The sequence below is a fragment of the Kitasatospora cheerisanensis KCTC 2395 genome, from assembly GCF_000696185.1.
In the GTDB taxonomy this organism is placed as follows: Bacteria; Actinomycetota; Actinomycetes; order Streptomycetales; family Streptomycetaceae; genus Kitasatospora; species Kitasatospora cheerisanensis.
On the sequence record NZ_KK853997.1, the window covers coordinates 7,588,452 to 7,642,217 of the forward strand.

52 protein-coding genes and 5 pseudogenes are annotated in these 53,766 nt (G+C 73.1%); 34 read left to right on the forward strand and 23 right to left on the reverse strand.

Going from position 1 to position 53,766, the window contains the following annotated elements:
* Window positions 1-335: 335 nt before the first annotated feature.
* Window positions 336-4,160, reverse strand: coding sequence for an NACHT domain-containing protein (locus KCH_RS38255; RefSeq protein ID WP_425268864.1), 3,825 nt, complete (start codon window positions 4,158-4,160; stop codon window positions 336-338).
* A gap of 95 nt (window positions 4,161-4,255) precedes the next feature.
* Here KCH_RS38255 and KCH_RS34140 point away from each other — a divergent pair, with 95 nt between their 5' ends.
* The 3 genes from KCH_RS34140 to KCH_RS34150 all read left to right on the forward strand — a co-directional run bounded on the left by KCH_RS34140 (window position 4,256) and on the right by KCH_RS34150 (window position 6,234).
* The gene (locus tag KCH_RS34140; protein WP_035869709.1) at window positions 4,256-4,525 is read left to right on the forward strand and encodes a hypothetical protein; all 270 of its coding nucleotides are present in this window, start codon (window positions 4,256-4,258) and stop codon (window positions 4,523-4,525) included.
* 153 nt (window positions 4,526-4,678) lie between these two features.
* Window positions 4,679-5,335: an HD domain-containing protein gene (locus tag KCH_RS34145; RefSeq protein WP_035869712.1), complete on the forward strand. Its 657-nt coding sequence runs from the start codon at window positions 4,679-4,681 to the stop codon at window positions 5,333-5,335.
* 143 nt (window positions 5,336-5,478) lie between these two features.
* The gene (locus KCH_RS34150; protein WP_035869713.1) at window positions 5,479-6,234 is read left to right on the forward strand and encodes a PP2C family protein-serine/threonine phosphatase; all 756 of its coding nucleotides are present in this window, start codon (window positions 5,479-5,481) and stop codon (window positions 6,232-6,234) included.
* A gap of 27 nt (window positions 6,235-6,261) precedes the next feature.
* Here the strand turns inward: KCH_RS34150 and KCH_RS34155 are convergent, their stop codons facing one another.
* Window positions 6,262-6,804 carry an MOSC domain-containing protein gene (locus tag KCH_RS34155; protein WP_035869714.1) on the reverse strand — a complete coding sequence of 181 codons (543 nt, stop codon included), beginning with the start codon at window positions 6,802-6,804 and terminating at the stop codon, window positions 6,262-6,264.
* Between the two features lie 494 nt (window positions 6,805-7,298).
* Between KCH_RS34155 and KCH_RS34160 the strand changes: the two genes are divergently transcribed.
* Entirely contained in the window at window positions 7,299-7,847 is a 549-nt protein-coding gene (locus KCH_RS34160) for a hypothetical protein (RefSeq protein WP_157032318.1), read from the forward strand.
* Window positions 7,844-8,704: a hypothetical protein gene (locus tag KCH_RS34165; protein ID WP_035869716.1), complete on the forward strand. Its 861-nt coding sequence runs from the start codon at window positions 7,844-7,846 to the stop codon at window positions 8,702-8,704. Before KCH_RS34160 ends, KCH_RS34165 begins: the two co-directional genes overlap by 4 nt.
* Window positions 8,705-8,794: 90 nt before the next feature.
* On the opposite strand, the pseudogene KCH_RS34170 reads toward KCH_RS34165, so the two are convergent.
* A pseudogene (locus KCH_RS34170) lies at window positions 8,795-9,717 on the reverse strand (LysR family transcriptional regulator).
* An 84-nt stretch (window positions 9,718-9,801) separates the two neighbouring features.
* On the opposite strand from KCH_RS34170, the gene KCH_RS34175 reads away from it, so the two are divergent.
* From KCH_RS34175 to KCH_RS34185, 3 genes are read left to right on the forward strand one after another with little or no spacing between them, the layout of a single operon-like run.
* Complete coding sequence (locus tag KCH_RS34175) at window positions 9,802-10,536, forward strand: succinate dehydrogenase cytochrome b subunit (protein WP_035875066.1); 735 nt, start codon at window positions 9,802-9,804, stop codon at window positions 10,534-10,536.
* Window positions 10,537-10,568: 32 nt separating this feature from the next.
* Window positions 10,569-12,506, forward strand: a complete 1,938-nt coding sequence (locus KCH_RS34180; protein ID WP_035875068.1) for a fumarate reductase/succinate dehydrogenase flavoprotein subunit — start codon at window positions 10,569-10,571, stop codon at window positions 12,504-12,506.
* Window positions 12,503-13,231: a succinate dehydrogenase/fumarate reductase iron-sulfur subunit gene (locus KCH_RS34185; protein ID WP_035869718.1), complete on the forward strand. Its 729-nt coding sequence runs from the start codon at window positions 12,503-12,505 to the stop codon at window positions 13,229-13,231. The genes KCH_RS34180 and KCH_RS34185 overlap by 4 nt, the downstream gene beginning before the upstream one ends.
* On the opposite strand, the gene KCH_RS34190 is transcribed toward KCH_RS34185, so the two are convergent.
* Entirely contained in the window at window positions 13,206-13,481 is a 276-nt protein-coding gene (locus tag KCH_RS34190; protein WP_084224086.1) for an antibiotic biosynthesis monooxygenase, read from the reverse strand. The genes KCH_RS34185 and KCH_RS34190 overlap by 26 nt on opposite strands.
* A gap of 98 nt (window positions 13,482-13,579) precedes the next feature.
* Between KCH_RS34190 and KCH_RS34195 the strand changes: the two genes are divergently transcribed.
* Window positions 13,580-13,771 (forward strand): MerR family DNA-binding protein, encoded by a 192-nt coding sequence (locus KCH_RS34195; RefSeq protein WP_279635951.1) that lies wholly within the window; start codon window positions 13,580-13,582, stop codon window positions 13,769-13,771.
* Window positions 13,772-13,894: 123 nt separating this feature from the next.
* Entirely contained in the window at window positions 13,895-14,395 is a 501-nt protein-coding gene (locus KCH_RS34200) for an RICIN domain-containing protein (protein WP_157032319.1), read from the forward strand.
* On the opposite strand, the gene KCH_RS34205 is transcribed toward KCH_RS34200, so the two are convergent.
* Entirely contained in the window at window positions 14,362-15,513 is a 1,152-nt protein-coding gene (locus KCH_RS34205) for a PucR family transcriptional regulator (protein WP_051654094.1), read from the reverse strand. The genes KCH_RS34200 and KCH_RS34205 overlap by 34 nt on opposite strands.
* Before the next feature lie 259 nt (window positions 15,514-15,772).
* On the opposite strand from KCH_RS34205, the gene KCH_RS34210 reads away from it, so the two are divergent.
* From KCH_RS34210 to KCH_RS34220, 3 genes are all read left to right on the forward strand, one after another.
* Complete coding sequence (locus tag KCH_RS34210) at window positions 15,773-16,567, forward strand: class II aldolase/adducin family protein (protein ID WP_035869719.1); 795 nt, start codon at window positions 15,773-15,775, stop codon at window positions 16,565-16,567.
* Window positions 16,568-16,696: 129 nt separating this feature from the next.
* Window positions 16,697-17,113: a hypothetical protein gene (locus KCH_RS34215; protein WP_035869720.1), complete on the forward strand. Its 417-nt coding sequence runs from the start codon at window positions 16,697-16,699 to the stop codon at window positions 17,111-17,113.
* A complete protein-coding gene (locus KCH_RS34220) occupies window positions 17,110-19,233 on the forward strand; it encodes a tetratricopeptide repeat protein (protein WP_341865454.1) in 2,124 nt (707 codons plus the stop codon). The genes KCH_RS34215 and KCH_RS34220 overlap by 4 nt, the downstream gene beginning before the upstream one ends.
* 7 nt (window positions 19,234-19,240) lie before the next feature.
* On the opposite strand, the gene ligD is transcribed toward KCH_RS34220, so the two are convergent.
* The 4 genes and pseudogenes from ligD to KCH_RS34240 all read right to left on the reverse strand — a co-directional run bounded on the left by ligD (window position 19,241) and on the right by KCH_RS34240 (window position 23,754).
* Complete coding sequence (gene ligD / locus KCH_RS34225) at window positions 19,241-20,236, reverse strand: non-homologous end-joining DNA ligase (protein ID WP_208866020.1); 996 nt, start codon at window positions 20,234-20,236, stop codon at window positions 19,241-19,243.
* A gap of 448 nt (window positions 20,237-20,684) precedes the next feature.
* Window positions 20,685-21,920 carry an IS701 family transposase gene (locus KCH_RS34230; protein ID WP_035869032.1) on the reverse strand — a complete coding sequence of 412 codons (1,236 nt, stop codon included), beginning with the start codon at window positions 21,918-21,920 and terminating at the stop codon, window positions 20,685-20,687.
* A gap of 83 nt (window positions 21,921-22,003) precedes the next feature.
* Window positions 22,004-22,645 (reverse strand): annotated as a pseudogene (locus tag KCH_RS45460) (IS5 family transposase); the annotation flags it as partial.
* Between the two features lie 14 nt (window positions 22,646-22,659).
* The gene (locus tag KCH_RS34240) at window positions 22,660-23,754 is read right to left on the reverse strand and encodes a serine hydrolase domain-containing protein (protein ID WP_035869733.1); all 1,095 of its coding nucleotides are present in this window, start codon (window positions 23,752-23,754) and stop codon (window positions 22,660-22,662) included.
* A gap of 95 nt (window positions 23,755-23,849) precedes the next feature.
* On the opposite strand from KCH_RS34240, the gene KCH_RS34245 reads away from it, so the two are divergent.
* From KCH_RS34245 to KCH_RS34255, 3 genes are all read left to right on the forward strand, one after another.
* Entirely contained in the window at window positions 23,850-24,626 is a 777-nt protein-coding gene (locus KCH_RS34245; protein ID WP_035869736.1) for a MerR family transcriptional regulator, read from the forward strand.
* Between the two features lie 352 nt (window positions 24,627-24,978).
* Window positions 24,979-25,461 carry a SigE family RNA polymerase sigma factor gene (locus tag KCH_RS34250; RefSeq protein ID WP_035869739.1) on the forward strand — a complete coding sequence of 161 codons (483 nt, stop codon included), beginning with the start codon at window positions 24,979-24,981 and terminating at the stop codon, window positions 25,459-25,461.
* Window positions 25,458-26,036 carry a PASTA domain-containing protein gene (locus tag KCH_RS34255; RefSeq protein WP_035869742.1) on the forward strand — a complete coding sequence of 193 codons (579 nt, stop codon included), beginning with the start codon at window positions 25,458-25,460 and terminating at the stop codon, window positions 26,034-26,036. Before KCH_RS34250 ends, KCH_RS34255 begins: the two co-directional genes overlap by 4 nt.
* A 400-nt stretch (window positions 26,037-26,436) precedes the next feature.
* Here KCH_RS34255 and KCH_RS34260 read toward each other — a convergent pair whose 3' ends face one another.
* The 3 genes from KCH_RS34260 to KCH_RS34270 form a co-directional block, all read right to left on the reverse strand.
* Window positions 26,437-26,730, reverse strand: a complete 294-nt coding sequence (locus tag KCH_RS34260; RefSeq protein WP_035869744.1) for a hypothetical protein — start codon at window positions 26,728-26,730, stop codon at window positions 26,437-26,439.
* Window positions 26,731-26,748: 18 nt separating this feature from the next.
* Window positions 26,749-27,882 carry a hypothetical protein gene (locus KCH_RS34265; RefSeq protein WP_157032321.1) on the reverse strand — a complete coding sequence of 378 codons (1,134 nt, stop codon included), beginning with the start codon at window positions 27,880-27,882 and terminating at the stop codon, window positions 26,749-26,751.
* Between the two features lie 163 nt (window positions 27,883-28,045).
* Window positions 28,046-28,411, reverse strand: coding sequence for a peptidoglycan-binding domain-containing protein (locus KCH_RS34270; RefSeq protein ID WP_051653755.1), 366 nt, complete (start codon window positions 28,409-28,411; stop codon window positions 28,046-28,048).
* Between the two features lie 273 nt (window positions 28,412-28,684).
* Between KCH_RS34270 and KCH_RS34275 the strand changes: the two are divergent.
* Window positions 28,685-29,748: pseudogene (locus tag KCH_RS34275) on the forward strand (ATP-dependent DNA ligase).
* Here KCH_RS34275 and KCH_RS34280 read toward each other — a convergent pair.
* Entirely contained in the window at window positions 29,721-30,380 is a 660-nt protein-coding gene (locus tag KCH_RS34280; protein WP_244305556.1) for a TetR/AcrR family transcriptional regulator, read from the reverse strand. The pseudogene KCH_RS34275 and the gene KCH_RS34280 overlap by 28 nt on opposite strands.
* Window positions 30,381-30,394: 14 nt before the next feature.
* Complete coding sequence (locus KCH_RS45465; RefSeq protein WP_244305557.1) at window positions 30,395-30,685, reverse strand: GntR family transcriptional regulator; 291 nt, start codon at window positions 30,683-30,685, stop codon at window positions 30,395-30,397.
* 169 nt (window positions 30,686-30,854) lie between these two features.
* On the opposite strand from KCH_RS45465, the gene KCH_RS34285 reads away from it, so the two are divergent.
* Window positions 30,855-32,072 carry an FAD-dependent monooxygenase gene (locus tag KCH_RS34285; protein WP_035869750.1) on the forward strand — a complete coding sequence of 406 codons (1,218 nt, stop codon included), beginning with the start codon at window positions 30,855-30,857 and terminating at the stop codon, window positions 32,070-32,072.
* A gap of 22 nt (window positions 32,073-32,094) precedes the next feature.
* Here the strand turns inward: KCH_RS34285 and KCH_RS34290 are convergent, their stop codons facing one another.
* On the reverse strand, window positions 32,095-32,928 hold the full coding sequence (locus KCH_RS34290; protein WP_035869753.1) for a hypothetical protein: 834 nt from the start codon (window positions 32,926-32,928) through the stop codon (window positions 32,095-32,097).
* Window positions 32,929-33,088: 160 nt separating this feature from the next.
* On the opposite strand from KCH_RS34290, the gene KCH_RS38260 reads away from it, so the two are divergent.
* Window positions 33,089-34,339: a hypothetical protein gene (locus KCH_RS38260; RefSeq protein ID WP_051653756.1), complete on the forward strand. Its 1,251-nt coding sequence runs from the start codon at window positions 33,089-33,091 to the stop codon at window positions 34,337-34,339.
* A gap of 349 nt (window positions 34,340-34,688) precedes the next feature.
* Here the strand turns inward: KCH_RS38260 and KCH_RS34305 are convergent, their stop codons facing one another.
* Complete coding sequence (locus KCH_RS34305; protein ID WP_035869757.1) at window positions 34,689-36,365, reverse strand: carbohydrate binding domain-containing protein; 1,677 nt, start codon at window positions 36,363-36,365, stop codon at window positions 34,689-34,691.
* Window positions 36,366-36,756: 391 nt separating this feature from the next.
* Here KCH_RS34305 and tdh point away from each other — a divergent pair, with 391 nt between their 5' ends.
* The 5 genes from tdh (at window position 36,757) to KCH_RS34325 (ending at window position 40,781) form a co-directional block, all read left to right on the forward strand.
* Window positions 36,757-37,788 carry an L-threonine 3-dehydrogenase gene (tdh, locus tag KCH_RS34310; protein WP_035869758.1) on the forward strand — a complete coding sequence of 344 codons (1,032 nt, stop codon included), beginning with the start codon at window positions 36,757-36,759 and terminating at the stop codon, window positions 37,786-37,788.
* Window positions 37,789-37,836: 48 nt separating this feature from the next.
* The gene (locus KCH_RS34315) at window positions 37,837-39,027 is read left to right on the forward strand and encodes a glycine C-acetyltransferase (RefSeq protein WP_035869761.1); all 1,191 of its coding nucleotides are present in this window, start codon (window positions 37,837-37,839) and stop codon (window positions 39,025-39,027) included.
* 182 nt (window positions 39,028-39,209) lie between these two features.
* Window positions 39,210-40,142 carry a LysR family transcriptional regulator gene (locus KCH_RS34320; RefSeq protein WP_035869764.1) on the forward strand — a complete coding sequence of 311 codons (933 nt, stop codon included), beginning with the start codon at window positions 39,210-39,212 and terminating at the stop codon, window positions 40,140-40,142.
* A 112-nt stretch (window positions 40,143-40,254) separates the two neighbouring features.
* The gene (locus KCH_RS41980) at window positions 40,255-40,398 is read left to right on the forward strand and encodes a hypothetical protein (RefSeq protein WP_157032322.1); all 144 of its coding nucleotides are present in this window, start codon (window positions 40,255-40,257) and stop codon (window positions 40,396-40,398) included.
* Window positions 40,395-40,781, forward strand: coding sequence for a type II toxin-antitoxin system death-on-curing family toxin (locus KCH_RS34325; protein WP_244305558.1), 387 nt, complete (start codon window positions 40,395-40,397; stop codon window positions 40,779-40,781). The genes KCH_RS41980 and KCH_RS34325 overlap by 4 nt, the downstream gene beginning before the upstream one ends.
* A gap of 63 nt (window positions 40,782-40,844) precedes the next feature.
* On the opposite strand, the gene KCH_RS45470 is transcribed toward KCH_RS34325, so the two are convergent.
* Window positions 40,845-41,096: an SbtR family transcriptional regulator gene (locus tag KCH_RS45470; RefSeq protein WP_341865497.1), complete on the reverse strand. Its 252-nt coding sequence runs from the start codon at window positions 41,094-41,096 to the stop codon at window positions 40,845-40,847.
* Window positions 41,009-41,557: a TetR/AcrR family transcriptional regulator gene (locus KCH_RS34330; protein ID WP_341865498.1), complete on the reverse strand. Its 549-nt coding sequence runs from the start codon at window positions 41,555-41,557 to the stop codon at window positions 41,009-41,011. Before KCH_RS34330 ends, KCH_RS45470 begins: the two co-directional genes overlap by 88 nt.
* Between KCH_RS34330 and KCH_RS45475 the strand changes: the two are divergent.
* From KCH_RS45475 to KCH_RS34365, 9 genes and pseudogenes are all read left to right on the forward strand, one after another.
* A pseudogene (locus KCH_RS45475) lies at window positions 41,556-41,867 on the forward strand (LLM class flavin-dependent oxidoreductase); the annotation flags it as partial. The gene KCH_RS34330 and the pseudogene KCH_RS45475 sit on opposite strands and share 2 nt — an antisense overlap.
* 155 nt (window positions 41,868-42,022) lie before the next feature.
* Window positions 42,023-42,478 (forward strand): LLM class oxidoreductase, encoded by a 456-nt coding sequence (locus KCH_RS45480; protein ID WP_244305561.1) that lies wholly within the window; start codon window positions 42,023-42,025, stop codon window positions 42,476-42,478.
* A 74-nt stretch (window positions 42,479-42,552) separates the two neighbouring features.
* Complete coding sequence (locus KCH_RS34340) at window positions 42,553-43,479, forward strand: Gfo/Idh/MocA family protein (RefSeq protein ID WP_035869766.1); 927 nt, start codon at window positions 42,553-42,555, stop codon at window positions 43,477-43,479.
* Between the two features lie 279 nt (window positions 43,480-43,758).
* The gene (locus KCH_RS34345) at window positions 43,759-44,718 is read left to right on the forward strand and encodes a hypothetical protein (RefSeq protein ID WP_035869768.1); all 960 of its coding nucleotides are present in this window, start codon (window positions 43,759-43,761) and stop codon (window positions 44,716-44,718) included.
* Window positions 44,719-44,872: 154 nt separating this feature from the next.
* On the forward strand, window positions 44,873-45,409 hold the full coding sequence (locus KCH_RS46885) for an AMP-binding protein (RefSeq protein ID WP_341865455.1): 537 nt from the start codon (window positions 44,873-44,875) through the stop codon (window positions 45,407-45,409).
* Between the two features lie 2 nt (window positions 45,410-45,411).
* Window positions 45,412-46,440: an AMP-binding protein gene (locus tag KCH_RS34350; RefSeq protein ID WP_341865499.1), complete on the forward strand. Its 1,029-nt coding sequence runs from the start codon at window positions 45,412-45,414 to the stop codon at window positions 46,438-46,440.
* Window positions 46,441-46,569: 129 nt separating this feature from the next.
* Window positions 46,570-47,193 carry an MBL fold metallo-hydrolase gene (locus tag KCH_RS34355; protein ID WP_035869769.1) on the forward strand — a complete coding sequence of 208 codons (624 nt, stop codon included), beginning with the start codon at window positions 46,570-46,572 and terminating at the stop codon, window positions 47,191-47,193.
* Between the two features lie 135 nt (window positions 47,194-47,328).
* On the forward strand, window positions 47,329-48,330 hold the full coding sequence (locus KCH_RS34360; protein ID WP_051653757.1) for a phosphatase PAP2 family protein: 1,002 nt from the start codon (window positions 47,329-47,331) through the stop codon (window positions 48,328-48,330).
* Between the two features lie 403 nt (window positions 48,331-48,733).
* Window positions 48,734-48,928 (forward strand): hypothetical protein, encoded by a 195-nt coding sequence (locus tag KCH_RS34365; protein WP_035869770.1) that lies wholly within the window; start codon window positions 48,734-48,736, stop codon window positions 48,926-48,928.
* A gap of 24 nt (window positions 48,929-48,952) precedes the next feature.
* Here the strand turns inward: KCH_RS34365 and KCH_RS45485 are convergent, their stop codons facing one another.
* From KCH_RS45485 to KCH_RS45490, 3 genes are all read right to left on the reverse strand, one after another.
* Window positions 48,953-49,594: a hypothetical protein gene (locus KCH_RS45485; RefSeq protein WP_244305562.1), complete on the reverse strand. Its 642-nt coding sequence runs from the start codon at window positions 49,592-49,594 to the stop codon at window positions 48,953-48,955.
* A gap of 448 nt (window positions 49,595-50,042) precedes the next feature.
* Entirely contained in the window at window positions 50,043-50,495 is a 453-nt protein-coding gene (locus KCH_RS34375) for a hypothetical protein (RefSeq protein WP_035875101.1), read from the reverse strand.
* 39 nt (window positions 50,496-50,534) lie between these two features.
* Window positions 50,535-51,137 carry a ferredoxin gene (locus KCH_RS45490; protein ID WP_244305563.1) on the reverse strand — a complete coding sequence of 201 codons (603 nt, stop codon included), beginning with the start codon at window positions 51,135-51,137 and terminating at the stop codon, window positions 50,535-50,537.
* A gap of 212 nt (window positions 51,138-51,349) precedes the next feature.
* Here KCH_RS45490 and KCH_RS40510 point away from each other — a divergent pair, with 212 nt between their 5' ends.
* On the forward strand, window positions 51,350-51,784 hold the full coding sequence (locus KCH_RS40510; protein ID WP_084224312.1) for a VOC family protein: 435 nt from the start codon (window positions 51,350-51,352) through the stop codon (window positions 51,782-51,784).
* Window positions 51,785-52,266: 482 nt separating this feature from the next.
* Here KCH_RS40510 and KCH_RS46890 read toward each other — a convergent pair.
* Window positions 52,267-52,935 (reverse strand): annotated as a pseudogene (locus KCH_RS46890) (MBL fold metallo-hydrolase); the annotation flags it as partial.
* Window positions 52,936-52,955: 20 nt separating this feature from the next.
* Window positions 52,956-53,766, reverse strand: an 811-nt coding sequence (bla, locus tag KCH_RS34390; protein ID WP_084224088.1) for a class A beta-lactamase, incomplete at its 5' end; no start/stop codon positions are given.

Sequence of the window (53,766 nt, forward strand, 5' to 3'; positions counted from 1 at the left end):
CCTCGCCCTGATCCGGTCCGGCGCCACCAACCGCGAGATCGCCGCCACCCTCCACCTCTCCGTCAAAGCCGTCGAGGCCAACCTGACCCGCCTCTTCCGCCAGTACGGAGTCCGCGGCCGCGCCGAGCTGGCGAAGTGCCAGGAGTGAGAGCCGTCCCGGCCGCCGCGGCGACCTCGCGACGCACCCGGGCCAGGCCCCGCCGTTCGAAGGAGCATCGGAAGGACTCGACCACGTACGCGTCGTTGCGGCACCGCTAGCACCGAGTCGGCGCGACCGCATCGCCGCACCCCCCGGTCGGCGCAGCCGACTGAGGGGGCGTCAGGGGCCGGTGATCTCAGTCGGACACGATGCCGCCGAGGCGGACGATCGCTTCGAGGGTGGCGAGGTCGAGCCCGCAGTCCCGGGAGAACCGGGCCCCATGCAGCCGGTCGGTGAGGGCGGCGTGGTCGAGCAGCTCGCCGGTGCGGAAGTCGAGCAGCCAGAGCTCGCCGAGGCGGGTCAGGACCCCGAGGCGGTCGCCGGAGGGCGGGGCGAAGAGGCTCTGGACGCCGAGGGCGGGCACGGGGACCTCCCACGACGGTTCGGTGGCGGGGCTGCCGGGCCGCCAGCCGCAGAGACCGCGGTCGGACACGGCCGCCGCCGCCATCCCGGAGGCCGCGCGGAAGACGAACGTGTCGAAGCGAGTGTCCTTCAGGAACGGGAAGGAGAGCCCGTCCGGGTCGAGGAGGGCGCTCTCCGTGGTGCTGTCGGCGACCGCCACGGGTGTGCCGTCGACATATAGCATGATGCTCTCCGAGCCCGGGGTCAGCCCGACACGACGGTTGGGTCCGCCCCCCATGGAGGTGTTCTCCAGCAGCCGCCATCCCCCGGAAGCCGCGTGGTCGGCCACGAGGAACCGGAGGGAATCCTGGTCCACCGTCAGAAGGCACAGGCCACCGCTGCCGGGCACGGCGGCGTAGTAGTCCTCCTCCTCGGTCGGCAGCACGATCTCTCCTGCGGACGCCCCGGACTCGGGGTCGGTGAGGACGAATCGGGGCGTGGGCGATTCGGTGAAGGTCAGCGCCCGGTGCCGGCCGTCGTGAACGGCCAGCGAGGAGGCGCCACTTCGCGTGATCGCGGTGATCCTCCCGGTGTGCAGGTCGATCAGTCTGCGGCCCACCCTGACCGTGTCAGTGTCCCACCGCTGCAACTGGAGGGCGCTGGTCACGTACGCCGACACGTGGTGCGGAGTCGCCGCCAGCCGTCCGCCGGGCCAGAGCAGGACCCCGTCACCCGCGACGACCAGTGTGCCGTCGGCAGCCACCAACCCCCCGACGTACGGACCGTCGACCTCCTCGTCGCCGAGCACCGAGGTGTCGAGGATCTGCGCTCCGCGCAGGTCGACTCCCACGAGGTCGGCCCGGTCCAGCCAGAGGTTGCGGAGCCGCGCGCCGCGCAGACCCGCCCCGGCCAACCTGAGCTCGACGTCCGGAACCCCAAGACCGAGGCCTTCGAGGTCGAGCCCACTGAGATCGAGTCCCGCCAGACTGCGGCCGGTGGTGACGAGGAGGTTGAGGCAGTTGGCGACGAACCAGCTCATGCCGGGAGCGGTGTCCCTGGTTGCCCGAGCGTTGTCCAGAAGTCGGTCCTGGTAACCGGGGTGGGACTTGACGATCGAGCTGAGGAAGCGGAGGACCGCGGACTCGGTCAACATTTCGCCGAACGTGTCGTCGAGCCGTTCGATCGGCTCGGCGACGAACCGCCCGAGGGCCGGCAGGACACCCTCCGGAGACCGGGCCGCAAAATAGCCGGACCAGGTCCACTCGGCATCGACTCCCCCCGACGGCTGCTCGGCAGGCTGGACAGCCGCGAGGAAGTCGTCCGTCAGCAGACCGAGTTCGGCGGCGAACTTGAACGCGACCAGGAACTCCAGCAGCGACTTGTGCGACGGCCCGTAGTTGCCCTCGGCGTCCCGCACGAACATGCCCTGGTTGCGCATGTCCTGCTCCCAGTAGTCCAGATCCTTGGCACTGGCGACCACCGGGCCGAAGCAGGAACGCAGATGCTCGGGGAAGTCGCGGTAGTTGAGGCTCAGCTTCCCGTCGTCGAGCATCTTCCACGCGACCTCGCACAGGAAGTACAGCTTGTCCGCGCGGGAGGTGAAGGTCCGTTCGGCGTGGATGTCGCGGTCCATCTTCCGGCGGATCGCGTACAGGTAGATCCGGGCGAGGTCGATCTCCGCACCCTGCTCGATCTCCGGCAGTGCGTCGACCACCAGCTCCGACATGACCGGACGACGCATCAGCTCACGAACGTCGGCGTGCCCCATCACCATCCGGACCTGCTGTTCGCCGAGCCCGAACGACAGCAGCCGCTCGACCTGCTCGTCGTCGAAAGGCACCAGGTCGACGATGTCGAAGACGGGGCCGTCCGGTGCGCTGCCGGCGCGGGGCAGGCCCACCTTGGCGCTGAAGAGGTCGCGGGCCTCCTGGGCGTGGCGGAAGTGTTCCTTGCGGCTGCTGAGCAGGACCTTGCTGCCGGGCTCGACCACCGTGGCGAGTTCCCAGAAGTTGGCGACCACGGTGTGGCGGTCGGTGCGGGCCGCCATCTCGTCGAAGCCGTCGAAGATCAGCAGCAGCCGGCCCATCCGGTTGAGCACCTGCACCACGTCGGAGTTGCCCACGTTGATCTTGTGCTTGTTGAAGAAGAACTCGGCCAACAGGCCCTGCACGGTGGTCTGCTTGGCGTAGTCGCGCAGCGGTATCAGCAGCGGGATCCGGGGCCGCGGCACGCCGCGGCGCTTGGCGTCCCGCCACGCCCGGACCATGGTGTGCGCCAGGTGCAGCGCGAACCAGGACTTGCCCATGCCGAACTCGCCCAGCACGGAGAGGTGTTGCTTGGCCGGCTCGTCCAGCCAGCGGGCCACGTAGTCGTCCAGGCCGCCGCTCTTCCAGCTGTAGCCGCTGGTGGCGATCGGCTGCCCGGTGGCCGGGTCGACCTCGGCCTTCTCGCAGGACAGCGGCACGTAGCGGGTGTCGATGCCGCGCCGCCGCACCTCCTCCTCCACACACGTGAGGTACGGCTCGAAGTCGGCCACCAGGTCGATCAGGTCGTCGAACGCGTAGGCGTACAGGCGGTTTCCGCTGCGGTCCGCCGCCGCGCGCGCTGCTGCGCTGACCCGGAGCCGGGCGATGCCCCAGCCCTCGGCGGCCCGGTGCTGCTCGGTCAGCCCGGACAGCAGGTTCAGGTGGTGCGGGCCCAACTCCCCTTCCACGCACAGCATCAGCATGCGGTCGAACTGGCCGGGACGCAGCCGGGGAATGTCCACCAGCAGCGCCACGCTGCCGTCCGGGGCCGGCCACTCGCGGTGGATCCCGTAGCCGACGGCGCGGAACCACTCCGTGGAGTCCTGGGCGAGTCGCTGAGCGGGCGTCAGGCGGGAGCGCGCCGGCTCGATGCGCAGCCGGTGCTGCTCCTCCCCGTCACGGGTCCGGCCCGCCTGCTCCAGCAGGGCGTCGAGCTTGGCGTCGGACCGGACTTCGTGCGGCGTCCGGCTGCGATCCAGCACCGAGTCGAACGCGGCGACGAAGCCGTCCACGTGCTCGTCGAAGCCGTGGTCGAGATGCCCGAACTCGCCGGTCTCCCGGTTGCGTTCGACCGCCTCGGTGATCTCGCGCCGCAGCCGCGACCAGTCGTGGTCGTGGAAGGACCGGCGGAACGCGTCCAGCACGTAGCTGTTCCGGAAGACGGCGAGCACCGACTCCGCGCGCCCGGTGCAGTACTCGATCAGGGCGATGGTGTAGATGCTGTCGAAGTCCCGGGGCGGTTGGCGCGGATCGAGCTTCACGGCCCTGAGCACGCGAAGCACTTCCTCGCGCCGCATCGCCGCGTCGGTGAGCGGCTTCGCCACCAACCGCGCAACGAGCCCTGCCGCCGTCGCCACCACCGACATTCCGTTGCCCCCTCGGCTCGCCCGTCCCCGCCGGAATCGTATCGACCCGGCTGCCCGAGGGGCGGTCAGCCACCGGTGCGGGGCGTGATGGGCTGCACCCCGGTGCCGGCCGTCCCGGTGTCCATCGGGCCTGCGCCTTCCGGAGGACCGCCCCACGGGTGAACCTTCGATCCGCCCGGCCCGCACAGGCGCGGAGATTCCATGACGCACCGTCAGGAGTACACGCATGGCTGATTGCTGGCCGCTGAATCCCGTGACTGTCTGGTGCCGGCAGGGCCACTCCCGTGCTCCGCCACCGATCGAGCCTCTCGGAGGAATCTCTCGTGCGTGCTGTCAAGCGTGTCCTGGCCGTCGGCGCCCTCGCAGTCCCGCTGGTGCTCGGCTGTGCCGGACTCGCCTCCGCCCAGGAAGGCCTGGACGCGAACTTCGGCAAGGGCCAGTTTGTCGCCAACGAGGACGGTGCCGGTGTCGCGGGCACGCAGTCCAGTGTCTCGCCGGACGGAGTCAGCCACTCCGACTTCTGGGTCTGGGCCGACGAAACCGGTGTCCGCGGATCCTTCACCGGCGCGGGCGCCACCTGGAGCGGCGAGTAGAGCCGCAGGTAAGCCGCCCGGCGGGAACCCCGCCCGCCGGGCGCCGGTGCGTCGCAGCCGACACCAGCAGACCGGCCGGCACCGGCCGGAACCGTGGCGGGAACGGTGATGGTGGAGGGCCAAAGTGCATGAGCGGGTGGCAGGATGGGCCTCATGAGCGACGAATCCCGGCCCCTGCTGGTGGACCGCACGCCCTTTCCCGACGGCCTCGACGAGCGGCTGCACGCCCAGTTCACGTTCCTGGTCGAGATCGACCGGTTGAAGACGATCCTGCGGCAGTCGCCGCTGGTGGCCGCCGAGCGGCGGGAGAACGACGCCGAGCACTCCTGGCACCTGGCGATGATGGTGCCGCTCCTCGCCGAGTACGCGGACGAGCCGATCGACGTCGGCCACACCGTTCAACTCGTACTGCTGCACGACCTGGTGGAGATCTACGCCGGGGACACGCCGCTGTACGACCCGGCGGCGGGCGTCGACCAGGCGGAGCGCGAGACGGTGGCGGCGGACGAGCTGTTCGGGCTGCTGCCGGAGGACCAGGGGCGGCGGCTGCGGGAGCTGTGGGACGAGTTCGAGGAGCGTCGCACGCCGGAGGCGCGGTTCGCGAAGGCGATGGACCGGCTGCAGCCGCTGCTGCTCAACTGGATGGCCCGCGGCGGGACGTGGCGCACGCCCGGGGTGACGGCGGACGACGTGCGGGCCCGGAAGGCGGTGATCGGCGACGCCTCGGCGGAGCTGTGGAAGGCCGGCCGGCTGCTGATCGACGAGGGCGAGCGGCGCGGCTGGTCGCGCAGCGGCAGCGGAAACGCCTGACCCACCCGGCCGCCGGCAGGCGCGCTGACCACCGCGCGCACCGGCGGCCCTCCTCGTGGGCCTCCCGTTCGGGTGTGCTTCGCTTGGGGCCACGCCGCACCACAGGGGTGCGAGCGGGAGAGGCCGAGGAGAGGTGGACGGTCGTGCCGGTCGTCGCGGTGAGCGTGCTCAGTCACACGGGAGTGGTGCGCAGCCACAACGAGGACAGTGTGGCGGTCGGGCCGTGGACGCTCTGCGCGACGGCGACCGACAGCCCGCAGACCTTCTACTTCCCGCTGGGCGACAGCGCCGTGACGGTGGCGGTCGCCGACGGCCTGGGCGGACACCCGGGCGGCGACCTGGCCTCCTCGCTCACCGCCGGTCAACTGGCCGCCACCGGAACGGAACTGACCGACGAGCAGTCCGTGACCGAGGCGCTGCAGGCCTGCCACACGGCGCTGCACGACGCGGCCGACGCCGACCCCACGCTGGCCGGCATGAGCACCACCGTGGCCGGGCTGGCGCTGACCGGCGACTCCGTGCTGGTGTTCAACGTCGGCGACAGCCGGGTCTACGAACTCACCGACGCCGAACCGCGGTTGCTCAGCACCGACGACAGTCCGCCGCTCGCCCCCGGACAGCGCACCACCCACCTGGTCACCAGCGTCCTCGGCGGCGCGACCCCGCGCGACGCGCTGCGCCCGCACGTGACCAGCCTCCCTGTCCGCCCCGGCGCCCGCTACCTGCTGTGCACCGACGGGCTGAGCGACCCGGTGCCGCCGGAGGAGTGGGCGGCCGTGACCGCAGACGGCGACGCGGAGGACGACGACCAGCACGCCGTGGTCGAACTCTGGCGCGCCGCGATCCGCGCGGGCGGCCCGGACAACATCACCATCGCCCTGGTCCGGATCGACGACTGACGCCGGGCGCCGCCCCCCGGTGCCGGGTCAGACGCGCTCCAGCGGACGGTGCGGCCCGTCCGGCAGAGTGACCGTGACGGCGTCGCCGGGGCGGACCGGCCCGCCGGCGCGGACCACGCCCATGATGCCGGCCTTGCGGACCAGGCCGCCGTTCTCGTCGCGGTGCACCACCTGCTTGAGCAGCCCGTGCCGGAAGTCGTCGATCTGCGCGCACGGATTGCGCAGCCCGGTCACCTCCACCACCGCCTCCGCGCCGAGGTGCAGCAGCGCGCCGACCGGCAGGCCCAGCAGGTCCACCCCGCTCGTGGTGACGTTCTCGCCCAACTCGCCCGGGGCGACGGCGAATCCGGCCGCCGCCAGCTCCTCGAACAGCTCGGCGTGGATCAGGTGCACCTGCCGCAGGTTCGGCACCGTCGGGTCCTTGGCGATCCGGGACCGGTGCTTGACGGTGACCCCGGCGTGCACGTCGCCCTCCACCCCGAGCCCCTCCAGCAACCGGATCTCGCCCCGCGTGGGCTTGGTGAACGAGTACTCGCCGTTACTGCTGACCGCCACCACACTGCCGGACATCCGAGGCCGCCTCTCCATCGATCCACCACGTCCAACTGCCGTTCGGGGCACCACTCTAGGCGCTCGTCCGGAGCGGGCGGCCGGTGGGGGCCGGTGAATTCGCGCAAACCGGGGGCGAATTCACTGCCGGGCCGGTGCGGGGCGTCGTGGCCGTTCAGTCGTCGCGGCTTTTCAAAGGATGGGCAAAGTGGGATCCTGATGGAGGCAATCCCATTCCGTGGGAGCCGATTGCGGGTGAAGGCGTGCCTGTTCCACCAGGGCCAACGTCGTTGGTGGGACGACGCGTTGACGAGGCATCGCACGTCGACGGCCGAGTCCCGGATGCCGTGCTGCCTCTTTCACGCCGGAATTCCGTATCAGCCGAAGGGTTCGTCATGTCCGGCGAATACATGCTGCCTCCGCCAGGCCTGTCCGATGCAGGGGGGATCAATCTGGGGCCGATTCTCGATCCGCCCTTCTCCGACGCCCCGGACTTCCGGGACCGGGTGCAGTCGGTGACCACCACGCCGGTCGCCGTCGAGGAGACCGCGCCGATCGTCTCCGAGGCGGGAAGCCGGCGCGCGACGGAGCTGGCGCTGCACTCCGAGGAGGTCTCCCGGGAGCTCGCGGGGCGGCGCCACGAAGTCATCGGCGTGGGCTCCGGAGCCGCCGACCGGAGCGCCCACCATCCGATCGTGATCATCTACGACTACACGGAGAACCTCGCCGTCGAGGCGGTGGTCGACCTCGCGGCCGGCCGGGTCGCGGAGGTGCGCCGCCGGCGCTACCAGCCGCAGCTGACGACCGCGGAGGAGCGCCGGGCCGTCGAACTCGTCCGGCAGGACGGCAGGTTGGGGGCGTACGAGAGCGACCTGGACAGCGGGTCGGGGATCGTGGTGGACGAGGTCGACTTCCGCAGCCCCCGGCACGGGCACCGGATGGTCGACCTGCGGTTCGGTCCGATGACCGAGCGGCTGCCGAGGGCGTTCGCGGTGGTCGACCTGACGGACCAGGACGTGGTCCGCTGCGGTCCGGTCCCCGCCGCCGACGGAGGTGCGTCATGACCACGGTCTCCGGCAGTGTCGCGTGGCCCCCCGAGGCCCCGGTGTGGAGGTTCAGCTGGCAGATGGTCGACGGCGACAGCGAGGCCATCGCCTTCTACGGCCTCACCTACAAGGACCGGCTGGTGCTGCACAAGGCCAGCCTCCCGATGATCCGGGTGCAGTACGACGGCCCGGCCGGCCCGTACAAGGACCAGCTGAGCACCGGGAACATGCAGGGGCCGGTCAAGGTCTACGAGGGAAGCCCCGCACCGACGTTCAGGTTCCTGGTGGTGGAGAGCTACCACGAGATCGGCCACTACCGGCTGACGAACCGGTGGATCTTCCGCAGCGACGGCATCATCCTGCCGCAGCTGTACAGCGCCGGCCTGCAGGCCCCGTACAACCATCGGCACCACGTCTACTGGCGGTTCGACTTCGACGTGGTCGGGGCGTCCAACAACCTTGCGCTGGAACACCTTCCGGTGGGCACCGACTGGGGCTGGGGCCCCGGCTGGTTCCCGTACACGGTGGAGACGCTGGCCGCGCACTCGCCGCGCGACACCTACGCGGTGCTGAACAAGTCGAACCCGTTCGGCCACCTGCAGGGGTACACCATCGCGCCGGGCCCGTTCGACGGCACGGCCGACGGCTTCGGCCGGATCGACGCGGCCGTCACCCAGTACCACGGCGGCGAGGACCTGCGCGGCCGGCTGGGCACGGCCTTCGACGACCAGCTCGGCACCCAGGTCAACGGCGAGAGCGTCGACGGCCAGGACGTCGTGCTGTGGTGGTGCGCCCACCTAGACCACCACGCCAGCGAGGGCGGCGACGAGTGGCACGTCTGCGGGCCGATCCTGCAGCCGTTCGGCTATCCGTGACGCCCTGACGCCCTGACGCTGTGAGCACGGGGCCGCCGTGGCGCCGTGGCGCTGTGACCACCGGGCCGCCGTGATGCCGGGCCGCGCCGGTCAGCCGGGCGGCAGGAGGCGGGTGCCCGGGGGGAGGGAGCCGGTGCGGTCGGCGTCGAGGAGGTAGGCGAGCAGGGTGTCGCGGAAGGCGTCGGCGGCCCGGGTGAGGGGGAGTTCGCGGCCGTGCGCGAGGGCGATGGTGCGGCCGAGGCCGGGCGGGGCGAAGGGAGCGGCGGCCAGGCCGGAGCGGGCGGCGACCATGCCGGGGACGACGGCGGGGCCGAGGCCGGCCCGGACGGCGGCCAGGACGGCGTCCATCTCGCCGCCCTCGACGGCGTACGAGGGCGCGAAGCCGGCCGCCCGGCACGCGGCGAGGGTGGTCTCGCGGACGTCGTAGCCCTCGCGGAACATCACCAGGCCCGGCCCCGCAGGTCGGTGATCCGGGCCCGGCGGCGGGGGAGCGGCTCGGCGGAGACCAGTACCAGGTCCTCGTGCAGCAGCGGGGTGACGGAGAGCCCGGCGGGGGCGGCCGACGGCGCGGCGATGACCAGTGCGAGGTCGAGTTCGCCGGCCTCCAGGTCGCGGACCAGGTCGCGCGAGCCGCCCTCGGTCAGGCGCAGGTCCACCCCGGGGTGCCGGGCGCGGTAGGCGCGCAGCACCTCCGGCACCAGGCTGGCGCAGAGCGAGGGCGGCGCGCCGAACCGGACCCGGCCGCGGCGCAGTTGGACGGTCTCGGCGACGGCCCGCCGGGCGCTCTCCGCGTCCGCGAGGATGCGCCGGGCCAGCGGCAGCAGCGCCTGCCCGGCGTCGGTGAGCGAGGTGCCGGAGCGCGAGCGGTGGAACAGCTCCGCCCCCAACTCCTTCTCCAGCGACCGGATCTGTTGCGAGAGGGAGGGCTGCGACACGTGGGTCAGCTCGGCGGCCCGGGTGAAGTGCCGGGCGTCGGCGACCGCGACGAAGTAGGTGAGCTGCTGCAACTGCACACCGGCCATCATAGGCATTCCCTATCGTGAGCCGCGCTTTCATGTCTTGGACACTGGCTGCGCGCCGGGCCTACCGTCATGCTCATGGCTTCTGCGACCCGGACGAACCGGGCGAACCGGACCCCCGCGGCCCCTGGCCGGCCCCCGTCCCGGGCGGCGGCGCTCTGGCGCAGCTCCGTCGGCAAGAAGGCGGTCATGGCCGTCAGCGGACTGCTGATGCTCGCCTACCTGGTGGCCCACATGCTGGGCAACCTCAAGGTGTTCTTCGGCCCCGACGACCTCAACGGCTACGCGCACTGGCTGCGCACCATCGGCCAGCCGGTGCTGCACCACGGCTGGTTCCTCTGGCTGGCCCGGCCCGTGCTGCTCGCGGCCGTGGTCACGCACGGCGTCGCCGCCTACCAGCTGAGCCGCCGCGACCTGAAGGCCCGCCCGCAGCAGTACGTGCACCGCCGCCGGCAGAGCACGTACGCGACCCGGACGATGCGCTGGGGCGGGGTGATCCTCGGCCTGTTCGTCGTCTGGCACATCCTCGACCTGACCACGCTGACGGTGAACCCGGCCGCCGAGGAGGGGCACCCGTACCAGAACATCGTGGCCTCGTTCTCGACCTGGTACGGCGGCGGGATCTACTGCGTGGCGATGCTCGCGCTCGGCCTGCACGTCCGGCACGGCTTCTGGAGCGCCGCGCAGACCCTCGGCGTCAACAACCCGCGCCGCGACCGGGCGTTGAAGGCCGCCGCGAACGGGCTGGCGTTGCTGCTGACCGCCGGGTTCCTGTCGGTGCCGGTCGCCGTGATGGCGGGACTGGTCCGATGAACGACCACCACACGAACGCGGGAGAGGCCCCGATGAGCTACCTCGACTACACCGTCGGCGAGCCGATCGCCGACACCCGGGCCCCGGCCGGGCCGATCGAACAGCGGTGGGACCGGCGGCGGTTCGAGGCCAAGCTGGTCAACCCCGCGAACCGCCGCAAGCACCGGGTGATCGTGGTCGGCACCGGCCTGGCCGGCGGCGCCGCCGGCGCCACCTTGGCCGAACAGGGCTACCACGTCGTCCAGTTCTGCTTCCAGGACTCCCCGCGCCGCGCCCACTCGATCGCCGCTCAGGGCGGCATCAACGCGGCGAAGAACTACCGCAACGACGGCGACTCGATCCGCCGGCTGTTCTACGACACCGTCAAGGGCGGCGACTTCCGCGCCCGCGAGTCCAACGTGCACCGCCTGGCGCAGGTCTCGGTGGAGATCATCGACCAGTGCGTGGCGCAGGGCGTCCCGTTCGCCCGCGAGTACGGCGGCCTGCTCGACACCCGCTCGTTCGGCGGCGTCCAGGTCTCCCGCACCTTCTACGCCCGCGGCCAGACCGGCCAGCAGCTGCTGCTCGGCGCCTACCAGGCACTGTCCCGTCAGATCGCCGCCGGGAACGTCGAGTTGCACGCCCGCACCGAGATGCTCGACCTGATCGTGGTCGACGGCCGGGCCCGCGGCATCGTCGCCCGCGACCTGGTCACCGGCGAGATCACCTCCCACCTGGCGGACGCGGTGGTGCTCGCCACCGGCGGCTACGGCAACGTCTTCTACCTGTCCACCAACGCCAAGAACTCCAACGCGACGGCGATCTGGCGCGCGCACCGGCGCGGCGCCTACTTCGCCAACCCGTGCTTCACGCAGATCCACCCGACCTGCATCCCGCGCTCCGGCGACCACCAGTCGAAGCTGACCCTGATGAGCGAGTCGCTGCGCAACGACGGCCGGATCTGGGTGCCGAAGGCCAAGGGCGACACCCGGCCGCCCGGGCAGATCCCCGAGGACGAGCGGGACTACTACCTGGAGCGGATCTACCCGGCGTTCGGCAACCTGGTGCCGCGCGACATCGCCTCCCGCGCCGCCAAGGTGGTCTGCGACGAGGGCCGCGGCGTCGGCCCCGGTGGGCAGGGCGTGTACCTGGACTTCGCCGACGCCATCGCCCGGCTCGGCCGGGCCGCCGTCGAGGCCAAGTACGGCAACCTGTTCGAGATGTACCAGCGGATCACCGCCGAGGACCCGTACACCGTGCCGATGCGGATCTACCCGGCGATCCACTACACCATGGGCGGCCTGTGGGTGGACTACGACCTGCAGACCACCGTCCCCGGCCTGTTCGCGATCGGCGAGGCCAACTTCTCCGACCACGGCGCCAACCGGCTCGGCGCGAGCGCCCTCATGCAGGGCCTCGCCGACGGCTACTTCGTGCTGCCGCCCACCCTCAACGACTACCTGGGCCGCACCAGGTTGGACCCCGTCCCCGCGGACCACCCCGAACTCGCCGAGGTGGAGGCCGAGGTGACCGACCGGCTCCACCTGATCCTCGCCGTCGACGGCGACCGCACCCCCGACTCCTTCCACCGCGAACTCGGCGAACTCCTCTGGGACAACTGCGGAATGGCCCGCGACGAGGCCGGACTGCGGCACGCGCTGGCCCGGATCCCCGAGCTGCGCGCCGAGTTCTGGCGGCGGATCAAGGTACCCGGCACCGGCGCCGAGCTCAACCAGGCGCTGGAGAAGGCCAATCGGCTGGTCGACTACTTCGAACTCGCCGAGCTGATGTGCCTGGACGCGCTGCACCGCAGCGAGTCCTGCGGAGGCCACTTCCGCACCGAGTCCGCCACCCCCGACGGCGAAGCCGCCCGCCGGGACGAGGAGTTCAGCTACGCCGCCGCCTGGGAGTACACCGGCGACGCGCCCGTCCTGCACAAGGAAGAGCTGCTCTTCGAACACGTCCACCCCACCCAGCGGAGCTACGCGTGAACCTCACCCTGCGCATCTGGCGCCAGCAAGGCCCGGACACCCCGGGCGAGATGACGGAGTACCGGGTCTCCGGGATCAGCGAGGACATGTCCTTCCTGGAGATGCTGGACACCCTCAACGAGGAGCTCATCCTGCGCGGCGACCGCCCCGTCGCCTTCGACCACGACTGCCGCGAAGGCATCTGCGGCGCCTGCGGCATGGTCATCAACGGCCAGGCCCACGGCCCCGAACGCACCACCACCTGCCAGCTGCACATGCGGCACTTCGAGGACGGCGACACCATCGACGTCGAACCCTGGCGGGCCGGCGCGTTCCCCGTGGTGCGCGACCTGGTGGTGGACCGCAGCGCACTCGACCGGATCATCGGCTCCGGCGGCTACATCACCGCGCCCACCGGCTCCGCGCCCGAGGCGCACGCCACCGCCGTCCCCAAGGAGGCCGCCGACCTCGCCTTCGAGCACGCCGAGTGCATCGGCTGCGGGGCCTGCGTCGCCGCCTGCCCCAACGGCTCCGCGATGCTGTTCACCGCCGCCAAGGTCGTCCACCTCAACGTCCTCCCGCAGGGCGCGCCCGAACGCGCCTCCCGGGTGCGGAACATGGTCGGCGCGATGGACGCCGAGGGCTTCGGCGGCTGCACCAACACCGGCGAGTGCGCCACCGCCTGCCCCAAGGGCATCCCGCTGACCGGGATCGCCCGCCTCAACCGCGAGTTCCTGCGGAGCTGACGCGCCCGCCGGCGGCCGGCCCGGCCGGCTCGCCGTACAGCCGGCCCTCGGACACTTCCGGAGCACCCGCCAGGTGCTCCGGAAGCCGTGCGAGCACGTCCTTCAGCACCTGCGTCCCGTGGTGCGCCGCCAGCTCCGCCCGGCTCGCCCACAGCTCGTACAGGAAGACCCGGCCGTCCTCCTGCTCGTGCAGCCGGTACACCAGGCTGCCCGGGCGGGAACGCGAGGGCTCCACCAACTCGGCCAGCAGGTCGAGGTGGTCGACGCCCTGCTCTCCGCCGACGAACGCCGCCGCGCGGCCGCGAGTACGACGCCGACGCGCCGATCGAGGTCGGCCGGATCCGGGCGCTGCTCGCCGCCGGGCTGACCACCCGCACCATCCGCGAACTGATGCCCTGCTTCGAGGACGGCGAACTGCACCCCTGCGTGCGCGACCGCCTCACCGCCCAACTCGCCGAACTGAACGCCCGGATCGGCGAACTCAGCACCGCCCGCGACGCCCTCGTCGACCTCACTGCCCGCCTCCCGCAAGCGAGTTGACACGGCGGATCCGGCCATGGTCGCGGCGCGCGGAATGGCCGGACCGGGCGATCCGGGCGGAGGCGGTTGTTTGCCAGACTCGTGCGGCCCGGGAACCTCCGCCCGATCGAGAAGAGGCCGCTCATGTCTCGCACCTCAACCCGCCTGCGCCGCACGGCGACCGCCGTGGGCATCGGCATCACGGCCACCGCCCTGCTCGGCCTGTCCGCACCCACCGCCTCGGCGGCCGGCGGGGTCGAGATCCACAACGTCGACAGCGCCAAGTGCGCGGACGCCTCCTGGAGCCACAGCGACGGCACCGCCGCCGTCCAATGGGCCTGCTACGGCGGCAACACCCAGCTGTGGACCGCCGTCCAGGTCGGCAACGCCGTCGAGTTCGTGAACGCCGACAGCGGCAAGTGCCTGGACGCCTCGTGGAGCCACAGCGACGGCACCGCGGTCGTCCAATGGGCCTGCTACGGCGGCAACACCCAGCTGTGGAAGACGGTCGCGGTGAACGGCTACTGGGAGATCGTCAACGTCGACAGCGGCAAGTGCCTGGACGCGTCCTGGAGCCACAGCGACGGCACCAACCTGGTCCAGTGGGCGTGCTACGGCGGCAACACCCAGCGCTGGTACAGCTGACCGGCCCCGGGCCCTGCTCGGCCGAGCCAGCTGCGCAGGGCCCACCACCAGTGGGCGGTGTGCTCGACACCGCCGTCCAGCGGGTCGCCGCCGGTCAGTTCGCGCAGGCGACGCAGGCGGTACTTCACCGTGTTGGGGTGGACGTGCAGCTCGGCGGCCGTCCGGTCGGTGCGGCCGCCGTGCGCGAGCTGGGACAGCGCGGTCGCCGCGAGCTCCCGGTGGAACGGGTCGGACGGATCGAGGGCGCCCAGCAGCGAGCGGGCCAGCAGGGCACCGAGGTCCGCGTCCGCGGGCGTGGCCGTGAGCAGCGCCAGGTCGGCCAGCCGGTGAAGGCCCGTCAGACCGGCCGCCTCGGCGGCCCGCAGGGCCTGCCGGGCCAGCGCGTACAGCGGGGCGAGACCCTGCGGCGCGGCCGGCGGGGTGACCACGGCCGGCGGGCCGTCGGCCGGCAGCCGCGGCTCGGGACCGGTCAGCGCCGCCAGCCGGCCGTCCACGAACCCGCACAGGCCCGGCCCGGCCGCGGTCAGCGCCTGCTCCGCCGGGCCCGCCAGGGCCGGATCGCTCACCGCCGTCACCACGCACCGGTACCGGCCGCCCGGCGACAGCGGCGCGCCGAGCGTCTCCACCGCCTCGCCGTGCAGCAGCTGACGCAGCATCAGCAGGTGCTCCTCGCGGGCGGTGCGGGCCGCCGCCAGCTCCGCCACCCGGTGCGCCTGCACCATCCGGCGGGCCAGCATGATGGTGATGTGGTCGATCCGGGTCACGCCGTCCAGCAGTTCGTCCGCCGGGACGCCGCGCCGCCGGCCCTCCGCGATCACCGACTCCACCAGGTGCGAGCGCCCCGCCTGGAAGCCGTCCAGCAACGCCGCCACCGGCACCCCCTGCCGGGCCCGGTCCGAGCCCAGCGCGCCCGCCGCGTCCAGGGCCCGCGGGCCCGGCTCGCCGTCGCCCCGGAGTGCCGACCGCACCCCGTCCAGCAGCGCCCGGGTGTGCCGCCGCACCTCCCGCTCCGGCAGCGCGGCGACCAGCTCGGACGCGGCCCGGGCGGCCCGGACCGCCGCCGCCAGCACGCCCGGATCCGCCGTCCGCTCGGCCACCAGCCCGACGAACCGGTCCACCCCGCCCACCCCTTCCGCGATTGTGCCCGGCGGACAACGGGCGCCGTCCGCGTTGGGCGGCACCAGCCTAGGCGGCGGCGATCCGGCTCTGATGAGCTGGGCGCGATTGGCGGCGCGGGCCAACGGGCCGGCGCCGCCGGAGGGACCGCAGCAGCACCGGCGGGGCGGCATCGGCACCGTCGGCACCGCAGCAGCACCGGTGGTACCGCAGCGGCACCGTCAGAACCGCAGAAGCACCGTCAGCGAAGGGACACCGCCCATGTCCGAGACCCGGTCGATCATCGACCAGCTCCCCGGCGACCTGATATTCCGGCTGCCGCCGACCTTCGACACCGTCGAGGAGGAGCGCCGCCACCGCAAGGAACGGCTCGCCGCCGCGCTGCGGATCTTCGGCAAGCTCGGCTTCGAGGAGGGCGTCGCCGGACACATCACCGCCCGCGACCCGGAGCGCACCGACCACTTCTGGGTCAACCCGTTCGGCATGTCGTTCAAGCACGTCAAGGTCAGCGACCTGGTGCTGGTCGACCACCACGGCACCGTCGTCGAGGGCCGCTACCCCGTCAACCAGGCCGCGTTCGTGATCCACTCGACGATTCACCGGGCCCGCCCCGACGTGGTCGCCGCCGCCCACAGCCACTCCACCCACGGACGGGCGCTGTCCGCCCTCGGCCGCACCCTGGAGCCGATCACCCAGGACGTGTGCGCCTTCTACCAGGACCACACCCTGTTCGACGACTACACCGGCCTGGTCACCGACCTGGAGGAGGGCGAGCGGATCGCCACCGCCCTCGGCCCGCACAAGGCCGTCATCCTGCGCAACCACGGCCTGCTCACCGTCGGCAGCACCGTCGACGCCGCCGCCTGGTGGTTCATCACCATGGAACGCTCCTGCCAGGTCCAGCTCCTCGCCCAGGCCGCCGGCCCCACCATCCCGATCTCGCCCGAGAACGCCGCCCTGACCTACCGCCAGATCGGCAACGACCTCGCCGCCTGGGTCAACTACCAGCCCCTGCACGACCAGATCACCCGCGAACAGCCCGACCTCTTCGACTGACCCGCCCCGCCCCCGGGGTGACGGAGCATCAGCCGGGTCCGTCCGCGCCGAATATCGTGGCGCCACACCGGCGGCTGCTCGCATAGGATGCGGCCGGACCGGCACAGCAGCAGAACCCCGGGGGAAGCCGTGGATCCTGAGATCATCGCCCTTGCGGGCACCGCCGCCACCACGCTGATCGGCGCCTTCACCACCGACCTGTGGGAGCGCGCCAGCGACGGCATCGCCGCGCTGTGGCGGCGCTGCCAGCCCGGGCGGGCGGACGCCGTCGTCGCCGAGGCCGAGGCCACCCGGGAGGAACTCGCCAACGCCGCGGGCGATCCCGACGTCGCCGAGGAACTGCGCGCCGAGTGGCAGGGCCGGATCCGCCGCCTGCTGGCCAGCGACCCCGCGGCCGCCGACCAGGTGCGCGCCCTGCTGGCCGAACTCACCCCCGACGCACCGCAGCCGGCCGGCGGCGTCCAGCAGCAGGCGACCGCCAGCGGCAACGCGCGGATCTACCAGGCCGGCAGCTCCCTCCACGTCACCGAGCGTGCCGAGCGGTGACCGACGACCGGATGACCGGCCGGGCCGACGGCCAGGGCCGGGTCTACCAGGCGCTCGGCGACCTGCACATCGTCGAGCACCACCACACCGCCCCCGACTGGTCCGGCCCCGACTCCGTCCGCCGCCCGGCCGTCGGCCACACCCCGCGCATCCTCCGCGACCGGGTCGAACTGATGGACCGGCTCCGCGCCGCCGTCGAACCCGGCCTCGGCGACCGGGTCTACGTCCTGCACGGCCTCGGCGGCACCGGCAAGACCGCCGTCGCCCACGCCCTGTTCGAACACGTCCACGCGCAGCGCGAACGCCTCGGCCTCTGGGTCAACGCCTCCGACGCGACCACCCTGCGGGCCGGCATGCTCGCCGTCGCCGCCGACCGCGGCGCCGCCGAAACCGAACTCGTCGCCGCCCGCAGCGGCCTGCGGGCCGGCGCCGACCTGGTCTGGGACCGGCTCGACCGGTCCGACCGGCCCTGGCTGCTGGTGCTCGACAACGCCGACGACCCGGCCGTCCTCGCCGAGGGCGGCTGGCTGCGGACCAGCCCGCGCGGCATCGTCCTGGTGACCACTCGTCAGGCCGCCACCCGCTGGTGGCCCGGCGCCGAACTCTGCCAGGTCGGCGTACTGCCCCGCGAGGACGCCGCCGCCGTGCTCCGCGACCTCGCCCCCGAGAGCGGCAGCGACGAGGACGCCGCCCAGGTCGCCGACCGCCTCGGACGCCTCCCGCTCGCCCTCACCCTCGCCGGCAGCTTCCTCGCCCACCAGGTGCTCGACCCCTGGAGCCTCGCCGACTACGACCGCTCGCTCACCACCGGCGAAGGCCTCGCCGCGCTCGACGGCGCCACCGGCCTCGCCCGCCGCGACGACCGCCACCTGCTCGACACCACCTGGCAGCTCTCGCTCGACGCCCTCGCCGCCCAGGGGCTCCCCGACGCCGGCGTCCTGCTGCGCCTGCTGGCCTGCTGGGGCGCCGACCCGCTGCCGCTGCGCCTGCTCGCCGGCGCCGACCTCGGCCCCGACCTGCCCCGCACCCGGGTCGACCCGGCACTGCGCGGACTGCTCGACCACTCGCTCACCGAACTCGACCACAGCGGCGTCCGCGCCCTGCGCACCCACGCCCTGGTGCTCGACAGCGTCGCCCGCAACACGCCCGCCGCCCAGCTCGACACGCTGACGGCGGTGGCCGCAGCGCGACTGGACGCGCTGGTGCCGACGGTCGCCCGCACCGGGCCGCACGACCCCCAACTCGCCCTGCTGGCGCCGCACTTCCTGGCGCTGCTGCGGAGGGCCGAGTTGCCGGCGGTGCTGGACCGGGCGGCCGCGTCCGCCACCCGGCTCGCCGACGCCCTGTTCGCCACCGGCGAGTACCTGATGGCCCGTGACCTGGCCGGCGGGGCCGCCGACCTGGCGGCCGGGCGGCTCGGCGCGGAGCACCCGGCCGTGCTCGCGGCGCGGTACCGGCAGGCCGGGGCGCTGTTCCGACTCGGCGCGTTCGAGGCGTCCGAGCGGATCCACCGCCAAGTCCTGACGGCCCGTCAACGCCTCCTCGGGGACGACCACCCGGACACCCTGACGGCGGCGTTCGGCCTGAGCTTCCCCGTGTTGCAGCTCGACCGCGGGCGGGAGGGCGTCGAACTGCTCCGGCATGCGGTGGCCCGACGGGCGGAGATCCTCGGGGCGGGGCATCCGGACACCCTGCTGGCACGCGCGCTGATCCTGGAGTACCTGTCGGTGGAGGAACTGCGGGCGGAGCTGGCCGCGGACGACCTCTCGGCGACCTGTGCCCGTGAGCTCGGCACCGAGCACGAGGTCACGCTGACCGCCCGTCACAACTACGCCTTCGCGCTCTGGCAGGTCGGCCGCCACCAGGAGGCGGACGAGCTCGTGGCAGGCGTGCTGGCCGACCACGAGCGCGAGCGCGGCCCGCTGCACCCGTTCACTGTCTCCGTCCGGATGCTGTACGCGCGCACCAGGTTCGAGACCGGCCACCAGGAGCAGGCGGTCGAGCTGATGGAGGCCGTCGTGGCGGGGCGGGCCGCCACCCTGGGCGCCGAGCATCCGTACACCGCCCGCAGCCTCGAAGTCCTCGCCGAGTTCCGGGCGGGCCGGCCCGCCCGCCCCTGACGGGACGTCACTTCTTCGCGCGGCTCGGCTGCACCCGGCGTGGTTCGCCCGGCATCTTCGGGTGGTCGGGCGGGTAGGGGAGGTCGCCCGCGTCCTGGTGGGCGTACAGGTCCAGGACGCGGTCCAGGGAGGCCCGGTGCCGGTCCATGTCGGCGTGCAGGTCGCCGAGTTCGGCGAAGCGTTCGGGGAGGCTGCGCAGGGTGAAGTCGGTGGGGGAGACCTGCTCCAGCTCCTCCCAGCGCAGCGGGGCGGAGGCGGTGGCCTGCGGGCGCGGGCGCAGCGAGTACGGGGAGGCGATGGTGCGGTCCCGGGCCATCTGGTTGTAGTCCACGAAGATCCGCTCGCCGCGCTCCTCCTTCCACCACTTGGTGGTCACCTCGCCGCCGGTGCGGTGCTCCAGCTCGCGGCCGAGCGCGATGACGGCGTGCCGGCAGTCGGTGAACGTCCAGCGCGGCTCGATCGGCACGTACACGTGCAGGCCCCGGCCGCCGGACGTCTTCGGCCAGCCCGTCAGGCCGAACTCCTCCAGGATCGGCCGGAGTTGGAGCGCGGCGCGGACGGCGTCGGTGAAGTCGGTGCCGGGCTGCGGGTCAAGGTCGATGCGCAGCTCGTCCGGGTGCTCGGTGTCGTCGCGGCGCACCGGCCACGGATGGAAGGTCAGGCAGCCGAGGTTGGCCGCCCACAGCACGGCGGCCTCCTCGGTCGGGCAGATCTCGTCGGCCGTCCGGCCCGAGGGGAAGGCGATCCGCGCCGTCGGCAGCCACTCCGGCAGCCCCTTCGGCGCGCGCTTCTGGTAGAAGAACTCGCCCTCCACCCCGTCCGGGAACCGCTGCAAGGTGGTCGGCCGGTCACGCAGCCCGCGCAACACCCCCGGCGCGACCGCCAGGTAGTACTCGGCGACGTCCCGCTTCGTGTACCCGGGCTCCGGGTAGTACACCTTGTCCGGGTTGGTCAGCCGAACCGTCCGGCCGCCGACCTCCAGTTCCACAGCAGCAGAAGCCATACCCCCACGCTAGGCGCGCCCCGCCCCCACGCCCCGCCTTGCACCCCACCCGGCGTGGCGGACCCGGACCCGCCCGGAACGCAAGCCCCCCCGACATCCCCGCCCTCCGGCGAAGCCCGGCGGCGTGCCCGATAGCCCGGCCGGAGGGGGTGACATCGGGTCAGATCGGGTCTGCGGTCGCGTGCACACGATCCGCACACGACCCACCGGCGCCACAGGAGGGCACGCCATGTCGCGCAAGGAAAGCGCCTGGAGCCTGGCCGGCAGCACCTGGGGCGGCGCCGTCCCGACCGGCGGCACCGACCAGGGCGGCCTGTTCGCCGACATCTAGTAGTGCTTTGTTAGGTCGGGGCTGGTTCTGGCTTTGTGATGGGTTGTCTGCAGGTCGGGCATGTGCCGTTCCAGGTCGCCAGGAGGTGTTGGAGCGTTCTGACGGCCTGGTAGAGGGTCATACCCGAGCAGGCACTTTTGGGCGGCTCCGGGCCAGGGTCACGAAGAGGTGGGCGGCGGTGACGAGGGTGACGTGCCGGTGCCAGCCGGTCCAGGAACGGCCCTCGAAGTGGTCGAGTCCCAGGGCGGTCTTCAGCTCGCGGTAGTCGTGTTCGATCCGCCAGCGGATCTTCGCCAGGCGGACCAGTTCCTCGATCGGGGTGTCGGCGGGCAGGTTGGAGACCCAGTAGTGGGAAGGCTCGGCCAGATGGGCGGGCCACTGGGCCAGCAGCCAACACGCGGGCAGGGTGCCGTCGGGCTCCAGTCGCGGGCGGCGGCCGGCCAGCCGCACCCGCAGAGCGATGAACTCGCCGGTCAGCCGGTCGCGTGAGCCATGTCGCCAGGTCACCGCGCGGGCCGCCCCGCGGCCGGCTGTCCGGACGTGCTCAGCCAGCGGAACGGGTCGGGTGCGGTAGCGGGGCTTGGGGCGGGGGCCGAGTCCGCCGTATTCCGGCTGACGGGTGACCGCGTCCAGTGGATGTGCGGTGGCCAGGCCCTTGACCTGCACGATCCACCGCAGCCCCCGCTCGTCCAAGGCAGCGCGGAAGTGGGCGTTGTCGCCGTAGCCGGCGTCCGCGACCACCACTGGCGGGGCGAGCCCCCAGGTGGCGAGTTCGTCGAGCATCTCGACGGCCGGGCGCCACTTCGGGCGGTGGCCCTCGTCGTCGGGGATGCGGCAGCGGGCCCGTCGCCACCCGGTGCGGGCTGCGGCGGCCGGGTCGTCGGCGTGCTTCGGATCCCAGGCGGCGGGCAGGAACAGCCGCCAGTCGAGCGGGCAGGACGCCCGATCGGTCACCGCGTGGACGCTCACACCGATCTGGCAGTTACCGACCTTGCCGAGCGTCCCGGAGTACTGACGGGCGACCCCGGGTGACCCCTTGCCGTCCTTCGGGAAGCCGGTGTCGTCGATCACCCAGGCCTGCGGCTCCAGGGCCCGCACGGCCCGGCAGGCGATGCGGGCACGGACATCGTCCAGGGGCCAGGTCGAGGTGGTGATGAACTGCTGCAGGCGCTGGTGGTCGATGCCGAGGCGCTCGGCCATCGGCTGCATCGACTTGCGCCGCCCGTCCAGCAACAAGCCACGCAGGTAGGCCAGGCCCTTCTCCTGCTGGTCCGAGCGTCGCAGCGGAGAGAACACCTCCGCCGCGAACGCCTCCAACTCATCTCGTAACACTGCCAGTTCGTCCGGATTCACACCGACAGCGAACTGCCGAACGCTCGATCTGCCCAGACCCCGCGCACCACATAACAAAGCACTACTAGGTTCCGTCCGGTCGATCATGTGCGGAGCCAGATGACGAGGGTGGCTGCGGTGACGGTGCCCAGGTAGACATAGCCACGCTTGTCGTAGCGGGTGGCGACGGCTCGGGCGTGCTTGAGTCTGTTGATGGCTCGTTCGACAGGATTGCGTTTCCTGTACCGCTCCTCGTCGAAGCCCGGTGGCCGTCCGCCGCGTGAGCCCTTGCGCACGCGGGCGGCCCGGCTGTCGGCCTTCTCCGGGATCGTGTGCCGGATGCCGCGTCTGCGCAGGTAGGTGCGGCACGCGCCATTGCTGTAGGCCTTGTTGCAGGCCACGCCACGCTGTCGGGCGTCATACGGGGGGCCTGCCCGGTCCGGTCCGCGGGACGCGGATCTTCTCCAGCACCGCTTCGAACTGCGTGCAGTCAGCCCGCTGCCCCGCGGTGAGGACCAGGGACAGCCGGCGGCAGCGGCCGTCCGCGCTCAGGTGGACCTTGCTGGTGAACCCGCCGCGCGAGCGGCCCAGGCTCTCGCCTCCTGCACCACCTCCGCCAGGCGGGCGGTGAGGCTCTGCCACGGTGTCTCGTCCTGGTGTTCTCCCGGCCCAGCCCCCTTTGGGACGAGGGCCGGCGGCGGGTCGGTGCGGGCTCCGGCCGCGTGCTGGTGGGCCCGGACGACGGTGAACCGGACGGAACCTAGGCGAACACCGCCTTGACCAGTGTCTGCTTCACCTTCTCGAACGTCCCGGCCATGGTGGGCAGGTCCATTTCGACGTCCCCGGAGGTCAGCGAGCCGGTCAGGGTCTTGGTGCCGTCGGGCGTGCTGTACATCATTGCGCCCCAGCCCCAGAACCCTCCGTTGTGGTGGAGGACGGTGCCGCCGCCGTCCAGCTCCTCCACGAACACCCCCAGGCCGTAACCCATCGTCGGGTCCGCGACGCGCATCTCGGCCAGAAGCTCGGTCGAGATGAGCTTGCCGCTGTTCAGCGCGGAGAAGAAGGTGTGGAGGTCCCGGCTGGTCGAGATCATGTCGCCGGCGGCGGATACCCAGGAGGGGTTGAAGCGGGTGGTGTCGACCACCTTCCACTGTCCGGCGTCGTCGTAGCCGAAGTAACCGTGGGCGTGCGGCTCGGGGATGTCCTCCCGGGTCTCCGGCAGTAGGGTGCCCGTCAGCCCGAGCGGGCCCAGGATCAGCCGGTGCGTCTCCTCGGGCAGGGAGCGACCGGTGACCTGCTCGATCAGCAGCCTGGCCAGGACATAGTTGGTGTTGGAGTAGCTCCAGGCCGTCCCCGGCTCGAACCGCGCCGGCTTCGCCAACGCCCCCCGCACCAGCTCCTCCGGTCGGTAGGTCGCGTGCTGCAGCTCCACCCACTCCTTGCCCCATCCGGCGACCACACCGGGTTCGACCGACCCGCCCTCGGAGAACTCGCCGGTGAAGTTGAACAGCCCGCTGGTGTGCTGCAGGAGCATCCGGACTGTGATCCGCCGGTCGAGCCGGAACTCGGGCAAATGGTCGGCCACCAGGTCCTCAAGGCCGAGTCGGCCCTCACCCACCAGCTGCAGGACGACGGTGGCGACGAAGGTCTTGGTGGCGCTTCCGACCCGAAAGTGTCCGTCGGTCGGCGGCTTCTCGGTCCGGCCCAGCTCGCTCACCCCGGCGCTGCCCGCCCACTCGCCGAGCTCGTCGTTCACGCGCAGCTGCACGCCGGCGAAACCGGCGTCGACGATCTCCTGCATGGCCTTCCGCAGCGCGGGGCGGTCCTGCGCGGGGACGGTGTTCTGCTCACTCATGGTGATTCCTCATCTCGCGTCAGCGGGTACGAGACGATCGTGGACCCTGACCCAAGGTCAAGGTCAAAGCAATGGACGAGCGTTACTCTCACTCCATGGCACAGGGGCTCACGATCGGCCAGGCGGCGGCTTTCGTCGGGATCACCGTCAAGACGGTGCGGCACTATCACCGGCTCGGCCTGGTCGCCGAACCGGAACGGGACCATTCCGGCTACCGGCGCTACGGTTCGGCCGACCTGCTGCGCCTTGTCCAGGTCCGGGCCCTGGCCGGGGCGGGCGTGCCGCTGGCCGAGATCGGCGAGCTGCTCGACGCCAAGCCCGAGCGGTTCGCCACCGCCCTGGACGACGTCCGCCGCCGGCTCACCGGACAGATCGAGGAGCTGACCGCCCGCCGCGACACCCTGCACCGGCTCGCCCACGGTGACCGCGCCCTGCTGCCCGACCGGGCCTGCGCGGTCCTGGAGCGACTCGCCGAGCTCGACTTCAGCCCCGACTACGTCACCACTCAGCGGGAGGCCCTGGTGCTGTCGCGGGCGCTGACTCCCGAGGTCTTCGACCTTTTTCTGGCTAACCTCGAACACCGGCTCGACGACCCCGAGTTCGTCGAGTTGACCAAGCGCGGCTGGGAGGCGAGGCTCTGGGATCCCGACGACCCGCGGATCGAGGAGCTGGCCTCAGCGGTGGCCGCCAACCTGCTGGGCGTCCGCGCGCTTCTGACGCTGCCGGCCAAGCGACTGCACGGACCCGACGCGGCCTCCCGGTACGGCGTGGTCAACCACCACCGGGAGAACGAGGCACCGTCCATCGCCCGGCTGAACGGGCTGGTCGAAGGGCACCTGCGCGCGGCAGGCATTGATATCCCGCGGCAGTGACGGACTGCTGCAAACTTGATCGTCCGGACAGGACCAAGTAGGGCCTCTGACACTGTCGGCCGACTCGCACCGGGGCGGACTCCACAACGGCCCCTACTCCCGGCTGGAACTGACAGGTCCTCACGACCTCGCCCCGGCCTTACCTCCGCACTGCTGGCAGCGGCGGTGCGGTCGCCGAGCAGCAGCTGTGATTCACGTCACTGCCGACGGCTCGGTGCAGCACCCGGCGCCGTTCCGCCGTCATAGGGGCAGTGATCGGGACGGGACGAGGAGAGGAGGTCGGCGGGTGAGGTTTCGCAGGAGCGGTCCGGGCAACGGATTCACGGAGTTCGTCGCACAGCGGTCGGGAGCGTTGTTCCGCACCGCGTATGCGCTGACCGGTGACGTGCACGTGGCCGAGGATCTGGTGCAGGAGGCGCTGGAGCGGGCGTGCCGACAGTGGCGGAAGGTCGCGGTGGCGGACTCGCCGGAGGCGTACGTGCGCAAAGTGCTGGTCAACCTGGCCAACGACCGCTGGCGGCGGCTGTCGCGACTGGGCGAGCGCCCCGGGCTGTCGGGGGTGCCCGAGACGGCCGACCCCCGGGACCGGTTCGGGCAGGTGGAGCTGCGCGCGGAACTGATCGAGGCACTGCTCGGGCTGCCGATGGGCATGCGCAGCGTGGTGGTCCTGTACTACCTGCACGATCTGGACGCCCGGCAGGTCGCCGACGTCCTGGACATCTCTTCGAGTGCGGTGAGGTCCCAGCTCGCCCGCGGCTTGGCCAAGCTGCGCGATTCCGTATCGGGCACGCAGGCGCCGCACACCCCGTCGGCCGCTTTCGGAGGTACGAAGTGAGGAACACGTCGTCCGGACCCGCCCCGATCGAGCCGGGCCTCGAAGCCGAGCTGCGTGCGGCGGTGGCCTCCTTCGCCGACGGGCCGACGGCGCCGGTCGTCGACGCGGCCGCGATCGAGCGAGTCGTCAGCCGCCGCCGCACCCGCCGGGCGCTCCTCGGCACCGCTGCGGCGTGCTGCGTGCTGGCGTGCGCCACGGTGGGGTTCTTCGCGCTGAAGCCCGTGCCGCCCGCGCCCGGCGCCTCCCCGTCCCTGTCCCCACCGGCGAACGGGGCGTGCACCCCGCTCGCCACCGGCACCCCCAGGAGCGGAAGCGCCGATGCGACTCCGACACAGAAGCAGGAGCAGACCGCGGGAGCGGGCATCGCGCTGCCGGACCTGGCCGGCATGCCGGTCGAACAGGCCGGAAGCCTGCTGCGCGGACTCGGACTGAGCTGCACGATCATGCGGCACACGGACTGGAACGCTCCCGCCGGGCAGGTGATCAGCAGTGACCCCCGGGGCGGCGCAGAACCGGTGGCACCGGGCTCGTCCGTCCTCCTGCTGGTCTCGACGGGCAAACCCGGCAGAACCTGAGCGACCGGGCCCTTCGGCCCGCGCACCGGCGGACGGCGCCCCGTCCTGCCGGGCAGGGGAGCCACCCGGAGCGGGGGAACGGCCGCGGGTGGCGGGCTCCGATGCCCCGTCAGCCGCGCAGCTCGCTCGGCATCGGCTTCGGGTTGCGGAGGTCCTGTCCGAGGCGGCGGCCCCGACCGGCGCGGACGCGGGCCCGGCGCGCCGCGTCCGCGCAGGTGGTACCGGACGCCGGTCGACCGGCGTCCGGTGGTGCTGACGCTCTATGGAAAGAACCGGGTAAAAGAACCCGCCCTCCCTACCGGAACGGGAAGGGAGGGCGGGTGGGGGCGTTGCCCCGAGGAGGCCTGTCACCAGCAGCCGGGTACCGGCAGCGGCCGAAGACGGGCCGGGGCCCGATGCGTCATTTCGCCTGCGGGGTGACGACGGACACCAGCGCGGGGAACAGCACGGTGGCGAGCGCGAGGGCGGGCAGGGCGGCGAAGCTCGGCGGGATGCCGAACCTGGATGCCACCCAGGTCCCGGCTCCGGCGAAGATCGTCACCACGGCGGCAGCGGCAACCGCCCGGGTCGGCGGCAGGGCGCCCACCCGGCCGGCGACGTAGTTGTCGGCTATCTGCACCACGAGGTCGGCGATCTCCTTCGCGGCGCCGGCGGCGTCGACGTCCAGCCAACGAGCACGGTGGGTGATGGTCACATGATCGACCGGACAAGTCTAGTGGGCGAGGGCCGGCTCGAAGCCGGTGACGGTGCCCGGGTGGCCCGTCGTGTCGCCGGTGGTGCCCGGCCACATGGTCACCTGGCCCGCCGAGTTCGCCCCGTACAGGTCCGGGATGCCGTCGCCGGTCAGGTCGCCGACCGAGCCGATCACGGGGTAGGCGGTGGGGTCGATGCCGGTGCCGATGACGGTGCCCTGGGCGGGGTCGGCCAGGGCGGAGACGTCGACGGCGCAGTTCTTGGCGGGGTTCCTGGTGATCGGGTAGGCGAGGATCCGGCCGGTGCTGCGCTCACGGGTCCACAGGGTGGCCTGCGAGGTGGTGGTCGTCGTTCCGGCGGTGTCGGTGCAGGTGGTGGTGCCGTTGGCGGGGCCGGGACCGATCAGGTCGTAGTCGCTCCAGTCGAGGCCGGAGAGCAGGGTGTCCGTCGGGGCGAGCAGCTTGACGTTGTTGCTGCCCGGCGAGAACAGCCAGAGCTTCGTGCCGATCACCGCTACCAGGTTGGTCCTGGCCGGCGTGCTGGTGGTCTCGTTGGTGACGGAGCCGACCGCGAGGACCTGGGTGGCGTTGCTCCAGTCGGTGCCGAGTTCGGACGGGCAGGCGATGGTGGCGCCGCCGCCGTCGAGGCAGGTGACCGGACCCTGGGTGACGGTGCCGTTGAGGAAGAACGAGGTGCTGCTGCTGAATCCGGTGGGCGAGCTCTGGTACAGGGACGTGCGCGGGTCGCCGGGCTGGTGGGCGATCAACTCGTCGTGGCCGATGCCCCCGCGCAGCGAGCTGTGGTGGGTGATCTGCACGCCCTGCCAGGTGCCGGTGGGCGAGTTGACCGCGGCTGCGACGATCCGGCCGGTCTCGGCCGTGTCGGTGGTGTTCTCGATGGCGCGGAGGTTGCCGGCGCTGTCCGGAAGCAGGATGTCGGGGTGCCCGTCGCCGGTGACGTCGCCGTAGGGGATGCCCTGGTCCACGAGAGCCGTGGCGGGGGAGGCGTCGAGGCCGGTCGCGCCGGCGGTCGGGAGCCCGAGCAGGCCGAGGCCGAGGGTGCTGGCGGCGGCCAGAGCGGTGAGGCGCGGCAACTGCCCTGCGCCGGTGGCGGAAAGGCGTGGCTCGCGCAGGTCGGAACGTCGAATGGGCATGTGTCGTACCCGATTTCTGTGAGGTGCCGACCGGGTGGAAGGCAGGAATTCCTCGATGTTCTCCAGAAGGGGGTACGCATGTGAAGAGACAATGTCGTCATATGCCTGGAATCTCCATTTCGAGATCCGTGAAGATACCGTGACGACGCGTCAATGGTGCGACTCAGGAGGGCGGGTACGGGTCGTAGCAGTCGCCGACCGGGTGGTAGAGGACGTCCCAGGTACCCGCGCCGATGACGCCGTCCTTGGTGAGGCCGTGGCAGCCCTGGATCCACTTGATCTTCGTGCGGGTGCCGGCGCCGAAGTTGCCGTCGACGGTGAGTTTCGGGATGCCGTTCCAGATGTTGCTCAGGCACTGGGCCTGCTTGACGGCGGAGCCGGTGTCGCCGTAGCGCAGGGTGGGCCGCGTGCCGGAGGAGACGTAGGAGCAGGTGGCGGCGGAGGCGGTCGGCGGGGCGACGAAGCCGGCGAGGCCGAGGGTGAGGGTGGCTGCCAGGAGGGTGCCACCGGTGCGGCGGTTCGGGAACAAAGCGGTCCTTTCGTGTCCGGAGCGACCCGGAGCGGTCGGGCAGCCGAAACCCTAGGGCGGCACCCGCATCACGGGAAAGGGCGCATGCGGAGTAGTTTCGGGGCGCGCGGAGCATCGCGACCGCGCTTTCCGGGCGGATGAGCCGACGGCACACGCCGGACGAGTCGACGACACACGCCGGAACAGCAGACGGCACGCGCCGGATGAGCCGACGACACGCCGGGAGGTCCGACACGCCGTGGGGTGGGCCGGCGGGCGGGGACCATCGGTGGCATGGAGCTACCCGTGATGCCGCCGGTCTCGCCGATGCTGGCGAAGGCCGTCGCCGCGATTCCGGCCGGGATGCAGTACGAGGCGAAGTGGGACGGGTTCCGGGCGATCGTGTTCCGGGACGGCGACGAGATCGAGCTCGGGTCGCGCACCGGGAAGCCGCTGACCAGGTACTTCCCCGAGGTGGTGGAGGCTGTCCGGGAGCAGCTGCCCGAGCGGTGCGTGGTGGACGGGGAGATCGTCGTCGCGCACGACGGGCGGCTGCACTTCGAGGAGTTGCTGGAGCGGATCCACCCGGCCGCGTCCAGGGTCCGGACCCTCGCCGAGCGGACGCCCGCCTCGCTGGTCGTCTTCGACCTGCTCGCCCTCGACGGCGACGACCTGACGGCCCGTCCGCTGATCGAGCGTCGCGCCGAACTCGCCCAGGCCCTCGCGGGTGTCGCCCGCCCGTGCACCTGGCCCCGGCCACCACCGACCTGGACACCGCCCGCGCCTGGTTCTCGCAGTTCGAGGGCGCCGGCCTGGACGGCGTGGTCGCCAAACCGCTGGACGCCCCCTACCGGCCCGGCGAACGCACCATGTTCAAGGTCAAACACGTCCGGACCGCCGACTGCGTGGTGGCCGGCTACCGCGAGCACAAGAGCGGCCCCGTGGTCGGCTCCCTGCTGCTCGGCCTGTACGACGACGGCGGACGCCTCCAGCACGTCGGCGTCAGCGCCTCCTTCCCGATGGCACGCCGGGCCGAACTCGCCGAGGAGCTCGCCCCGTTGCGCCTGGACGCCGACGACCTGACGGGCCATCCGTGGGCTGCCTGGGCGGACGAACAGGCCCAGGCCAAGGACCGGCTGCCCGGCGCGGTCAGCCGGTGGACCGGCAAGAAGGACCTGTCCTGGGTGCCGCTGCGCCCCGAGCGGGTCTGCGAGGTCGGCTACGACCACATGGAGGGCACCCGGTTCCGGCACACCACCCAGTTCAAGCGCTGGCGGCCGGACCGGACCCCGGAGAGCTGCACGTACGCGCAGCTGGAGGAGCCGGTCTCCTACGACCTGGGCGAGCTGCTGGCCTGAGCGTCGGCCCGGGGGAGCAGGGCGGCGAAGCCGTCCAGCAGGCGTTGCAGGCCGAACTCGAAGAGCTGGTCGAGGTCGAAGTCGTAGCCCTCGCGGGTCAGTCGGGCGAAGGTCGGGTGGTTGACGACCAGCTCCATGAACTGCGCCTCCTGCTCGTCCATCCAGGCCTCGGCGTCCTGCCCGGTGGCGGCCTCGGCGGCGGCCTCCATCTCCAGGTTGAGCGCCGTGCCGCGGACGTAGTTGAACAGCGTCAGGTACGCGGTGCACACCGTCTGCACGTCCAGGCCCTCGGCGACCAGCGTGGACAGCACCCACTCGCCGAACGGCAGGGCGCTGGCGACCGGTTGGGGCCGGGTCACCGACAGCGCGGACGCCAGCCACGGGTGCGCCCGGAACAGGTCCCACAGCAGGTGGCCGGCCAGCTCCAGCCGGCGCCGCCAGGGCAGTGCGGTCTGGGCGGGGGAGAAGGAGACGGCCGTGAAGACCTGTTCCATCATCAGGTTCAGCAGGCCCTCCTTGTCGGGCACGTGCCGGTACAAGGACATGGTGGCGGCGTCGAGTTCGGCCGCGACCCGGCGCATCGACAGCGCCTCCAGGCCCTCCGCGTCGGCGATCGCCACCGCCGCCGCCACGATCCGATCCGTCGTCAGACCGCCCTCGGCGGACAGTCGGCGCGGGATCTGCCGCTCGCCGGGGCCGGGCGGGCCGGCGCCGGCCGGGCGGGCGCGGCGGCCTCGGCGACCACGGTGCCGATACCGGGCACCGCCCGCACCAGGCCCTGGCCGCGCAGCTCCGCCAGCACCTTGGACGCGGTGGCCATCGCCACGTTCCACCGGCGGGTGATCTCCCGGGTGGACGGCACCCGGTCGCCGGGCCGCAGCTCGCCGCGCTCGATCCGCTGCCGCAGTTCGCCCGCGATCTCCTCGTAGCGGTCCACCCGCTCCACCTCCGCACTAGTGCACCGACCGGCCCATGCTAGCTGCCGCAGCCGCTCGCGCACCAGGGCCGGACCCCTGTCCGAGCGCACTAGTGCACTAGTGCAGCAATCCGAAATGATCCGCTAGCTCTGTTGCCTAGTGCGGCGCGTACGGCGTACGTTCGATGTCATGAAGAACGCAGACATCCTCGTCTCCGGCGGCGGCATCGCCGGGCCCGCGCTGGCGTACTGGCTACGCAAGTCCGGCTTCCGTCCCGTCGTGGTGGAGCGCGCGCCCGCACCCCGGCCCGGCGGCCAGTCCGTCGACCTGCGCGGCGCCGGACGCACCGTCATCGAACGGATGGGCCTGCTCGACCAGGTCCGGGAGCTCGCCGTCGACCAGCGCGGCATCGCCCTGGTCGACCGGCACGGGAAGCACATCGCCCGGATGCCCACCGAACTCTTCGGCGGCGAAGGCATCGTGTCCGACCTCGAAGTGCTCCGCGACGACCTGGCCACCGTGCTGTACCGGGCCACCGCCGCCGACGTCGAGTACCTCTTCGACGACACCGTCACCGCCCTCCACGAGGACGCCGACGGCGTGCACGTCACCTTCGAGAACGCCCCGCCCCGCCGCTTCGACCTGGTGGTCGGCGCCGACGGCCTGCACTCCACCGTCCGCCGCCTCGCCTTCGGCCCCGAGAGCGAACTGGTCTCCCCGCTCGGCTGCTACACCGCCTGGTTCACCGCCCGCACCGAACTGGACCTCGACGGCTGGTTCCTGATGTACAACGCCCCCGGGGGCCTGGTCGCCAGCGCCCGCCCCGGCCGGCGCCCCGGCGAGCTCAAGGCCGGCTTCAGCTTCCGCTCGGGCCCGCTCAGCCACGACCGCCGCGACCGCGCTGCCCAGCAGCGCCTGCTCACCGAGCGCTTCGCCGGCCGCGGTTGGGAGACCGACCGGCTGCTCGCCGCGATGGCCGGCGCGGACGACTTCTTCTTCGAGTCGCTCGGCCAGGTCCGCCTGGACGCCTACAGCCGCGGCCGGATCGCCCTGATCGGCGACGCCGCCTGCTGCCCCACCCCGCTCACCGGCCTCGGCACCAGCCTCGCGCTGGTCGGCGCCTACCTGCTGGCCGGCGAACTCGCCTCCGCGCACGGCGACTTCACCACCGCCTTCGCGCGCTTCCAGGACCGGATGAAGCCCTACGCCGCCAAGGCCCAGGACCTCCCCCCGGGCGGCGTCGCCGGCTACGCCCCCAACAGCCGCGCCATGATCGCCCTGCGCGCCACCTCGATGCGCTGGATGACCCGCCGCCCCTTCCGCTCCCTGATGGAGGCCCAGGCGGCGAAGGCCGGCGACGTCGAACTGCCCGACTACCGGAACGTCCCGGCAGTGCAGGGGAGGTGAATCGGGACCCGGGGCGGGTCGGTCACGGGGCGGTGCACAGCACCGTGGCCAGCAGGGTGCGCTCGTCCTGGCCCGTGTTCCTGGCCCAGACCGTCCAGCCCGTCGCCGTCGGGATCGAGGAGGTCAGGAAGGCGTTGTCGCCGGCCGTTCCGCCGCCGCTGAGCGGCACCTGGCCGCCGGGGCACTCCGCGTGGGTCGTTCCCGCGGTCCCGGGCGCCAACCTCACGATCAGGCTGGGCTGCCAGGAGGGCTGTGCGTCGGAACAGATGACGAACGTCCGGAGGTACGACGGGGGAGCGGCAGGGTCGTAGTCGGTGTACTTCGCCGCGGTGCTCCACGACCGGATGTCGCCGGAGGACGAGTCCTCGGCGAAGGTGCTGGCGCCCGCGTCGAACCCGCCGCCCACCGCGAACTTGGTGTTGTCGCAGCTCGCGACGCCGGACACCGGCTCCCCGGGATCGAGGGCCACCTCGTCCCCGTTCTGCACGGTGAGGCTGCTGTCCGTCGAGCAGACCACGTGGGGATGGACGGTCTGGACGTCGGGACTCGCGTTGTAGACCATGACCCGCCAGCCGTTGGCCGTCGGGTGCAGCTCCGACCTTCGGACGAAGACCGGGCTCCGGAGGTCGGACTCGACGGTCGCGCCCCCTCCGGTGGGTGTCGTCCCGTCAGGGCAGAACGCCGCCACCGTCCCCTCCCGGCCCGGGAACAGGACCAGCGGATGGCCGGGCGCCTGGACGACGCCGCGGGGCGCGGAAGCCGACGCGCCGTCAGCCCGGGCCGGCGGCGCGGCCAGTGGAAGGGCGGCGGCAAGGAACGCGCCGGTCGTCAGGGCGGTGGTGCGGAAGCGTCTCACGTCGGTCTCCTCGTGGGGCGGGTGGGACGAGGCGTTCCCTGCCGGAGGACCGTTCGGCCGCCGATCGTCCGGATGCGCCCGATCGTTCACCCGGCCGGACAGAGCTGCGCCCCCAGGGCGGGGCGGGCGGTGTCGCAGGCGCGCGGCATGATCGTCCGTCATGCGCTGCGACCTCTGCGACCACGACCTCGCCACCTCGGACCTGCCGCCCTCCCGGTGGTACCGGGAGATCCGGATCTGCACGTGGTGCCGGGCGGTGGTCAGGGTCGGCCTCGACGGCAGCATCGTCCGCCAGAGCTACAGCGCGTGGGACCTCCGCTGGGAGGCGGCCCGGACCGACATGCTGCCGGAGCCCCGCCGGCACGCGTACGGCTACTTCCGGCGCACGCTCTGCGGGATCGAACGGCCGGACATGTCCGGCTCCCCGTTCGGCATGTGGGGCGGCGAACCGGACGAGTGCCCCGAGTGCACCGCCGAGGCCCTGGCCATCGACGCCCGGTGGCCCGAGGACCGGCGCGAGGACCCCGGCCGCACCCTGCTGCCGGCCTCCGGTCCCGGGCCCGTCCACCCGTCCGAGCGCGACCCGCTGCCGGACGAACTCGGCCACCCGGACGTCCCGTTGCCCGAGCCGCGGTGGAGCCCGCACACCCGGGTGCTCGCCGAGCGGCCGGCCGCCCCGGCAACGGACCGGCACCGCACCCTCGGTGACGGACCGTCGGCGCTGCGCCTCCCGGTCTGCTGGGCGGGGTACGGGATCGGCCCCTACCGGCCGTACGACGGCGACGGCCGGACCTTCGCCTGGCTCCAGGCCTACCCGCCGGACCGTGTCCCGCCGCTGGACGAGGCGCGCTTCACCGGCGACTACGCGTGGTTCGGCGAGACCGGCGAACCGCTGGAGCACCGCACCGCCGTGACGGACCCGATCGCCGCCGAACTGGCCCGCGACGGCCTCCGACTCCCGGCGGACTTCGTGACGCTGATCACCCGCGCCCGCCTGCACCGCTGCCTCGACCGGGTCGGCGGCGGAGCGCGGACGGACGTGAGCGCGCCGGTGCCCAGCCCCCTCGACCCGGCCGACCGGATGGTGGCGTTCTTCCGCGACCAGCAGAGCTGCTTCGTCTGGTACCTGTACCTGCACCACAGCGGCCGCTCGGCCGTGGTCGGTTCGGGCCGGGACTTCACGGTCGAGTGGGGAGTCCGCTACGGCCCGGACGGCGAGGTGGTCGCGCCGCCGCGCCCCGAACTGTTCTGGACCGCGCCGAGCACCGAGGTCTTCGCCTACCGGTTCCTGGCCGAGGGCAGCCTGATCGACGCGATCGAGGAGCGCGCGCGGCCGGCGGAGCTGGACCCGGAGCACCTCGCCTACCTGGCGCACTACCGGTCCGGCGTGAGTGCGGGCAAGGGGCGCTGAGAGGCGTCGAGGGGTGCTGACGGGTGAGCCGGCTGGAGGGCCGGGCCGGGGATGCCGATAGGGGAGCAACCCCCCAGTGAGAGGCAGCGAGTGAGAGGCAGCGGTGCAATGAGGCGAGTCGTGCTGGCCGTCGCCGTGCTGGCGTTGGCGGTGCTCGGGCCGGTGGGCACGGTGGCGGCGCCGACCCTCGGCCCGGCCGAGGGAGCGCCGGCAGCAGGAGCGCCGGCGGCGGGCGCACCGGCGGCGGCGCGTCGCCCGGCGGCTGGCCGGGTGCTGACGGGCCGTGAGGGGGACGGGCGGCCCCGGTCTCCGCGGGGGAGACCGGGGCCGCTCGTGGTGGCGCGGTGCGTCAGCCGGTGAAGCCGGCCGTGATGGTGCTGAACTGCCAGTCGTTCTGGGCGATGCCGGAGCAGGTCTCCTGGAGGCCGCCGCCCGCGCAGCCGCGGTCGCGGTTGACGGACCAGAACGCGAGGCGGGCGATGTGGTTGGTGTTGGCCCAGTCTCGGATCGCGGTCCAGTTGGCGATGGTGGTGGTCTCGTTGTTGTCGCTGAGACCGTTCATGCCGGAGATGCCCAGGTGCGAGTACGCGGTGGCGTCGTCCCAGCCGTAGACCGACTTCAGCTTGTTCTTCAGGCCGTTCGCCGCGCTGACGGTGGCGGCGTACATGTCGGTCGAGGCGTTGCCGAAGTCGAACGGCATGATGGTGAAGACGTCGATGTCCGCGCCGAGGGCCTTCGACTGCTCGATCAGCCGGTTGCCGTCCGCGGTCGGGCCACTGGTGGCGGTGCCGAACGTGACGATGGTCCGGATGCCCGGGTTCTTCTGCTTGACGATCTTCAGGGCGTTCAGGATGCGGTCCTGGACGGTGTAGTTCTCGAACTCGTCGGTGTTCTCGATGTCGATGTCGATCGCCTTCAACTGGTAGGCGTCGATGACCTTCTGGTACGCGCCAGCCAGTGCGGTGGCGTCCGCGCAGTTCGGGCCGAGCTTGTTGCCCGACCAGCCGCCGAAGGACGGGACGACGTCGCCGCCGGCGGCCCGCACCGCGTTGATGGTCTGCTGGTCCACGCCGTTCAGCAGCGGGCGCTGGCTGTCCCAGGTCGGGTTGCAGCCGTTCTGCGCCAGCACGAACGCCAGCGTGAACCACTTGATGCCGCTGGCGTTCATCACCGTGGTCGGCGACGGCGGGTTGCCCCAGCCGTTGTACAGGTACGGCGCGGCCTGCTTGAAGCCGCTCGGCGTTCCGCCGCCCGAAGTGGTGCTGACGGAGAGGGAGTTGGAGGCGGCGGAGGTGTTGCCGGCGGCGTCGTGGGCCTTGACGGTGAAGGTGTAGGCGGTGGAGGCGGTCAGGCCGGTGACGGTCGCGGTGGTGCCGGTGACGGTGGTGGCGAGGGTGCCGTTGCGGTAGACGTCGTAGCCGGTGACGCCGACGTTGTCGGTGGAGGCGCCCCAGGACAGCGAGACCTGCGTGGCGGCCGTCGCGGTGGCGACCAGGCCGCTCGGCGCGGTCGGCGCCTGCGTGTCGCCGGGAGTGCCGCCCGGGCCGTCCAGGCTGACGTCGTCCGCGTAGTAGGCGCCCTGGCCGAACCAGCCGTTCAGGTACACCTCGGCGCTGGTCTGGGTGGCGCCGGTGGTGAAGGTCACCGACAGCTGCTTCCAGTCCGACGCGGACGGCGTCCAGGTCGAGCCGCCGCCCGTCACGCCCAGGTAGACGTAGTTGCCGCGGACCCAGCTGGACAGCGTGTACGTGGTGTTGGGCTGCACCGCGACGGTCTGCGCGCACTTGGCGTTGTCCGAGGCGGTGACCGCGCCGGACAGCGCCTTGGACCCGCCGTGGACGGGCGTGGAGACCACCGAGCCGGTGCCGCCCGAGCAGGACCAGCCGCTCAGGGAGCCGGACTCGAAGCCGGGGTTGGTCAGGATGTTCGCGGCGCTCGCGGAGCTCGGGACGGCCGCGACCGCGGCCGACGCCAGCAGCAGCGCGGCGGCGCCGACCGCGGTGGCGCGGCGGTTGGGGGCATGCACGGGGGTACCTCCAGTGGGGGATGGGGGTGGAGGTGCGGGGAGCGCGACAACAAAATGGACTGGACCAATCCCCACTGTCAAGACCAGGTCAAGGCGCGGACGGTGCGCTGACGGCCCGTCAAGACCCCTGCCGCTGCTCCGTCCGGGTGCCTTGCGGGCACGCCGCCGACCGCCCCGCCACCCAGCTCGGGCACGATCGTTCAGCCCTGCTGTGGCACCCGTTAAGAATTCCTCGATGGACCGCACCCGCCGTGACCAGGCAGATTTCACCTGCCCGGCCCGGTGACCGCCGCACGCCGGGCCGCCCACCGGCCTGCCGATCCCGCGGCATGCCCGGACCCGGACCTGCCGACCGCAGGACCGTCCGCACTTCGCGTCAGGAGCCCTCGCAGTGAAGGCACTCGTCAAGCTGGACGCCGCCCCCGGCCTGTGGATGACCGACGTCCCGGAGCCGGAGATCGGCCCGGGCGACGTCCTGATCAAGGTCCTGCGGACCGGCATCTGCGGCACCGACCTGCACATCCGCAAGTGGGACGGCTGGGCGCAGCAGACCATCAAGACCCCGATGACCATCGGCCACGAGTTCGTCGGCGAGGTCGCCGCGCTCGGCTCCGCCGTCACCGACATCAACGTCGGCGACCTGGTCAGCGGCGAGGGCCACCTGGTCTGCGGCAAGTGCCGCAACTGCCTGGCCGGCCGCCGCCACCTGTGCCGCAACACGATCGGCCTGGGCGTCAACCGGGACGGCGCGTTCGCCGAGTACGTCGCGCTGCCCGCCTCCAACGTCTGGGTGCACCGCGTCCCGGTCGACCTCGACGTGGCCGCCATCTTCGACCCGTTCGGCAACGCCGTGCACACCGCGCTGTCCTTCCCGCTGGTCGGCGAGGACGTGCTGGTCACCGGCGCCGGCCCGATCGGCATCATGGCCGCCGCCGTCGCCAAGCACGCCGGCGCCCGCAACGTGATGATCACCGACGTCTCGCCGTACCGCCTGGAGCTGGCCCGCAAGCTCGGCGTCACGCTCGCCCTGGACGTCTCCACCCACACCATCGAGGACGGCCAGCACCAGCTGGGCCTGCGCGAGGGCTTCGACGTCGGCCTGGAGATGTCCGGCCGCCCCGAGGCCATGCAGTCGATGATCGCCAACATGACGCACGGCGGAAAGATCGCCATGCTCGGCCTGCCCGCCGACCAGTTCCCGATCGACTGGTCCGCGGTGGTCACCTCGATGCTCACCATCAAGGGCATCTACGGCCGCGAGATGTTCGAGACCTGGTACGCGATGTCCGTGCTGCTCGAGGGCGGACTCGACCTCACCCCGGTGATCACCGGCCGGCACCCCGTCCAGGAGTTCGAGGCCGCCTTCGACGAGGCCGCCGGCGGCAACTGCGGCAAGGTCATCCTCGACTGGACCACGCTCTAAACCGCAAGCTCGACAAGCCAGTTGACACTTCGTTAGGAGCGACCCCCCGTGTTCGACACCGTCCGCGACGACCTCGCCGCCACCCTCGACGAGATCCGCGAAGCCGGCCTGTTCAAGCCCGAGCGCGTCATCGGCACCCCGCAGTCCGCCGAGATCACCGTCACCTCCGGCAACGGCGGCCAGGTGCTCAACTTCTGCGCCAACAACTACCTCGGCCTCGCCGACCACCCCAAGGTCGTCGACTCCGCCAAGGAGGCGCTGGACCGCTGGGGCTACGGCATGGCCTCGGTCCGCTTCATCTGCGGCACCCAGGACGTGCACAAGGAACTGGAGCAGCGGCTCTCCCAGTTCCTCGGCCAGGAGGACACGATCCTCTACTCCTCCTGCTTCGACGCCAACGGCGGCGTCTTCGAGACCCTCCTCGACGAGCGCGACGCGGTCATCTCCGACGCCCTCAACCACGCCTCCATCATCGACGGCATCCGCCTGTGCAAGGCGCGCCGCCACCGCTACGCCAACCGCGACCTGGCCGACCTGGAGCAGCAGCTCAAGGACAGCCAGGACGCCCGCCGCCGCCTGATCGTCACCGACGGCGTGTTCTCCATGGACGGCTACATCGCGCCGCTCGCCGAGATCTGCGACCTCGCCGACCGCTACAACGCGATGGTCATGGTCGACGACTCGCACGCCGTCGGCTTCGTCGGCCCCACCGGCCGAGGCACCCCCGAACTGCACGGCGTGATGGACCGGGTGGACATCATCACCGGCACCCTCGGCAAGGCCCTCGGCGGCGCGTCCGGCGGCTACGTCGCCGCCCGCCGCGAGATCGTCGCCCTGCTGCGCCAGCGCTCCCGCCCGTACCTGTTCTCCAACTCCCTCGCCCCGGTGATCGCGGCCGCCTCGCTGACCGTGCTCGACCTGCTGGAGACCAGCGACGACCTGCGGGCCAAGCTCGCCGCCAACACCGAGCTGTTCCGCACGAAGATGACCGAGGCCGGGTTCGAGATCCTGCCCGGCGAGCACCCGATCGCCCCGGTCATGGTCGGCGACGCCGCCAAGGCCGGCCGCCTCGCCGAACTGCTCCTGGAGCGCGGCGTCTACGTGATCGGCTTCTCCTACCCGGTGGTGCCGCACGGCGCCGCCCGGATCCGGGTCCAGCTGTCCGCCGCGCACAGCACCGAGGACGTCGAGCGCGCCGTCGCCGCGTTCGTCGACGCCCGCGCCGCGCTCGGCGAGTAGCCCCCAGCCTGGCGCGGGCAACCCTCAACCGCGCCGTCCCCGACGGGCCGCCCACCTCCCATCCCCCGGGCGGCCCGCCGAGGCGCGGGGAGCCACCCCCCGGCTCCCCGCGCCACCACCTTCTCCGCGGCCGACCCCGTCACCTGGACGGAGCACCCCCGCGACGCTGGCAGAATTGATCCGTGATCGACGCACGACGGCTGCGGACCCTGCGGGCCGTGGCCGACCACCGGACCGTGACCGCCGCGGCGGCCGCGCTCTACCTCACCCCCTCCGCGGTCTCCCAGCAGCTCGCCGCCCTCGAACAGGAGACCGGCCACACCCTGCTGGTCCGCGACGGCCGGGGCGTCCGCCTCACCGCCGCCGGCGAGATCCTGGTCTGCCACGCCGACGCCGTCCTCGCCCAACTGGAACGCGCCGAGGCCGACCTGGCCGCCTACAGCGCCGGCGCGGCCGGCGAAGTCACCGTCGCCGCGTTCGCCACCGGCATCGCCATGGTCCTCGCCCCCGCGATCGCCGCCCTGGCCGGCACCGACCCCGGCCTGCGCGTCAAGGCGCTCGACGCCGAGGGCGACGCCAGCCTGCCGATGCTGCTCGACGGCCGCGCCGACATCGCCGTCGCCGTCGAGTACCGCGGCGCGCCGCGCCCCGACGACCGGCGGCTGACCCGGCTCCCGCTGTACGCCGAACCCTTCGACGCCGTCCTGCCGCTCGGCCACCCGCTGGCCGTCGGCCACGGCCCGGTCGCCGTCGCCGACCTCGCCGCCGAACCGTGGATCGGCCCCTATCCCGGCAACCCCTGCCACGACGTGGTCCTGCTGGCCTGCGAGAACGCCGGCTTCCAGCCGCGCCTGGTGCACTCCTCCGACGACTTCAGCGCCGTCACCGCGCTCGCCTCGGCCGGCGCCGGCGTCGCCCTCGTCCCGCGCTCCGCGCTGCGCGGCACCGACCCCGGCCGGGTCGCCGTCCGCCCCGTCGACAGCGCCCTCGCCACCCGCAAGGTGTTCGCCGCGACCCGGGCCGGCGCCGAACTCCACCCGCTGCTGCGCCCCGTCCTGCTCGCCCTCGCCGAAGCCGCCGGCCACCTCGACTGCCGCCCCGCCCAGCCCGCCTGACGGCTCGCCGGGCTTTCCGTACGGCCCGTCACCGGCGGAAAACCGTTCGACCGGCCGCCGGCCGGCCCCTACCGTCGGTACCCGGAGCAACGGAACCGGAAGGGGGCGCGCCATGTCGGAGCAGCAGCAGGAGGACCAGCAGGATCCGCGGCACGTCGCCTGGACGTCGGCCCGGCGGGCCGAGCGCCGGGCCGCCCTGGTGGCGCGGATCCGCGCGGCCAACGCGGAGACGCTGGAGAGGCTGGCCGAGCTGTGACGCACCGTCAGCCCGTCGACCACCTGGACGATGACGACCTCGACTGGCTGCTGGGCGACGCCGCCGCCGTCCGCGAGCCCTCGCTGCTGCAGTCCGCGCTGGGCCGGCCGCGGGCCACGGTGTTCGGCGCCGACGCCTACCCGGACGTGTGGACCAAGGCCGTCGCGCTCGGCGAGTCCCTGGCCCGCAACCACCCCATGACGGACCGGAACAAGCGCACTGCCTTCGAGTCGATGCTGCTGTTCCTCGACTACAACCGGCAGCCCTACACCGACCCGCACCCCGACGCGGCCGTCGAGTTCGTGCTGCGCCTCGCCCAGGGCGGCTACGCCGGCCGCCTGTCGGACGCGGTCGCCGACTTCCGCCGGATGCTGGGGCAGTAGCGGCCGACGCCCCGTCAGGGCGCGGTCCGGGCGACCGGTCTGGCCGCGATTCCGGACGCCCCGTCAGGGCGCTGTCCGGACGCCTCTCAGGGCCAGGGCGAGCAGGCGGTGGGCGCGGTCCGGGGCCGGGTCGGCGGTGGTGGCGAGGGCGATGCCGAGGGCGAGGTCGAGCAGGTCGTCCGCCCGGACGTCCGGGCGGACGGCGTCCGACCGGCGGGCACGGGCCGTCAACTCCTCGGCGGCGGCGCGGATCCGGGCCGCGCAGTCGAGGCCCGCCTCGTGCTCGGCGGCCTCCAGCAGGGCCGCGCCGCCCAGGCCCTGGTTCGCCCGGGCGTGGTCGACGAAGGCCGCCAGCCACTCGGCGAGGCCGTCCCCGGCCGACGGGGCGGCGAGCAGCTCGCGGCCGCGCTCGGTGAGGCGGTCGATCCGGTCGGCGACCAGTGCGGCCAGCAGCGGGCCCCGGCCGGGAAGTGCCGGTACAGGGTGCCCGGGCCGACGCCCGCCCGGCGGGCCACCTCGTTGAGCGAGGCGCCGGGGCCGCTCGCCGCGAACACCTCCTCGGCCGCGGCCAGTACGGCCAGGCGGTTGCGCTGCGCGTCGGAGCGCGGCGTCCGGTCGGCGGTCATGCGCGAACACCTCGCCTCGGTGCGGGCCCGGCGGGGGCTGGTCAAACGGAGAGCCGCTCCGTATCGTAGCGAAGGCGAAACGGAGAGCCTCTCCGCTTCGCCTTCGCGGCCCGCCCGGCCGCGCCGACTCGCTCCAGGGGGACCGGACATGACCGACCATCAGCTGCGCGAGGACCTGGGCCGGATCGGCCTGTGGACCTTCGCCTTCGAACAGCAGCCCGCCGCGGCGGTCCGCGAGGCCGCCGCCGAGATCGACGAACTCGGCTACGGCGCCCTGTGGTTCGGCGAGGGCGAGGGTCGCGACAGCTTCGGCCAGGCCTGGCTGCTGCTCGACGCCACCCGCCGGATCACCGTCGCCTCCGGCATCGCCGACATGGGCCGGCGCACCCCGCAGGCCACCGCCGCCGCCACCCGCACCCTCGACGACGCCCACCCCGGCCGCTACCTGCTCGGCCTCGGCGGCCACCGGGTGGCCGGCACCCCCGGCGCCACCCCCGCCGGCCCGCTGGCCGGCACCCGCGGCTACCTCGACGACCTCGACGCCGCCCCGGCGGCCCCGCCGCCACCGCTGCCGACCCCGTCCGCCGCCGGCTGCTGGCCGCCCTCGGACCCGCCATGCTCCGGCTCGCCGCCGCCCGAACCGCCGGCGCCCACACCTACTTCGTGCCGCCCGAGCACACCGCCCTGGCCCGCACCGCCCTCGGCCCCGACGCCGTCCTCGCCGTCGAACAGGCCGTCGTGCTCGACCCCGACCCGGCCCGCGCCCGGGAGACCGCCACCGCCCACGTCGCCGTGTACACCACCTACGCCGCCCACCAGCAGGCCAACCTGCGCCGCCTCGGCTTCACCGACCAGGACCTGGCGCCCGCCCCGAGCCGCCGCCTGGTCGACGCCCTGGTCGCGCACGGCGACCTCGACGCCGTCGCCCGCCGGGTCGGCGAACACCTCGACGCCGGCGCCGACCACGTCTGCCTCCAGGTCCTCACCCCCGACCCGGCCGAACTCCCGCTGCCCGCCTGGCGCGAACTGGCCGCCGCGCTGCTCCCGCCCGGGGCCGGACCCGCGTCCTGACGGACCGCCGAGGGCGCTGGCATATGCTGCCGGTGGTCCGCGCCGACCGCCACCCACCTCGCAGGAGTGCCCAGATGAGCGATCACGAGTCCGACCGCACCGCCCTTCCGATCGGCGTCATCGGACTCGGCGACATCGCGCAGAAGGCCTACCTGCCGGTGCTGGCCGCCCAGCCCGGCCTGGACCTGCGGCTGATGACCCGGGACCGGGCCAAGCTCGACCGGCTCGGCGACGCCTACCGGATCCCGTTCCGCACCACCGACCTGGACGAGCTGATCGACTCCGGCATCCGCGCCGCGTTCGTGCACGCCGCCACCGACCAGCACGTCCCGATCGTGGAGAAGCTGCTGGCCCGCGGCGTCGACGTGTACGTGGACAAGCCGCTGGCCTACGACCTGGACGGCGCGCGCCGCCTGGTCGGCCTGGCCGAGCGGGCCGGACGCTCGCTCGCGGTCGGCTTCAACCGGCGGCACGCCCCCGGCTACCTGCTCGCCGCCGAACGCCCGCGCGACCTGATCGTCCTGCAGAAGCACCGCGAAGGACTGCCCGAGCGGGCCCGCACCCTGGTCTACGACGACTTCATCCACGTCGTCGACACCCTGCGCTTCCTCGCCCCCGGCGAGATCGAGCACGTGGACGTCCGGGCCCGCACCCGGAACGGCCTGGTCGAGCACGTCGTCCTCACGCTGGGCGGCGAGGGCTTCACCGCGCTCGGGCTGATGAACCGGGTCTCCGGCTCCGCCGAGGAGATCCTCGAAGTCTCCGGCGCCGACTCCAAGCGCGAGGTCCACAACCTCGCCGAGGTGGTCGACCACAAGGGCCAGCCCACCGTCCGCCGCCGCGGCGACTGGGTGCCGGTCGCCCGCCAGCGCGGCATCGAGCAGGTCGTCCTGCACTTCCTGGACGCGCTGCGGGCCGGCAAGACCCTCGACGCCGCGGACGCGCTGCGCACCCACGAGCTGTGCGAGCAGATCGTCGAACGCATCGAGGCCGCCGGCTGACCCCGCTCTCCTGACGGACCGTCACTCGCACCGGCCGCACCCGGCCGCGCCGTCGGGGGGTCGCTCGCTCGAACGAGTGATTCACCCGATCGGTGCGGACCCCGAAAGGATCAGTTCCGCCGGTGCCGTGACGGGGCATGCGCCCAGCAGGGAAACCACCGCCGGCGACCGGTCCGCCGGGCGGCCCGCACGGGCCGCGGGCCGGGCAACTGTACGGTGGCGAACCGGATCCGACCTGATGGCGGATCAGCCCGGCCCCTGCCCGTACCAGGAGACCACGTGACCGCACCCGACTCCGGGCCGCCGCCCCACGACGGGGAGCAGCCGCCCGGCCCGCACCCCGACGAGGGCCATCCGGACCGGGTGACGTTCCGGGCCACCCGCGAAGGCGTCTCCTGGGAGGCCCCGGACACCCCCGCCAACCGGCGTGCCATCCTGCTCTCGCTCTCCATCGTCGGGACGGTCGCCGCGATCACCGTCCTCGCCATGAACGCGGCCGGCATCATCACGGCGCTGCCCATCGGCATCAAGTCCAACGACAGCGTCTCCACCCCGCAGGTCCCGCCGCCCATGCCCTCGCCCGCCGCCACCCCGACGCCCGGGCCGTCACCGTCCCCCTCGCCGTCCGCCGAGGCGAGCCCCAGCGTCCGCGCGGCGCGCACCGTGACCTTCCAGATCGACGTGGTCAGCAGCGGCTACGAACTGATCGACCTGGACGCGCCGAACGACAAGCCGCTCTCCACGCTGGTCGACGACGAGGACTGGAACGCCGCCTCCGAGGCCGACCGGAAGTCCTACGAACTCGTGGTCCACAGCCACCCCGCGCCGACCGTGGTGCTCGGCAACCTCGCCGCGGTGCTCCCCGCCGGGGCCGAGATCACCGAGGCGAGCTGCCGCGAAGCCGCCCGGGCGGGCACCCTGAAGAGCTTCCGCTACTACACGGCCGCCGAGCGCCCCGCCAACGACGCCAAGGGCATCCGGGCCGGCGCCACACTCTGCCTGACCAGCAGCAAGGGCGCGGTGATCGCCGCCAGGATCACCGACATCCCGTACGACATCGGCCTGGTCAGACTGGAGGTCACCGTCTGGCCGGCCGCCGCCGCACCGGGTGCCGCATCGGGTGCCGGATCGGGTGGACCGAGCGCCGCACCGGGTGCCGCATCGGGTGCCGGATCGGGTGGACCGAGCGCCGCAGCGGGTGCCGCATCGGGCGCCGTTCCGAGCGTCGGGGCCGGCTGACCGGGACCCGACGGGCCGTCAGGCGAGGCGGGGCGCCGGATCCGGCGGGCCGATTCCTGATGGACCGTCATGAATGCGCCGCCGTAGGAGTGTTCACGCCAATATCGCGCCGTCCGTCCCGGGACGGACGGCGGAGCGGGGTTAGCCTGTGCCCATGGTTGCCAACCACAACGAAGAAGTAGCCGTGTCCGACGCGGAGTTCGTCAGCGGACCGGCGCTGATCCTCCGGTCCATGGCCTCCGACCCCGGCCGGCGGGTCATCGTCACCGCCGACGGGGCGGACGTCACCGCCGGCGACTTCGCCGCCGCCACCTACCGCCTCGCCCACGAGCTGATCGCCCGTGGCGCGGGCCGCGGCACCACCGTGACCCTGCTGACCGGCAACACCGCCGAGGCGCTGAGCGCCCGGTACGCGGCGGGCCTCGCGGGCGCCCGGGTGGTGAACCTGTACGACGGCATGAGCGTCCCGGTGCTCGCCGAGATCACCACCAGCGTCGACACCGAGGTGCTGCTGGTGGACGCCGAACGGTACGCCGACGCACCCGAGTTGGTGCGGCGCGCCGAGGTGCCGACGGTGCTCACGCTCGGCCCGGCCCGGCCGGCGGCACGATCGGCGAGGACGCGATCGCCGCCGCCGCGCACCGCCCCGCCGAACCCCCGGACGTCCGGGTCGGCCCCGACGACCACCTGAGCATCCGTCACACCGGCGGCACCACCGGCATCCCGAAGGGCATCGTCAGCCTGCACGGCCCCTACCGCCGGGTCTTCGACGCCCCCGTCGGCAGCGGCGCGGCCGAACCCCGGCTGCTCGCCGCCACCCCGCTGGCGCACCTCGCCGGGTTCCTCTCCGACATGGTCCTCCAGCGCGGCGGCACCGTGGTCCTCCAGCGCTCCTTCGACCCCGGCGCCGTCCTCGCGGCCGTCGAACGCGAGCGCATCACCGACCTCTGGGTGCTGCCCGCGCTGCTGCACCAACTCCTCGACCACCCGGCGATCGGCCGCACCGACCTGTCCAGCCTGCGGCTGATCATGTACGGCGGCAGCGCCGCCTCGCCGACCCGGATCCGCGAGGCGCTCAAGGTGTTCGGGCCGGTCCTGGTCGGCGTCTATGGTATGTCCGAGGCGCAGCTGATCTCCGCGCTCAGCCCGCTGGAGCACGAGCGGATCGGCCGCAACGGCCAACTGCCGGTCGGCCGGCCGATCCCGAACGTCGAGGTGGCGATCCGCTCGGTCGACGGCACGGACCTGCCGGTGGGCGAGCAGGGCGAGATCCACCTGCGCTCCGACACCATCATGGCCGGCTACTGGAAGCGCCCCGACCTCACCGCCCAGGTGCTGCGCGACGGCTGGCTGAACACCGGCGACGTCGGCTACCTCGACGAGGACGGCTACCTCTACCTCTCCGACCGGGTCAAGGACCTGATCATCGTGGTCGGCGGCCACGTCTACCCCTCCGAGGTGGAGGACCTGCTGCTCACCCACCCGACGGTCGCCCGCTGCGCGGTCTTCGGCGTCCGCGACGACCAGGAGACCGAACACGTCCACGTCGCCGTCGTCCCCGCGCCGGGCGCGCAGCCGCAGTTGGAGGAGCTCCGGGCCTTCGTCACCGCCCGCAAGGGGCGGATCTTCGCCCCCGAGGCGCTGCACCTCGTCGACGAGATCCCGCTGACGCCGGTCGGCAAGCCCGACAAGAAGCGCCTGCGCGAAGCCGTCACCCGCTGACCGCGCGCACCGGGCCACCGACAGCCGCCCTTACCAGGCGGACGTCGGTGGCCCACCGTGCTGACGCACCGTCAGGAGCGCTGCGGAAAAGGGGAAGCGGCGGATCGGCGGCCCCGCTAGGTTGGGCGGATGCTGCTGACGAAGTATGCCCACGCGTGCGTCCGGGTCGAGGACGGCGAGAAGTCCGTGCTGATCGACCCGGGCTGCTGGACGGAGCCGGAGGCGTTCACCGGAGTGCGCGCCGTGCTGATCACCCACGGGCACAGCGACCACGTGGACGCCGAACTGCTGGCCGCGGCCCGGGTGTCGAACCCGGCGCTGGAGGTGTACGCACCGAAGGACGTCGCGGACGAACTCGGCGGCGCGGTGCACGCCGTCGGGCTGGGGGAGCGGTTCGAGGCCGGCGGCTTCGCGGTGCGCGCCGTCGGCGGCCGGCACGCCGTCACCATCGACGACCTCCCGGACTGCCCCAACCTCGGCTACCTGCTCGACGGCCTCTACCACCCGGGCGACTCGCTGCACGTCCCCGACGAGGAGGTGCGCGCCCTGCTGCTGCCCTCCTCCGGGCCGTGGCTGGGGCTGCGCGCCGCGATCGAGATGGTGCGCGCCGTCCGCCCCGAGCGGACCTTCCCCATCCACGACGCCAACCACAGCGAGATCGGCATGGCCAACTTCGACGGCTGGCTCGGCCGCGAGGAGGACACCACCCGCTACGCCCGGATCGCCCTCGGCGAGTCCGCCCGGCTCGACTGACGGGCCCGCCCCGACGCCGCCGTCCGCCCGCGCGGACGGCGGCGTCGCCCGTCCGTGTGCCGTCTGGGAATTCACTGGGAGCCCGGGCGCGCGGCTGGAGGTTTCTCAAAGGCGCTCTTGCTAGCGTCGTTACGCATGATCGACTCGTCCCACCTGGCAGCCCGGTCACGCTCGATGGCGCTCCACCTGCTGGCCAGACTCCGCCCCCGGCACCTCGCCTGGCCGCTGTTCGCGCTGGCCTTCTGGCGCTACCTGGCGGTCTACGGCCTGCCGTACGCCAACGACGTGGTGTTCCTGTGGCTGATCGCCGCGCTGGTCGCCGCGTCCGTCCACAGCGGCGGCCGCAAGGGCTGGCTGTACGTCCTGCGCGACTGGGTGCCGGTGATGGCCGTGGTCTGGGCGTACTCGCTGCTCCGGGGCTACGGCGCGCACACCCCCTGGCGGCCGCACTACGCGCCGCAGATCGCCTTCGACGAGGTGCTCGGCTTCGGCGAGACCTGGACGGTGCGGCTCCAGCACCTGCTCTACCACCCCGGGCAGCCGCAGTGGTACGACTACGCGATCGTCGGCGTCTACATGTCGCACTTCTTCGCGGTGTTCGGGATCCTCGCCGTGCTCTGGAAACGCAACCACGCCCGCTTCCGGCACTTCCTCGCCTGCTACCTGTCGATCACCTTCGCCGGGTTCCTCACCTACGTGCTGTACCCCGCGGACCCGCCGTGGCTGGCCGCGATCGAGAACCACCTGCCCGCCGTCGACCGGATCGTCAACGCCGTGCTGGAGAACAGCGGCCTGCACCGGGCCGGCACCATCTTCGAGAACGGCAGCCGGTTCGCCAACGACGTGGCCGCGATGCCGTCCCTGCACTCCGCCTACCCGATGATGATCGCCCTGGTGTTCTGGCCCCGGGCCGGGCGCACCCTGCGGGTGATACTCGCCGCGTACCCCCTGGCCATGGGCTTCACCCTGGTCTACGGCGGCGAGCACTTCATCATCGACGTGCTGGTCGGCTGGGCCTACGCCTGGGTGATGGTCACCCTGGTCAACCGGCTGGTCGCCCGCCGCACCGCGAGCCGGGCCGCGAAGCGGGAGGCGGCCGCGGTCGCCGTCGAACGGCCGTCCGTCCCGGTCGGCTGAACCGGCCCGTTCCCTCCCGCACGACCCCGGCCCGGCAAGGTGGTGCCCGGCCGGGGTCGCCGCACTCCCTCCGCGCGGCCCCGCGCCCCCGCCGCGTTCTCCTCACCGCCCGCGCAACCGCCCCGGAATCCCCCTCCGAACGACCAGGGAGTTTCCTGGACGTTCGCTGGGAACGGAACGTGGGACGTCGGGGGCCGGTTTTGGCTGACGGACCGTCAAGAACGCCCTCCGGGCCGCCCGGCCGAGGGTCGCGGCGAAGGCTTTGCCAATCCGTGGCGGAGTCTTGTTGCGGACCCGGGTAGCGTCGTGCGGACTACCGCAGGAGGACCCCCACCATGGCCGCACCCCACGTACCGTCTGCGCCCGGCGAGCGCCCCCGACCCGCCGCCCGGCCGACGGCCCGATGATCTCCGGCCACACGGTCGCGCCCCTCCTGTGGGTGATCCTGACCCCGCTCGGAGCCCTGCTCGCCGGCCTCGGCCTGGTCTCCACCATCCGCATCCGCCCCGGCACCGACCGCCCCCGCGACCACCTCCTCGGCCCCCTCCTCATCGCCATCGGCATCCTCGTCACCGGCCTCGGCCTCTGGCTCCTCTGACCTCACCCCCGGGCCGACGGCCGGTCAGTCGACGTTCGGGGCCGACCAGCGTTGGAGGAGGCCGGTGCGGTCGTCGAAGGTCAGCCAGGTGCCGTCGCCGAGGGGGCGGGCGTAGCCCGGGGTGCGGCCGGCGGGGTAGGAGACGGCGGTGCGGGGGGTGAGGGTGGCGGCGTCGAGGAGCCAGTGGGCGCCGTTGTCGTCGTCGAAGTCCAGGGTGGAGGCGAGGACGGTGCGCGGGTCGACGAAGCCGCAGTACCAGTCCCAGCAGGCGGGCTCGTCCGGGTCGTCGGACGGGAGCGGGGCGCCCTCGGCGAGGAGGGTGCCGTCGAGGCCGTGCAGTTGGACGTCCCAGCCGTCGTGCTGGACCGTCAGGTACGCCTCGCGGCCGGGGTGAACGTCCGTCAGGATGCGCTCGCCGTCCTCCTCCAGCCGGACGTCGTGCAGGCGCGAGCCGTCCCAGCGGGCCCAGTACAGGCCGATGCCGTCCTGGCCCATGCCGACGCACAGGCCCAGGTGACCGCTGTCCGGGTGCGACAGCTGGTGCGAGCCGGACGCGACGCACTCCAGGTCGAGCCGGGCCAACTCCCGGCCGTCGTCGGCGTCCAGCACCACCCACGCCTCGGCGTAGTCCTCCGCCGCGGGCCGATCACCGGGACGTGCGCCCACACCACGCGGCCGTCGTCCGAGACCCGGCAGGACCCGTGCTCGGAGCCCGCGCACACCTCCTGCTCGTCACCGCTGTGCGGATGGCCCACCAGCGGGCCCCAGCACGAGTGCCGGTACTCCCACCGGGTCGTGCCGTCCCGGTTCACGGCGCGGACCGCGCGCTGCCCCGAGAACGCCGCGAACCCGCCGTCCGGGCCGACCGAATGCCCGCCCTGCGTCCACGCGGGCCACGGCACCGGGAAGACGGCCAGCGGCTCGGTTCGCCCGTCGAACACCGCGTCCAGCTCGAACACCGACAGCCGGTCCCCGTCCCGCCGCAGCACCCGGCGCGCACCGCCGTGTCCCTCGAACCCGAACCCGAGCACCAGTTCGCGACCGCCCGGAAAGGCGACCGCCCCACGCAACACCGCATCGACCGTCATGGCACGCGACCCTATCCGTCCCCGCGTCACGGGCAGACCCAGCAGTACAGCCGCCCGCCCCGGGCCGCCGCCCGCGCGGCGAGCGCGGCCAACTCGCGGAGGAAGTCCGCGAGATGCTCCGGATCCGGCACGCCGGGGAACAGCCCGTCGGTCGCCGCCCAGCGCGCCGCGACCTCGGCCGGCGCGGCGTCGCCGCACCGCGCCAGCGCGTCCCGGAGCGCGTCCGACAGCGAGAGCACCAGCGCCTCGCCGTCCTCGCTCGTCCCGACCAGACCCCCGCAGCGCGGATCCGCCCGGAGCTCGGCGGCCGACCGCCCCGTCAGCAACTCCTCGGCCGGGCCGAGCGCCACCACCGGATCGAGGCCCTTCACCACCGTCCCGTCGTACCCCGTCCCGAAGGGCTCGTCATCGTCCCGGACGACCGCCCCCAGGGCGTCGTCATCGTCAGCAGCGGCGAAGTAGCCGAACAGTGCTCCCATGGGGCGGAGCATCACACGCCGCGCCGACACCGGACCGGCTCAGAGCCGCGGCAGCGGCTCGCCGAGACCCGGCTCCCGGCCTTCCAGCAGCCAGAACAGGTAGCCCCGCAGGTACGCCTCCAACCCGCCGTCCAGGTAGGCGGCGTAGGCGCGCAGCGCGTCCGGGTCGTTGCGGTCGGCGGCCAGTTCCGCCGCGATCCACGCCCGGACCTCGGCACGGCGCGCCCACCAGGCGCGCACCGCCGCCGGCGTCCAGTGCCGGTCGCCGTCCCAGCCGTAGCCGCCGAGCGGCTCGTCGTGCGCGACCTCCACCAGGCCGGCGAGCTCCCGCGGATTCCCGGGCTGCCGGTGGACGAACTCCTGCCCGTCGTCGGACAGCACGTGCTCCGGCAGGTAGTAAGGACCGTTCAGCCCCGTGTCGGTCTCCCCGGCGTAGAACGGCCCCGGCACCCCCAGCCGGCTGCGCGCCGCCCAACTGCCGTTCCCCACCGCATCGGTGAGCGTCCGGGCGGCCGGCAGCGGATCCCAGTACGCCAACTGCTGCCACTCGCCCACGACGGGGTGCCGGCGCAGCCGCCGGCGCATCCGCGCCGCGGCCCGCCGCAACTCCCGCTCACGCGAACCGAAGTCCCACGGGTGCACGCCGTCCCCCTGCCGTCCGAATCCGCAGCCCGAATCCGCTGCCCGAGCCCGGCCGCCAGTCTGCCCCGGCGCGCGGACCGGCGGCGCCCGGACGGCAGCCCGACCACACCGGTCCCCGGGCGAGAGGACCAGGTCAGCGCGGCTGCGCAGGTGCTCGCGGCCGGTCGGAATAATCGCCTGGCAGGCAAGATCCATCCTGCTATGGTGGCGCGATGCCATCGGTCAAGAAGATCCAGATCACCTTCGACTGCGCCGATCCGGAGCGGGTCGGCCGCTTCTGGTGCGCGGCGCTCGGGTACGTGCCCCCGCAGCCGCCCCCGGAGTTCGACAGCTGGGAGGCGTACACCGAGTCGCTGGCTCCCGAGCAGCGCGGCGCCTGGTTCACGGCCGCCGACCCCGAGGGCGTCGGCCCGCGCATGTACTTCCAGCGCGTCCCCGAGGGCAAGGTCGTCAAGAACCGCGTCCACGTCGACGTCCGGGTCGGCACCGGCCTGGTCGGCGAGGAGCGCCTCGCGGCCCTCGAAGCCGAGAGCGCCCGCCTCGTCGCCCTCGGCGCCACCCGCGGCCAACTCCTGCTCGCCGACGAGTACAACGAGTCCTGCCAGGTCATGCAGGACGTCGAGGGCAACGAGTTCTGCCTCGACTGACCGCCGGGGCCGGCACTGCCGGTGCACCGTCCTCGTTCCGAGAGCGGCCGGCCCGGCCGGGTTCGTGCTGCGCGAACTCTCCCGGGCCGGCCGCCGCGTGCCTGCGCCGCCTTCTGCCCGGCCCCCGAGTCAGCAGCACTGCGAGGCCGGGGGGGCGGGGCGCCCGCAGCTTCGGCGGCGGCGATGCGGCCGCGGAGCATCGCCGACATGACGGCCATGAAGCGGTCGGTGCGCGGGCGGCCGAGGACGAAGGGGTTGGGGGCCTCGGGGTGGGCGCGGAGCTGCTCGGCGCGTTCGAGGGAGTGGTCGGTCGTGGGGTGGTTGGAGAGTTCGACGTCCACGCCGGCCCGGGCCATGCGGGTGCGGAAGGACTCGACGGACGCGAGGTAGGTGCCGAGCTCCGGGAGCGTGCCGGGCGGGAGCAGGCCGCCCCACAGCATGGCGGTGTGGCGGCGGCCGCCGTCGCGGACCGGGATGATCGGCGAGACGGTGCCGGGGGTGTGCCCGGGGGTGTGGTGCAGCCGGATCGTGGTGCCGCCGAGGGTGAGGGCCTGGCCGTCGGCGATGTCCAAGTCCCGGACGGGGGCGTCCGCGGGCCGGGTGGCGGCGACCAGGTCCCAGTCGGCGGGGGACATCAACACCCGTGCGCCGTACCGGTCGGCGAGCAGCTGCGCGCCCCCGAAGTGGTCGTAGTGGCCCTGGGTGAGCACGACGTACTTGATCGTCGCGGGGTCGGCGCCCAGCGCGCGCAGCCCGGGGACGATGATGCCCTCGGCCTCCGCCGGCGAGGTGAGCGCGTCGATCAGCACGATGCCGTCCTCGGTCAGCACGGCCGTCGCGGAGACCCAACCGGCGCTCAGCACGGCGAGGTTGTCGAACAGTTTCACCGGCGCGGGCGCGGGCGGGAGCGGGTACGGGAGGTCGGGCGTCAGCGCTGTCACCAGCGCGCGCAGGACGGGGTCGGACCCGGCCAGTCGGTGGGCCGGTTCGTACCAGGCCCGGGCGTCCGTGCCGTCGGCGGCGGCCGGTCCGGCGAGGACCAGCGGGCCGGCGGCGGCACCTGCGGCGAGGGCGAGGGCGGAGAGCCGGCCGAAGCCGCGCCGGGAGAGCCGGTCGGCGGAGCCGGGCAGGGGCGGGAACGTCACTGTCACTCCAGGAAGTCGAGGGCGGATCAGGAAGCCAGCAGGTCGAGCGCGGCCTCGGTGGCCTCGGCGAGCAGGGTGTCGTTCGAGGGGGCGTCCGGCCGGGAGCGGTCGGAGAGGACGGCGACGACCAGCGGCTTGCGGCCGCCGCCCGGCCAGACCACGGCGAGGTCGTTGCGGGTGCCGTAGCCGCCGTTGCCGGTCCGGTCCGCGACCTGCCACCCGGCGGGGACGCCCGCCCGGATGTACGGGCCGCCGGTGGTGTTGGCGAGCATCAGGTCGGTGAGCAACTGCCGCCGTGCGGGCGGCAGGACGTCGCCGAGGAGGTACTGCCGCAGGTCGTCCGCGAGCACGCGGGGCGTGCTGGTGTCCCGCCGGTCGCCGGGGACGGCCTCGTTGAGCGCGGGCTCGGTACGGCTGACGTCGGTGGTGCTGTCGCCGAGGTCGCGCAGCGCCTGCTGCACGGCCGCCGGGCCGCCGACCTCGGCCATGACCAGGTTGGCCGCGGTGTTGTCGCTGTGGTCCAGGGACGCGGCCAGCAGGTCACGCAGCTTCATCCCGGTCGCCAGGTGCTGCGAGGTGACGGGCGCCCACGCCAGCACGTCCTGCTGACGGTACGTCACCACCCGCTCCAGGTCCGCGTCGGAGGCGCGGCGCAGCAGCGCGCCGCCGACCAGGGCCTTGGAGGTGGAGGCGAACGCGAAACGCTCGTCCGCCCGGTGGGCGACCTCCCGACCGGAGCCGGTGTCCAGCACGTACACGCCGAGCCGGGCGCCGAACCGCTCCTCCAGACGACGGAAGGCCTCGGCGGCGGCCGGACTCGCGGCGGCCGCCGTGGTC

Bases quoted from the DNA above. Each gene is read 5' to 3' on its own strand.
- KCH_RS41980 (WP_157032322.1), top strand. From the start codon at position 40,255: ATGTCGGAGCAGCAGCAGGAGGACCAGCAGGATCCGCGGCACGTCGCC.
- KCH_RS38255 (WP_425268864.1), bottom strand. From the start codon at position 4,160: ATGCGTGTACTCCTGACGGTGCGTCATGGAATCTCCGCGCCTGTGCGG.
- KCH_RS34165 (WP_035869716.1), top strand. From the start codon at position 7,844: ATGACCACGGTCTCCGGCAGTGTCGCGTGGCCCCCCGAGGCCCCGGTG.
- KCH_RS34200 (WP_157032319.1), top strand. From the start codon at position 13,895: ATGTCTCGCACCTCAACCCGCCTGCGCCGCACGGCGACCGCCGTGGGC.
- KCH_RS34175 (WP_035875066.1), top strand. From the start codon at position 9,802: ATGGCTTCTGCGACCCGGACGAACCGGGCGAACCGGACCCCCGCGGCC.
- KCH_RS34155 (WP_035869714.1), bottom strand. From the start codon at position 6,804: ATGTCCGGCAGTGTGGTGGCGGTCAGCAGTAACGGCGAGTACTCGTTC.
- KCH_RS34265 (WP_157032321.1), bottom strand. From the start codon at position 27,882: ATGCCCATTCGACGTTCCGACCTGCGCGAGCCACGCCTTTCCGCCACC.
- KCH_RS34330 (WP_341865498.1), bottom strand. From the start codon at position 41,557: ATGTCCGGTCCCCCTGGAGCGAGTCGGCGCGGCCGGGCGGGCCGCGAA.
- KCH_RS34355 (WP_035869769.1), top strand. From the start codon at position 46,570: ATGCTGCTGACGAAGTATGCCCACGCGTGCGTCCGGGTCGAGGACGGC.
- KCH_RS34285 (WP_035869750.1), top strand. From the start codon at position 30,855: ATGAAGAACGCAGACATCCTCGTCTCCGGCGGCGGCATCGCCGGGCCC.
- KCH_RS40510 (WP_084224312.1), top strand. From the start codon at position 51,350: ATGCCATCGGTCAAGAAGATCCAGATCACCTTCGACTGCGCCGATCCG.
- KCH_RS34145 (WP_035869712.1), top strand. From the start codon at position 4,679: ATGAGCGACGAATCCCGGCCCCTGCTGGTGGACCGCACGCCCTTTCCC.
- KCH_RS38260 (WP_051653756.1), top strand. From the start codon at position 33,089: ATGCGCTGCGACCTCTGCGACCACGACCTCGCCACCTCGGACCTGCCG.
- KCH_RS34180 (WP_035875068.1), top strand. From the start codon at position 10,569: ATGAGCTACCTCGACTACACCGTCGGCGAGCCGATCGCCGACACCCGG.
- KCH_RS34340 (WP_035869766.1), top strand. From the start codon at position 42,553: ATGAGCGATCACGAGTCCGACCGCACCGCCCTTCCGATCGGCGTCATC.
- KCH_RS34210 (WP_035869719.1), top strand. From the start codon at position 15,773: ATGTCCGAGACCCGGTCGATCATCGACCAGCTCCCCGGCGACCTGATA.
- KCH_RS34245 (WP_035869736.1), top strand. From the start codon at position 23,850: ATGGCACAGGGGCTCACGATCGGCCAGGCGGCGGCTTTCGTCGGGATC.
- KCH_RS34365 (WP_035869770.1), top strand. From the start codon at position 48,734: ATGATCTCCGGCCACACGGTCGCGCCCCTCCTGTGGGTGATCCTGACC.
- ligD (WP_208866020.1), bottom strand. From the start codon at position 20,236: ATGGCTTCTGCTGCTGTGGAACTGGAGGTCGGCGGCCGGACGGTTCGG.
- KCH_RS34375 (WP_035875101.1), bottom strand. From the start codon at position 50,495: ATGGGAGCACTGTTCGGCTACTTCGCCGCTGCTGACGATGACGACGCC.
- KCH_RS34360 (WP_051653757.1), top strand. From the start codon at position 47,329: ATGATCGACTCGTCCCACCTGGCAGCCCGGTCACGCTCGATGGCGCTC.
- KCH_RS34240 (WP_035869733.1), bottom strand. From the start codon at position 23,754: ATGAGTGAGCAGAACACCGTCCCCGCGCAGGACCGCCCCGCGCTGCGG.
- KCH_RS46885 (WP_341865455.1), top strand. From the start codon at position 44,873: ATGGTTGCCAACCACAACGAAGAAGTAGCCGTGTCCGACGCGGAGTTC.
- KCH_RS45480 (WP_244305561.1), top strand. From the start codon at position 42,023: ATGCTCCGGCTCGCCGCCGCCCGAACCGCCGGCGCCCACACCTACTTC.